We start from the raw sequence: 54,390 nt of genomic DNA, 5'->3' as shown, positions 1-54,390 counted from the left end.
CCTGACCCGCCCTTGCCGGGGGCTCAGAACAGGCGGCGGACGGCTTCCCGGCGGTCCGAGGCTCCCCACCCCGCTAGCTGATCTAAAGCGTGCCTAACCGCGCTGCGGTGCGGAATAGGGGTCAATTACATTGATTTCGTAGACCTGCACCCAGGGTTCGAAATCTTCGTGCCTACACTCAATGTGGAGCCGTACAGGCTGACGGCCAAATTCCATGCTCCACCTGATTTGAGCCTCTGCATCGCGGTGCGGCGATCGTGTCGGTTCCATCATCAGCGGCAGTGTGGATCCGAGGCACAAACCCTCGCGCGTCGCTGTACGCCCGCCCACTGAAACACCGTCAAGGCCGGGCTGGAGCCGATACGGGCCCCACACCTGGGCCGCAAGTTCCTCCGCCGTGGGGCCCGTGGCCAGGTTAGAGGCGAGGGCGACCGTTCGATCCTGCCCGTCATCGAGCACCCGAACACGCACCTCGGACAACCGTTTCAGCACTGACGGGCCGTCCCACCTCACCGTCAACCGCGCTCGGCCGCCGTCGCCCGTTCTCCGAATCTCCACCTTCAGGTCGGGAAGCATATCGTGGTGAATTCTCACGTTCTCAATACCGGCCACAATACTGGCGGCGTTCGTCGCCTGCTTCTCCGTGTTCAAAGCATCCACAGAAATCTGCTTCGCCTTTATCGCCACCCACAAAGACCCCCCAGCCGCAAAAAGCTTGCCCCTGCTGCTATAGCGCTCCAAACATCAGCAGACCACATACACACACCCACTCGGTCGACGCTGGGCGGGCCGCTTCCCGCTCTCGTGGGCGGCAGTGTGCCCGACCGACACTTGCCCTGTCCCGTGCTATCCCACAACCAGCCGGCCAAGCCGGCGCCCGCCCCTGGCCGCGCCTGTGCGGGCCCTCACGGCATGTTCCCGGCTCACTTACTTCACCCACTGGGCCAATCTCCCTGCCGCGCCGCCCGGAAGGCACGGCCCAGCCCACGGAAACACCGAGAGCGCCCAACTCAACGGGGTGAAGTTAAGGGCTCCGAGCTCAGAGTTATATAACTTTAGCTAGGGTTATTTTCAACAAGGCGGCCGAGTAGGCCGCTGGTCGGTCCCATGGAGGTTCGAATGTCTGCTCTGACGTCCGGTACGGCGGCGGTCATCCCCAGCAGTGCCGAGCGGCTGATCCGCACAGCCGAGAAAAACGACTGGCAGGCCTCCGCCGTGTTCGGCGCGGCCGGCTCGAAGGGCCGCACCGCGGACGCGTGGGTCGTGGGGCTGGAGGCGTACACCACCGCAGGAGAGGTGTCCCTGCTCCTCTACTGGGAGCGCGGTCCCAAGGGCTTCCGGTACGTGGCCAGGGAGTCCGGGGTGTGCGGGACGGCGTGAAGCTGACAGAGATGCAGCTCAAGGCTGTGAAGGCCTTGGTGGAGGATTCGGAGGTGACGGAGCCGTTCGAGTACGGCGAGTGCGGGTGCGAGGACCCGGCCGAGCTGGAGTGTGGCATCGAGCCGCGGGTGTGCATCGAACACGCCTACTGCCCGGACCGGTTCGACGCGCGGTTCGGGTGGGGCGCCGAGGTGACCCGGAACCGTGATCTTGCGGGGTGGGGCGAGGACGGGGGTACCGGTGGCCGGTACGGTCTCCGGTAGAGCCGGTCAGGGGTCAGGTGGAGCTCTCCCTGGCGGACGTAATCCCCGCCGTCGTGCGTACGGCGGTCATCCCGACCCGCGGCATCGTGCGCGGCCGTCACAGTGCCTGTGGTGGCCGGACCGCCGCCGGGGCCGGGCCGCTGTCGAGTGGGAGGATGTGGCGGGCGCGCACGCGTTGCGTGCCGGGCGCGCCGGACGGACCGTCCAGGCGGTACGGGTCGCGCTTGTGGGGCCGGCCGTCCGGTGGACCGACGCCCCCGTCCCCGGGTGGGTCGCCCCGTCCCCCTCACCTGGATGGCCGAACTCGCCCCGAACGGTCCTGCGTCGCGGTGGCGACGGAACTGTGGATGCGGATCGGGTGGGAGGGGAGCGACGCCCGTCGAGGCCGGCGCGGCTCTGCCGGCCCGCCGGGCGGCGGAGCTCGCCCACCGCGCCGAGGTACTCGCGGACGCGTGCCAGCGTGCTGCCGGAGAAGCCGCTGTGCCGGCCACACCCCCGCCCCCGCATCGGCCTCCGAACGGAGAAGTTGTAGAAGTGTGTTCGCGTCGTGTTCGCCTGCGTCGGGTGTCCCGCCGAGGGTAGGGGCGTCGCCGCCCCGGGGCCGGCCCTGGCCGTCCTGGCCCGTCCGTCATGCCCTAGGGGCTCGAAACCGGGGAAGTTGTATAAGTTAAGGGGTAGGGTGGGGGCACGGGCCTGATACGGTCCGCGCCCGAGACGAGAGGCGACGCCCGCATGGCCATCGCACCCCGCCAGGTCCCCAAGATCTATCCAGCCGGCACCGGCCGGCCCACCGAACGGAAACTCACCGACGAGAAGATCATTCGCACGGTGAACGTGTCCGGAACCGTGTGGGACGCGGGTAAGAAGCGCGCCGGTCAGGACGAGGTCTCGATCTCCCACGCCGTCGGCCTGCTCGTCGAGGCCTACACCGCCGGCCTCCTCGACCTCGACACGATCACCGCCCAACTCGACGCCCTCGCCGCCGGCGAGGACCCCGCAGCCGTACCCGGCACCGGGGGCGGGACGTGCGCCTCGCCCACCAGGCCCCGAAATCGCGGCCTGGACGGCACGGGGCAACCAACCGACCGGTAGCTCTCTCGGTCTCGAATCACGCAACCGGTACCAGCTGGGTCAAATGATCATATGGTGACGACGGGGTCCTCCCGGGCCGGAGCGCGCAGCAAGCAGTTGCATCAGATCGCGGACCGGAAAGGGCGGCAATCACCGTCCCGTGCCCGCGCCCCTTTGGGATGCAGGCAGCGCGGACGGCGCGGCCGGGCGGCCGAACGGCTCCGCTCCAGTGGTAGGCCGGCCACCAGCGCCCCGCCCCGTGAGCGGATGACCTGGTTGCCGCGGCCGGAGCGGGCCGGCGCTCTTCGACGGATCGCCGATCGGTGCACCGCTGCGGTGGAGAACCTCGGCAACAGGAGCTCCGAGGATGTGCGCCTCGGCGGCGTCTACGCTCTCCAACTCCTCATGGAGGACTCCCCGCGTGAGCAGGTCACCGTGATCGACGTGCTTTTATCGTGCATCCGTTCCCGGCGGAAGAAGCCGAAGCCGGGGCCGCCGAGACGGGTCCGGCCGGCGACATCACCGCGGCACTCACCGTTGTCGCGTCCACAGGCAGTCGCGATGACGGCACCACGCGCGTCGACCTGGGTGAAACCGACCTGCGGCAACCAGAACTGCGGCGCGGTGGAGATGGGAACAACACCAACCTGAACCTGACGGACCTGCGCGGTGCGTTGGGTCGTGGAGCGCGTTTTCGCCTGGCTGCGTCAGTTCAAGCGGCTCCGCATCCGCTACGAGCGACGTGTGGATCTGCAGCACGGCCTGCTCGAACTGCGCATGCAGTCTCGTACGCCTTCGCCGCTCCGAACGTCGTTCTGAAAGGTCAGCGAGGGGCGACATGGTGGCAGGGCGGCAAAGCCCGGTTCCTGCGCATGGCGGGGGTTGGGCTCAGGGCAGGTCGAAGGTGATGTTCACCGAACCGTCCCTGCTCGGCGCCTCCACGAGCGTGAGGGTTCCATCCTCTGCTTCGAAGACCCTCACCAAGATCCCGTCGTTGTGCTCGCCGGGAAACATGACGGAGAAGTGGGGATCCGTCTCCATCAGGAAGTCCCAACCCTCCCGCTGGGTCGTGTCGAGGGCATCGGCGTGCCGACCGGTTGCCCGCCACGTGCCGACCGCGTCGACGGTGACGCTGATGTCGATGCCGTACTCCTCGAGGCACGTCGCGTGATTGGCCCACCATTCGAGGCGTGCCTGACCCACGAATCGATCCATGAGCACACTATGCACGGCGCCCGGGCCGGACGTGCAAGTTCGTGCGGCTGCCGGCCGTCATGAGGCAGGCCGTGAGAGAGTTGCATGGGCGGGCCGGACAGGCCCCCAACTCAACCGGCTGCAGCGTGTAATGCCTTCGCTGCCTCCGGACTTCATTTTGAAACCTTCAGTGAGTGTGTTTCCGGAGGAAGCGTGTCCAGCGTGATGAGCCCGTGTCGTCTGCGGGTGGGGGTGGCGACAGAAGCGCGCGCTGAACCGCCGAATGCGGAGACCAGGAAAGGTCGCGTACGCAGTCGTGCGGGATGCCCAGAGCCTTGATGAGCATCTTGAGGGAGGCCTCGTCGTCGGTGTGCCGGCGGTCGAGCCACACAGTGACGCCCGTGTCCCTCACTTCGGTGAATTGGCTCAGTACGAAGAAGCGCCGGCCCAGTCGGAACATGGCCACGTCCACCTCCCCCAGGTCCTCCCAGCTCTGCTCCACATGCAGCACCAGCCTGTCGGCGTACGCTTTCATGGGTGGTGGGAGCACACCGATCGGCCGGTGGGAGAGGGCCATCGCGTCCCATATCCCGTACTGCACGGCGGGGTTCGGGTTCGCTTGATATTCAGGTGCAGGCCGCCGGTCGGGGTCCGGGGCGGGCACCGTGACCGGCTCCCATCTCGTCGGCTCCTGGTTTTCGGCCGTCCCGTCCCCTGCAGGTACGCGCCCGCTCATCGCTGCCCTCCCCTTGACCCACCCTCGGACGGACATCATCCCAGGTGGTGGCCACATCATCCGCTCCAGGGAGCCCTGCTGGGTGCGGGCCGGCGGCGGCGCTCCCGCGCGGTTCGGACCACCGACCCTGCGGTCACCATGGGGGCATGGATACAGAGCGGTGGATGATGTCCTGAATCCCCCTACGGCTCGTCTCCTCGTCTCACGGATGCAGAGCGTCTCGATGCCGAGCAGCCCACCCCAGGTCAGCGGTCGAAGGTCGTTCGGACTCGCGGCGCTCGGGCGGGTGGGTGCGGCGGTTCCCGCCCGGATTCGACACTCCGACGTCCGGGCGTGGATCGCACGTCCGGGGGGCGGGGCACATGTCGTGGCGGGGGTCTTCTTCGCCGAGGAGGACGGCATGTCGGCGGGCCGGGGCCGAGCCCTGCCCGCCTGCCGTCGCGCTATTCCAGGCCGATGCTGTCGCAGGTGGCCTTGAGGGCACCGGTGCAGATCTCATCGACGGTGTACACGTTGTCGAGGACCAGGGTGCTCTTGATGTTGTCGCGGGTCACGGGCACGCCGAGGATGAGGATGGCGGGGACTCGCTTGGTGGTGGGGCTGCTGACCACCTGGTTGATGATTCCGTCGATCTTCTCGCCCTGGGCGAGGAGGATGGCGAGTTCGGCCGCGGATTCGGCCTCGCGGGCGTAGGGCTTGTAGACGCTCATGAACTGGTCGCCCGACACTATTCGCTGTACGGCGGGGAGTTCGATGTCCTGACCGGTGACCGGCGGCAGGGGGGAGACTCCGGCGGCCTTGAGGGCGGAGATGACGCCGCCGGCCATGCCGTCGTTGGCGGAGTAGACGCCGACGATCTTGTCCTTGCCGAGTGCGGAGATCGCCGCCGTCATGTTGGCGCTCGCGTTCTCCCGCTTCCACTCGGCGGTGTCGTACTCCTTGCCGATGTTCACCTTGCCCTCGAGGACGGCGCGGGCGCCGGTCTTGTAGCCGGCGGCGTTGGGGTCGGTGAGGGCGCCGTGCATCATGACTATCTTCCCGTTCTTGGCTCTGTCGCCGAGGGAATCCAGCAGGATCTTGCCCTGGAGGCGGCCGATGTCCTCGTTGTCGAAGGAGACGTACGCATCGACCGGGCCCTCGGCCAGGCGGTCGTAGGCGACGACGGGGATGCCGGCCGCCTTGGCCTTCGCCACGGCGCCGGCGATCGCCTTGGAGTCCACCGCGTCGACGACCAGGACATCGACCTTGCTCTCGATCATCGCGTCGGCCTGGGCGTTCTGCTTGGCCGCGTCCCCCATCGCGTTGGCGTAGACCACCTTGCCCTTGCCGAGGGTCAGCAGGGCGACCTTCTTCTCCATCAGCGGCTTGTCGAACTTCTCGTAGCGCGCGGTCTCGTTCTCGGGGAGCAGCAGGCCGACTTTGACGCTGTTGGTGTCGCTCGCGTTGCTTTCCTCGTTGGTGCCGCAGGCGGTGAGGGTGGCGGTGAGGGCCAGCGCGGTCAGAGCGGTGGGGGTGCGCAGGTACGGGTTCATGCGGGGGGACCTCCCTGATGGGGCCGTGTGCGTGCGGCCGAGGTGGTGCGGAAGACCATGCCCTTTCCGCTGCGCCGGAGGGTATCGTCCGCGGGAGTGTGGGCGGTGGCCGGGATCGAGCTGCGGTGTGCTGCTCGCACGCACGCTTTCGGGCCGGCGGACGAGGATGGTTCGAGACCGGTTCTCGGACGGGGGCGTTCACGGGGTGTCGTGGGTGGCTCAGGGGCTGGGATGGTCACGGTGTTGGTACTCGGACGGCTTTCCCGTCGATCCGGAGACGGAGTGCTTCGTCACCCGTCCCGAGGCCGTCGTCGGCGGCCGCCGAGCCGGCCCGGGCTTGTCGTGGCGGGAGCTCCACCTTGTCGCCCGCATGCCTGATCATCGGGCCCGTGAACGGGAACCATGAACGTCGGCTGTGGGGTCGTCGTGGGACCGTTCGCGCTCTTCTGTTTCTACGCGGGCGCGCTGAGGGTGATCCGCGGTCGCGATCGGCTCCGGCCGTTGATGGGGTGGGTCGACCGTATGCCGTTGCTCGTCCTCAGGGTGCTGGGGGTGGTGGAGGTGCTCGGTGCGGCCGGTCCGGTCCTGTCACGGTGGAGCGGCATCGTTCCCTGGTCGGCGGTGGTCGCGGCTGCCGGTTTCGTACTCCTGCAGATCGGTACCGTGGTGGTTCGTCTGACCGGTGGGGACCGCCGGATCGCGCTCGATGTCGGGCTCGTCGCGGCCGCGGCGGTGGCCGTCCGGTCGGCCACGTGGTCGTGATCGGGCTGTCCTGTCGTGCGGCCGTCGCCTTCGGTCGGGCCGTGGTCGGGCGCCTGGCGCGGTGCCTGTGGTGGGGTCTCCGTTGCGACCTTCGCCCTGCCCAACTGACAACCTCTGATCACAATTACGTCCGAAGCGATCAATAGGGGATCTATTTTCTTCATCGCTGCCCGGGCCGAGGGGCGATTCCTATGTTGAAGCCCGGTATCACCGCCCGAGGGTGGGGCCTGGGACTCCACATGGGCATGGGACGGCCGGCCGGCATTCCGCGCGGCCGGGAGCGGGTGGACGCGCATTGCGCGCGGGAATGGGCAGCCGCACAGCCGCAGTTGATGGCGTACGCCCGCTGGGCGACCGGCAGCCGGGAGGAGGCCGAGGGCCTGGTCCAGGCCGTCGCCGTGCGCGCCTGGCGCGGATTCGCGCATTTTCGTGGTGACGCCGCGTTCCTGACCTGGACGATGGCCGTCGCCCGCCGGGAGGCCGCCCGGGCCGGCGCTCGACGGCAGCGGCTGCTGTCCGGCGCGCTGTCGTCCCTTCGCGCTTCTCGCGGACGGTCTCCCGGCCTACGCGGCGCAGGTCGCGGCCGGCGCGGACCGTCCTGTGCTGCTGGAGTCCCGTCTGCTGTTGATCGACCGTCTCGCCGACGAGTACGCTCCGGCCGCCCGCAGTGCGATGGAGAAGGACCGTGCGGCACTAACGACTACGGCCGCGGCCTCGGTGCGCCACCCCCGCGGAAGCCCTCGACGCCCTGCGTTCGGGCCGGCCGGTGGTTCCGTAGGGGGTACTCCGGTGCTCCGGTGCGGGGCCGGGCGGGTTCAGATCCGCCCGGTCGTGGTCGCGACGTAGAGGCCGATGACCGCGAGCACCGCGGCGACGACCAGCCAGGACGAGAGGCTGGTGTGCCTGCCGCGGGTGGCCCGCCCGTGCGGTGTGCGTCGCCCGCGTCCGCGCCTGCCTGTGTGCGGCGGGGGCGTCGGGGTGGCGGCGGTCTCGGACAGCAGGCGGCGGCAGACCGCGGCCAAGGCGCCGGTCCCGGCGGACAGGCGCACGACGGCCTCCGAGCGGGCGGGGGCCGTGGTGCCGCCGTCGAGGATCCGGCCGGCCCGCACGAGCACCTCGTCCCGCCCGCCACCGGCGGCCAGGCTGATCCAGCGCTGGACGTGCTCCCCGCGGATCACGACACCGCCCGCGCGGTCCCGGTAGACGGTGTGCTCCCGCCACAGGAGTCCCGCCAACTCCGACGCGGTGTCCTTCAGTTGCCCACTCATCCCCTACGCCCCCACAGCTTTCTTGTTCGAACGAACAGCGGATCTTAACCGTCGCCGCCGACAGTGGCGCCGGCGGACCGGCACATGGGCGGTACCCGGCGCCCGCACGCGGTGTTCCGGCCGTATCGATCGGGTGGGTCGCTGTGGCACGGTGGCGGGGGCGCGGCTGCGGGTGGGAGGGGTGCGATGAGACGTGGACGGTTGTGGGGCGTGGGCGCCGGGTTGCTGCTCTTCGGGGCGGTGGGCGGGTTCCTGTCCGGGGTGCTGCGGGATCGGGTTCCCGAGGTGACGGTGGGCCCGCGGGCGGCGTCGGGGGCGGCCGTGCCGCCCGCCCGTGGGGCGCTGGTGGTGGCGTGGACGGCCGAGCCGGAGAAGGCGACCGGCGCCCCGACCGCCGAGGGCATCGACCCGGACGGGGTGCGCGGGTCCGGTTAGGGACGGCGCAGGAGCCCCGCGGCCGGTCGTCCGGCTACGGGGCCTCTCTGTCGTGCGGGTGTTTCCGGGCCCGTCGGGAGGAGGGTCCGGCGGGTCGGGGAGTTCAGCTGTTCGCGAGGGTGATCGCCGAGACCGGGCAGGCCCGGGCGGCTTCCCGTACGAGGGGGCTGCCGTGGCCGTCCTCGCGGCCCGGGAGCACCTCGCCGAGTCCGTCGTCGTCCTGGGTGAACACCTGGGGTGCGGTCAGCGCGCACTGGCCGGCGCCGATGCAGAGGTCGTGGTCGACGGAGATCCGCATGCCGCTCACCAGGCCACGGGGAGTTCGAGCATGCCCTGGATGGTGTCCCCGGGCTTGAAGGGGATCCGGTCCGGGTCGGCCGCCAGGCGTAGGTCGGGCAGTCGCCGGAAGAGGGTGCCCAGGGCGATCTCCATCTCGGCGCGGGCCAGGTTCTGGCCCAGGCACTGGTGGATGCCGAAGCCGAAGGCCAGGTGGTGGCGGGTGGGCCTGTTCCAGTCGAGCGCGTCCGGCGTCTCGAAGACCGTCTCGTCGCGGTTGATGACGGAGGTGGAGAAGACCACTCCCTCGTCCGGGCGGATCGTCACGCCACCGACCTCGATCTCCTCGGTGGCCACCCGCAGCATGCCGTCGGCGATGGAGAGGAACCTCATCAGCTCCTCCACCGCCTCCGACATCAGCGAGGGTTCGTCGCGTAGTCGGGCGAGTTGCTCGGGGTGGCGCAGCAGTGTGAAGGTGCCGAGGGAGATCATGTTCGCGGTGGTCTCGTGGCCCGCGATCAGTAGGATCACGGCCAGGGCGACGAGTTCCTCCACGGTGGTCTCGCCGGTCCGCAGCCGGGTGGCGATCAGTTCGTCCAGCAGCCCGTCGCCCGGATGGGTGCGCTTGTGCCGGATCAGGGTCTCCAGATAGGTGTCCAGGTGGTGGCGGGCGTCCTCGACGTCGGCGGGCTCGGGGCCGCGCAGCAGCCGCCGGGACTGCTCCTCGAAGAACTCGTGGTCCGCGTAGGGGATCCCCAGCAGGGAGCAGATCACCATGGAGGGGACCGGCAGGGCGAAGGAGCTGACGAGTTCGGCCCGTGTGCCGTGTGCCGTCATCGTGTCGATCAGCCGGTCCACGGTCTCCTGGATCTGTGGTCGCATGGCTGTCATCCGGCGGACGGAGAAGCTCGGGATGAGCATGCGGCGCTGTCGGTTGTGCTCGGGGTCGTCCACTCCGAGCAGTGCGGTGCGCCGGTCCTGGACGCCCTGGAAGCGGCGGGTGGGGGCGGGGAAGGCCGCCTTGGTGCGGTCGCTGGACAACCGGGCGTCGGAGAGCAGGGCGCGCGCCTCGGCGTGGCCGGTGACCACCCATACGGAGCGGCCGTCGAAGAGGGTGACCCGTGAGAGGGGTCGGTTCTCCCGTAGTGGCTTGTACGCGGCCGGCGGGTGGTAGGGGCAGGTGCGGTCCTGGGGGAAGACGACGGTGTCCGGCAGGGCATGGGACATGGCCTCGGTCATGGAAAGCAACACCTCGCAAGCGATGGTTCCGTTCACGCCGGACTCCATTACATGCCTAAGGCACCTATCTCATCCATGCCAGTTTCGGCCAGTCCGCCCGAGTTCACCCGGGCGCGCGCTCCCGGGCCTTGCAGGGGAGGTTACGGGCGGCCCCGTCGGCGGAGGAGCGCGCCGCGGAGGGTGATGCCGTGTCGCGTGCGCAGGGGGCGTGGTTCCCCCGTCGCCACGAGGGTGACCGACAGCGGCGCTCCCGGTGCGAAGGCCGGCCGGGCCCCGAGCGGCACGCTGTCGTAGGTGCCCCGGAGCAGGTCGAGGAGGGCGACCTCCCGGACGAGGAGCGTCGCGAGCGGCGGCGGCACCGTCTCGCGGAGGTCCGCCGTGCGGAAGACACGGACCGGGGACTGCGCGATGCCGTGGTGGGCGAGGGGGGCCGGTCACGGCAGGAAGGCGCCCAGGGCGAGCAGCAGCAGCACCCGCCCCGCGGACGCCGTGCATCGTGTCGTCGAGGCGGGCGGGGTCCGGGTCGGCAACGGGTCGACGGGGCGACCGGCCTGGGTGATCTCCACCTCGCCGGCCGCCACCAGCCGCCGGGCCGCGCGGCGGGCGGGTTCCATGAGCGCGCGCCATCCGTCGCCGTCCCCTGTGTACACCGCCCGCGCGGCGTCGGACGGGCAGATCGTCGCGGTCGGAGCCCGGCGCTCGAGCAGTTCCAGGATGGCCTGTTCCAGGCGCCGGTCCGTCTGCCGATCGGTATCGCTCACGTCGTCAGTGTCGCACCGGCGGGGCGGCGACGAGAGCCCTCGCAACACCCCTCGGAAGGCCTGCCTGTCCGGAAAGCCCCCGGACGGTCAGGAACCGGCGACCGGACGGGGGCGTTGCGTGATCCAGCAGTGTACGGGCGGTGTGAGGCCGGCGCCCACGATGAATCCGAGTACGACACCCGGGCTCGCGGACGCGACAGTTCCGACGACCGCGCACAGAGCGATCACCGCCGCGACGAGGCCTAAGGTCCTGGCGCGCGGGGCCAGTTCGTTCAGCCGGCTCACGGTCGAGAGAGCCACGAGATACAGGGTGGAGCCGAAAGCGGCCGACGCCAGAACGGTCAGGGTGTTGTTCACTTCGCAACCTTTCAGAATCAGAAACCGACATGTCTCTCGCCGGCAGCCTCGGTCGATCGGAGACCCTTCTCCGGGTCGCTCGGCTGCCGGTCCGTCCACCCGCAGTATCCGTCGCCGCCGTTGCCGCTGCCGCCGCAGTGGCCGTTTCCGGCCGGAGCCGCGGCGGCCGAAGGGGGGCGTGCCCGGGGGGTGATCCCCGGATCACGGTGGCGGGTCGGGTCGGGTCGGGAAGGATGAGGGGCGTGAACATCGAGGCGGCTGTCGCGGCGCTCGGGGCCGCTCAGGAGCCGGGTCTACCTTTGGCATGGCGGTGGTCGCCGATGTCCCGGTTCGTGTTCTCCCTCGCGATGGATCCTGACGGGCAGTGGGCCTACCGGATGAACTCGCTCGATGTGCATGACGACGGGCTGGCCAGGGCTGTTCTGGCGTTCGCGAGGCGGCATCGACTCGGCCGGGGCCGGGACGCGCGGCCGCTGACGGTCCTTCCGGGGTTTTCGTACGGGTCCTGTCTCTTCGATGCCGTCGCGGCGGCCTCGCCGGCCGTCCATGGCTACCACCACGGGCGGAACGAGGCCTTGAACGAGGTCGTCTCGGCGGTCTTCCCCGCCTACCGGTGCGAGTTCCGCGGTGACGAGGATCCGCAGGAGGCGGTCCTGCGGTTCAGGGGCATGCTGCGGCCGGCTGTCGTGTCCCGGTCGCCGGTCCCGTACCTGCGCATGCGATACGAGGACACGCGGACCGGTGGTGGCAGCACGGGTGGCTCCCGCGGGTTCACCAGGCGGGACGTGCTGCTGCGGGAGCTCGCGCTCCTCGAAGGTGCTCCCGGCAGCTTCGTGGAGTTCGGGAATGCCCACGGCGAGGTGTGGCGCGTCGAGTGGGACGGCTCCTGGTCGGTGAACGACCGGCCGCGGGACGCCCGGCCTTCGCAGGAGTCGGTGCTGACGTTCCTGGGGTGCCCTGGACGGCCTCAGGAGGCTCGGAGTCCCTGAACGGGGCTTTGCCGCGGTCCTGGTGACACGGCTCCACGCGTCGAGGGCGCCCGCCGCGGCCCGGGCCGCGATGCGGCGTCCGCCGTGTCAGGCGGGGGCTACGCAGGTGAGCAGCGCCCGTATCTCGCCCAGCCGCTGGTGGCCGGGATGGAGGTGGCGTTCGCATGCGGTCAGTGCCCGCAGGGCTTCTTCCCTCGCCTCGTCGTCGCGGCCCAGGCCGTGCAGGGCCACGGCGATGGCGAGTTCGTACGCTCCGTCGACGCCGGGAGAGTGCTCGGGGTGTCGTGTCCGGGACTCGGCCAGGGCCTCCTCGTGGCGTCCTTGGCCCGACAGGCTGCGCATCAACAGCAGATGAAGACCGGTCGCCGGCTGCCCCTCGGCCCGCGGCAGATGCCCGCGGGCGATCGTCTCCGCCTCCGGATGCCGGTCCGACGCGCACAGGACGTCGCCCATGCACACCAGAGCACTCAGTTCCAGGTCCCAGTCCATGATCAGATGCATGGTCCGTGCCAACTCCCGCAGGACATGTTCGGCCTCGGCCTTCGCCTCGGCAGGGCGTCCCTCGTCGATCAGCACCCAGGCACGGAACAACCGGGCCCGCAGCAGCAGCGACCGGCTCGCGCCGGCCAGCTGTTCCAGTTCGACGATCAGGCCGTCGAGTTCGGCCGAGACCGCCGACCCCCGACCGTGGAGGATCGCCGCCGCGACGGCGTAGTACCTGGCCTGCCAGATGGTGACGGGCCGTCGGTCCCGCCCCCACACGCCCTCACGAGCCGCGACGACGGCCCTCGCCCGTTCCTCGGCCGCCTCGAACGAGCCCTCCCGCACCAGGCGGTGGGCGTCCTCGAAAGCGGCCACGTGCCACGGCGCCGCGGCACCCCTCGCCCATCCCGTCCAGGAGGAGACACTCCACACCCGACTTCGCAACGTCACGATCAGCGAGAATACGTCCCCCGCCCGGGGCGGCCGCGGCCGGCGTCGGAGCGCCCGCCGGCAGGGCGCTGCGCCGTTGGATCCCACCGCCGTCGCGGACGGGTCGGCCGGGGCGGGGTCCGTCCTCCGGCGGGTTCCTGATCTTCTCTCAGAACTTTTCGGCACAGGGGCGTTTGGAGGAAGGTTGTCGGGTCAGACGCGTGGTACCGGGAGCCGCTGGTGGTGCAGGGCTTCCGGAGCGGCCCGGCCGCATGACGGCCTTTCCCCCCGGCCTCATGCGGCAGGCCCGCCCGCACGACGGGCTGCCGCCCGGATCCGTACGGCACCCGGACGTCCCGTGTTCCCGGCCTCTCCTCCCCCGGCCGGAAACACGGGGCCGCCCGGCAAGCCCTCGGCGCCGGCGCTCGTACCGCCGCCCCCGGGAAACGGACCTCGGCGGCGGCAGCCCGGTGCACACGCCACGCCACGCGGCCCTCCTGACGCGACACCGGACGGTCACGCCGGACGGTCACGCCGGACGGTCACGCCGGACGGTCACGCCGGACGGTCACGGCCGGGGTGGCGGCTCAGCGGAACGCGGCGATGTCGCGGGAGACCCGGTCGGCGAAGGGGCGCGCCGGGCGGTTCAGCACCTGTCGCACGGCCGGGCCGACACGTCGTTCCGCCTCGGTGGGGGCGCCGAGGATGTCCAGGGTGTCGTCGGCGAGTTCGGCCGGCATCGCCCGGGTCATGGCGGCCTTGGCCTCCTCGCGGGTGAGGTCGTGGAACCGTAGGGGTGCGCCGAGGGCGGTGGCGATGGTCCGCGCCTGCCGGCGCGGGGTGATCACCTGCGGGCCGGTCAGCTCGTACACGCCGCCCAGGTGCCGGTCCTCCAGCAGGCAGGCCGCGGCGACGTCGGCGATGTCCCACGGGTCGACGACCGGTACGCCGACATCCGCGAACGGGGCGGCGACGACCCGCCGGGTGCGGACGGAGGGGGCCCACCACAGGGCGTTGGAGGCGAAGCCGCCCGGCCGCAGGACGGACCACTCCATGCCGGACTCCTGGATCCTCTCCTCCAGTGCGCGCATCGTGATCCGTGTCGCGCCGTACGGCCGGGTCGCCACGCCCTGGGTGGAGAGGAGGACGACCCGGCGGACCCCGCCGGCCGCGGCCCGGGCGACGATCTCGGCCGGAGCTGTCGCCCCCGGGTCGTGCAGGTCCGCGGACAGGAGCAGGAACAGGGCCTTGGCCCCGGCGAGCGCGGGCTCCAGGGTGGCGGGCTCGGTGAGATCGGACGCGGTGACGCGACAAGGCGGTATGACGTGCTCCACACCGACTGTCCCGCGCGTGACGTGGTCGACCACCTGACCAGTCGTTGGGGTGTCTGGGTGCTGACCTCCCTGCGGAGCGACGACCTGCGCTTCCACGGGCTGCGCGAGAGCGTCCAGGGCGTCAGCGAGAAGATGCTCGCCCGGACCCTGCGCGCGCCGGTCCGGGACGAGCTGGTGTGGCGGGCCGTCGAGCCGACGACGCCGCCTCAGGTCACCTACGGGTTCACCGGGTTCGGCAGGGACGTCGGCGAGCCGCTGGTCGACCTGTTCGACCGGATCACCCGCCGCCTTCCGTCGCGCACCGAGGGCCAGGTGTGTGGTCCGGAGAGGTTGGTGCCGCGGCCGGCGGGTGTTCGGCCGTGGAGGCCGGCGGGGTGAGTGCCGCCGCCGGAGGTGCTCCCGTACGCCGCAGTCGTCAGCCTCGGTGGGTCGCCGTGCGGGCCCGTACCTCCTCGGGGGTGAGGTAGTGGTCGGTGTACTCGAAGTCGCGCAGCGTCCCCGGCTTGTAGGTCTGGAAGCCGGTCCGGACGAAGTCGTCGCCGGCGACGGCGTTCAGGAGCCAGTTGGTCATCACCCGGGTCTTCGCGGCGCCGGTGCGCAGCGCCGCCCAGTGGTAGCCGCGGGCCACCGCCTGGGCGGGCATTCCGCGCAGGTCGATGCCGAGGGGGCGGGAGACGCCGTCGCGGCCGGCGAGGTCCACGACCAGTCCGAGGTCCTTGTGGGCGTAGGGGCGTAGGGGTGTGCCGCGCAGGGTGGCGACGAGGTTGTCGGCGGCGACCTTGCCCTGGCGTTCGGCGTGTTGCGCGGTGGGTGGGCACACCGCGTCGTCGTCGCCGGCGAGGTCGGGTACGGCGGCCGCGTCGCCGAGTGCGAACGTGCCGTCCGCGCCCGGTACCCGCAGGTCCGGGGTGACGACGAGTCGGCCGCTCTTGGCGGTTTCGGCGCCCAGGGTGGCGACGAGTGGGCTCGCGGCGACGCCGGCGGTCCAGATGAGGGTGCGGCAGGGCAGGACGCGGCCGTCGGTGAGGGTGACGTCTTCGGGGCCGGCCTTGGCGACGGAGGCGCCGAGCGAGACCTGGATGCCTCGGCGGCGCAGCACGTCGAGGGCGGCCCGGCCCAGCCGGTCGCCGAGTTCGGGCATCAGCTTCGGGGCGACGTCCACGAGGTGCCAGGTGATCTCGCGGCGGTCCAGCCGGGGGTAGCGGTCGACGGCGTTGGTGGTGAGCCGTTCCAGGGAGGCGGCCGTCTCGGTGCCCGCGTAGCCGCCGCCGACGACGACGAAGCCGAGTCGTGAGGCCCGTTCCGTCGATCCCGGTGCGGCGGCGTCGGCGAGGTCGAGTTGGGCGATGACGTGGTCGCGCAGGTGGGCCGCTTCGGCGAGGGTCTTCATGCCGCGGCCGTGTTCCGTCAGGCCCGGGATGTCGAAGGTGCGGGTCACGCTGCCCGGGGCGAGCACGAGGTGGTCGTACGGTTGGTCCACCAGCTCGCCGGTGATCTTGCGGATGACGCAGACCTTGGCCCGGGTGTCGACGCCCACGGCCCCGCCGGGCACGATGCGGGTCCGGTGGCGGCGGCTGCGGCGTAGCGAGACGGCCACGGATTGGGGGGTGAGTACCCCGGAGGCCACCTGGGGCAGCAGGGGCAGGTAGAGCTGGTAGGAGAACGGGGTGACCAGGAGGATCTCCGCCTCCCCGGGTGACAGTGTCCGCTCCAGGCGGCGTACGCAGGAGACGCCGGCGAAGCCCGCGCCGACGACCACGATCCTGGGTCGTGCCATGGTGTCCGTCCCTTCTCGGGTGTACGGGTCCTCGGCGCGTCTTCCCCGGCAGGCCGTTCCATGCACGGGCGTGTGGTGCGGACGGCTGCCCCCTCGCCGCCGTGCCCGCGGACGTCGGGTCGTCTGCGCACGTCGCGGGGGTCGTTTGGATCCGGGATTCGTGATCAGACGAGGAGATGTACGGGGTCCGGTACGGGGTCGTGTACGGGGTCCGGCCTGGGGAAACGAGTGAGGGAGGGGCCTGGATGGCGATCTCGGGAGGCCGTCGGGACGGCGCGGGCGGGGGTGAGGCGTCGGTGGGGCGGGACGTCGTGCTGGCGGTCGGGCTCGTGGGCATCTGCCTGGGCGGTTCGGCCGTGTTCGTGCGGACGGCGGTGGGGTCGGGGGGCGGGATACCCGTGATGCCGATCGTCACGGTGATGCTCCTGGTGGGTGGGGTGGCGTTGGCCCGGTGGGTGCTGTCCCCCGTCCGGCGTCGCGCTCCCGGGTATCCGGGGGCGGCCTGCGCGGCGACCGTGTATCCGCAGGGCCCCGCGTGTCCGTCGTCCGTGGATCCGCGGGCCGCGACGGCGGTCCTCGTCCCGTCCGTCGCTGCCGGGCCGGTGCCGGATCCGAGCGGCGTGCCCGAGGTGGGGCCCGATGCCCTGGATCACGCGGCGGTGGACGCCGACGGCTTCGAGCACACGATCGCCGCGTTGTGCGCGCGCGACGGCTGCCCGCAGGTGGAAGTCGTGGGCGGGGCGGGTGACTTGGGCGCCGACGTGATCGCCACGACGGCGGACGGGCTGCGCGTCGTCGTGCAGTGCAAGCACTACGGCGAAGGCAACCGGGTCGGCTCGCAGGACCTGCAGCGCTTCGGCGGTACCTGTTTCGCCGTCCACGAGGCCGATGTGGCCGTGGTGGTGACCACCAGCTCCTTCACCGCTCCGGCCCTGGAGTACGCCGCCGCCTGCGACATCGTGTGCGTCGACGTCGACGACCTGGCCGCGTGGACGGAGTCGCGGACGCCCCCTCCCTGGGAGACGGCCGCCACGCAGGCGTCGGGGCCGCAGGCCCCGGCGGACGCGGAGACGCGGGCCTGAACGGGCCCGGACGGGCCTGGACGGGCCTGGACGGGCCTGGACGGGCCTGGAGGCCTTCGACCGAGGGGCGCCGTCGGCCGGCCCGCGATCGGCTCCGCGTCCGGGACGGACCCGCCGTTCCTACGGGAGCGGCGGTGCGGTGGCCTTGTAGTCCACCAGGAGCGTGAGCAGGCCGCGGGCTCGTAGGGACCGTCGCCACCGGGGTTCGGTCTCGGCGGGCGTCAAGATGGCGAACCGGTCGAGGAGTGCGGCCAGCGCGATCTCGACCTCGGCGCGGGCCAGCGGAGCGCCCAGGCAGTAGTGGATGCCGTGTCCCAGTGCCAGGTGCCCGGAGGTGTCCCGGTCGAGGTCGAGCCGGTCGGGGTGGGGGAAGCGGGCGGGGTCGCGGTTGGCCGCGGCGAGCGACAGCAGGACGGTCTCCCCCGCCGGGATCGTCACGTCCGCGATGGTGATGTCCTCGGTGGCGAAGCGGCGGATCGCCAGGAGGGCCGGTCCCTCGTAGCGGGCCAGTTCCTCGGCGGCCCGGGGCAGCTTCGACGGGTCCAGGCGAAGGCGTGCCAGGTGCTCGGGGTGCGTCAGGAGCGCGTGGACGGCGTTGCCGATGAGTTGGACCGCGTTCTCGTAACCGGCGGCGAGGACGAGGAAGGCGAGCGAGGTCAGTTCGTCCTCGCCGAGCCGGTCGCCGTCGCCGTCGCGGACCGCGATCATGTCGGAGAGCAGGTCGTCGGCAGGGTGGCGTCGCTTGTGCGCGATGAGCTCGGTGAAGAAGGCGAGCATGGCGCCGATCGCCTGCTCGGCGTCCTGGGGGCGGCTGGGGTCGGGTGCGATCAGTTGGTCGGTCCAGGCGCGGAAGTCCCTGCGGTGGTCGTCCGGGATCCCGAGGAGGTCGCAGATGACGGCGATGGGCAGGGGGGCCGCGTAGGAGGTGATGAGGTCGGTTCGGCCCTCCGTGCCGAGCGCGTCCAGGAGTTCGTCCGCGGTCCGGCGGATCCCGGGGCGCATCGCTTCCACGCGGCGGGGCGTGAAGGCGCGGCCGACGAGCCTGCGTATGCGGGTGTGGTCGGGGGGATCCATGTTCAGGAGGTTGCTGTCCAGGGCGGGCGGCAGGGACAGGCCGCGGTGCGCGCCGCGTGCGGCGTGGGACTTGTCGAGGGAGAGCCGTGGATCGGCGAGGGCCGGGCGTACGTCGTCGTACCGGGTGACGAGCCATGCCGGTTCGCCGGTGGCGCCCGCGATGCGCTGCACCGGAGCGGTGTCCCGCAGATGCCGGTACGCATCGTGGGGGTGGTGTACGAGGTCGCCCTGAAGATCCATGGGATCAGCCTAGGGGCTGGCGGATCGGCCCCTCGGGCGTCGCACGCGCTCTTCCCCGACCGGTGACCTCGTCCTAACGTCGTGTCATGGACAGCGTGCGGATGGACCGTTCGGACCCCGACGTGGTCGACGTGGTGCTGCGCGAGGCGGGCGGGCCGCTCGCGTACGCCGCCGAGCGTTGGCCCGGGGAGGTGATCGGGTCGCTCGCGGCCGGCGTCCTGTACGGCACCCCGCTCTACGTGGTCATGGCGGTGCTCGGGCAGGGGCCCGGCCGGATCTGGGCCGTGGTCGGGATCGCCGCCGTGGTGGGACTCCTCGTCAACACGTTCGCGATCCTGTACGGGGCCTACCGGAACGTGACCCGGCTACGGTTCTCCCCCGCGGCCGCCCCGGACACCATGACCCTCGTCCGGGGCTCCCGGACGGGCCGGCCGAGGCCGCTCGCCGACGTACGGCAGATCTGGATCGACCACCGCGTCGTCGAGTCGTACAAGAGCGACCGGAAGCCGGTGTCCGGCAGGATCGTGCTGCACGTGCTCCTGAGGAACGGGCGCCCGGTCCGGGCCATGCCCGTCTTCCCGTGGACGACCGACACCACCCCCCTGCATCGGCAACTGGAACGGACGCTCGCCCCCACCGCCGTCCAGGTGGACCTGGTCGTCGAGCGCCGCGTGCAGTCCCCTCCGTGGATGGCCGTGGGCCACGGCGGATCGACCGGCGGCGGAGGCGGCTGACAGGGCCCCGCCGCTGTGCCGGGGTGCGTGTGCGGCGGTCCGCGTACGCCGCACCGGGGGCCGGGGGTCAGCCGATGCGGACGGTGATGTCGGGGAGGGGCAGGTCGGAGAGGTTCAGCTGGAACGCGGCCAGGGTCAGGTAGGTCTGCGAGTCGGTCACGGTGGAGGTGGTGGACGGCGCCTGGGTCTTCCCGCGCGTGCTCACCAGCAGGTACCAGCCCCCGCGCTTGTAGCTGCGGGAGGCGTCGGGGCTGTCACCCTTCGGGTTCGGGTTCGACTTCCAGCCCTGGCGCTCCAGGTCGGCGCAGACCGCGTTCATCTCCGCCTGTGCGGCGCTCTTCTCGCGTACGGCCGTCCAGCCCGTCCTCTTCGCGTCGGCGCCGGCCGCGCCGACCGGCCGGCCCTGCGCCGGATCGAGGCCCGCCGCGCCGATCGCGGTCCGGATCGTCTCGTCCACGGCGTCCCGGGTGAGGGGTGGCGACGTGAACTCCGGTTCGGGCTCCGCCGAGGACGGGGACGGTGTGGAGACGGGCGCGCCCAGGTGGACGCGCCCGTCGTCGGCGATCTGGATGTGGTCCGGCATGACCACGGCGGCCAGACTCACGACCAAGGTCGCGGCCAGCCCCGTCCACACCCTCTTCAACAGCGCGTTCAACGCGGAACTCCCCCCGAGTGATCAAGATCAGAGGGAGTCTCACACATACCGGTCGGCGCCCGGCAGTCGTTGTCCGTCGCCGGGCCGGCACGGCAGGACGCGCATGAGGATCCGGGATCGTCCGGGACACCGCCGCCCGCTCCTCGGGGTGGGTCAGGACGGTGTGGGGGCGGGCGACGCGGCGGCCTCCCAGGCGAACCCGTCCGGGTCGGTGAAGGTGTCGGCGGTGCCGCCGAGGACGATGCGGTGCGAGCCGGTGCCGTCGGCGGGGACACCGAGGTCCTTGGCGAGGGCCCGGCGCTTGTACAGCGCCAGCTTGACGGGGCTGTGGCGACCGGGGGCGAACTCGGCGTACTTGCCGCCGAAGCTCTTGGCCACGGTCAGGCCCCGACCGGTGTAGAACTGCTTGGTTGCCTTCACGTCCTCGACGCCGATCAGCAGGACGACCTCGTCGATCTCGCGGGTGGCGGGGCCGGTGTCCTTCTTCTCCGAGGTCGCGATCTTCCAGATCGTCCCGTCCGGGGCCCGGACGACGCCGCCGTAGCCCCACAGCGACTTCGTGGCGGGCTTCAGGACCGTGGCGCCGGCGGCCACGGCGGCGCCGACGAAGTGGTCGACGGTGGCCGGCCCCGAGACCGTGAGCGCCAGGGTGAAGCCGCGGAATCCGGTGGAGTGCGCCTCGGACGCCCGCAGGTGCACGAGCGTGTCCACGCCGAAGGCGCTGTAGAAGCGGCGGGCGGCCTCGGGGTCGGTCACCTCGAGGGTGACGGAGGCGAGGGAGTGGTCGGCTGCGGTGGAAGCGGTGGTTGCCATGTCCCTCACGCTAGGGGCCGGGCGGCACTCGAGGCTTCTCGAATCCTGACCGGTATCGAGGCTTGCCGCCACGCACGCCCGGCACCTGCGCTCCCTGCGTCCCGATCGCCGGTAGGGGTAGGTCCGGGTCAGTTGGCCACGCGGTGCTTGCCGAGTCGGGCGACCATCTCGGGGTCGCGGTGGTCGAAGAACACCGAGGAGCCGGTGTCGAGTGCGCCGATGCGGGCCATCTCGCCGTCGCCGAGTTCGAAGTCGAAGACGTCGAGGTTCTGCGCCATGCGGCCGGGGTCGACCGACTTCGGGATCGTGACGATGCCGCGTTGGATCAGCCAGCGGAGCACCACCTGGGCGGCGGACCTGTCGTGCGCGGTGCCGATCTCGCTGAGGACGGGGTGGGTGAACAGGTTGTTCCTGCCTTCGGCGAAGCCGCCCCAGGACTGGTGCTGGACACCGTGCTCGCGCATGAGGTCCTGGTCGGCGGTGCGCTGGAAGAACGGGTGGGTCTCGATCTGGTTGACCGCGGGGACGATCTCGTTGTTGAGGACGAGGTCCAGGAGACGGTCGGGGTAGAAGTTGGAGACGCCGATCGCCCTGGCCAGGCCCTCCCGATGGAGGACCTCCATGGCGCGCCACTGTCCGTAGACGTCGCCGAACGGCTGGTGCATCAGGTACAGGTCGACGTGGTCCAGGCCCAGCTTGGTCAGGGACGTCTCGAAGGCGCGGCGGGTGTTGTCCTGGGCGGGGGCGTCCTGGACCCACAGTTTGGTGGTGACGAACAGTTCCTCGCGCGGGATGCCACTGGCCTTGACGGCGCGGCCGACGGCCTCCTCGTTGCCGTACGCGGCTGCGGTGTCGAGCTGCCGGTAGCCGGCGGCGAGGGCGTCGGTGACGGCCTGCTCGGTCTGTTCCGGCGGGATCTGGTAGACGCCGAAGCCGAGGATGGGCATCCGGGCGCCGGTGTTGAGGGTGACGCTCTGCATGGGCTCTTCCTTGTCGGTCGGGGGTACGGGGTGTGCGGGGGCGGGTGCGAGGGCGGGGGCGGGTGCGGGGGGAAGGGCTTCGGTTCGTCCGGCAGGGCCTCTCGTGCGGACCACCGGTTTCGAGGGACTCGCCGAGGGAGCGAAGGCCGCGTACGACGTCACCCGGGCCCCGAGGGGCCGCCGGCCGATCAGGTGGGGACGGGGCGTCGGGGCGGTGAACTCCCTGCCGGCGCACCGTCGGAGACCGGCGGTGCGCGGGCCGGCTCGTGCGGGTGGTGGCGGACGGCGGCGGCCTGACGGCGGCGGGATCCCGGACGCTTGCGGCCCACGGTCGCTCCTGGGACTCGGACGGTCGCTGTCGGGGGAAGTATCGGCCCCGCCGCGGCCGGTTCCCCGCCGACAGTCCGCGCACCGTACCGTCGGGCACCGAGGGGCGGTACGCCTGTCGGGCGGAGGAGCGGCTCCGGTCCCGGTCGGCCGGTGCCGGCGCCCGCCGGCCGGTCGAGGTGCTCGTTGCGTCGAACGGATGCGGTCGTCGGGCGGCGGGGCATCCTTAGGGATCACGGCGGCGTCATCGTGCGTTGAACCGTACGAAGGGTGTGCCGCGCGCCGGCACACCGCACCGCCGGCCTGTGCGATGGAGGAGGATCCGATGCATGCCGCCGAGGAGAACCGGCAGGAGCTGGACTCGGTCAGTGTCCTGAACGCGAGGAGGACGCTGCTCCAGTTGCTCGGCCGGGCGGGGGTCTTCGCCGACGACGCGCAGGGCCTGATCGCCCTGGTCGAGGCGGGAGCCTTGGCCGGCGCGTGCGAGGAGCTCGGCGCGCTGGGCGGGTCCGTACCGGGGGACAAGGGCGAGCCGTACGAGTCGGGGTGGCTGGACGGTGCCCGGGCCGTCACCGACGAGCTCGGCTCGATCGCCGAACGGGCGCTGCGGCAGAGCGTCGCCCCCGACGGGCCGAGCGCCGCTCGGTCGGCCCGGCCGCCGGTCGGGCGGATCGAGGTGGAGCAGGCGAAGGCGGCCGTCACCCCGCTCCATCTGGCCTTCACCGCTGTCTCCGACCTCGACCCCGAGGTCACCGAGGAGGTGCTTCGTGCCGTGCTCGGCACGATGACCGCCCGGGAGAGGGCCCGGTACGCCGGCCGGCTGGCGGACTTCGCCGCGGCGCACCGGGCCCGTCTGGAGCGGTTGTACGTGGAGTACGGGCCCGGCAGTGCCACCGCGATCCACAGCCGCTACTCCCTGTTGCATTCCGCCACCGGTGTCGCCGTGCTGGAGCGGCTCGCGACGCGGCCGGCCGCGCTGCGGGAGGAGTGGGACGCCGCCGAGCTGCCACCCGCCTGGCTGGACGGTCCGATGAGGGCCTGGGAGGCGGTGGGCTGATCCCACCCCGGGCCACCGGCCCCGCCACCCGTGCGTGCGTGCGTGTGTGGGTGGGGTGGGGTGGGGTGGGGCCGGGTGGTCTATCCGGCCGCGCGCAGTCGGGTCGCGGCCGTCTCCGCCTCGCGTACGACGCGTTGCGTGTCGACGCCGACGAGCCGGCCGTCGAACTTCAGCGGCCGCCCGTCCACGAACACGGCCTCGACGTTCTCGGGCCGTCCGTTGAAGACGGTCTGGCCGATCCAGTCGAAGCGCGGCGCGAAGTTCAGGGCGGCCGGGTCGACGACCACGACGTCGGCCCGTTTTCCGGGGGTCAGGGAGCCCGTCCGGTCGCTGATCCCCAGGGCCTCGGCGCCTCCGAGGGTGGCCATCCGCAGGACGTCGGGCACCTGCGGGAAGATGTGGGCCTGCGTCGCGCGGGCGCGCTGCAGGCCGATGGCCGTCTTCATCAGCGCGTGGAAGTCCGAGCTGTCGTTGGTGCCGCCGTCCAGGCCGAGGCCGACCTTGACGCCCCGTCGCCCGAATTCGGACAGCCGCATGATGCCGGAGGCCAGCCGCATGTTGCTGAGCGGGCAGTGGGCGGCGCGTACGTCGTGCGCGGCGACGGCGGCGATCTCGTCGTCGGTCAGGTGGATCGCGTGGTTGATCAGGAGTCGCGGGCCGAGCGCGCCGATGTCGGTGAGGACCCCGATGGGGTCGTCGGCGCGTTGCTCGGGGCGTTCCAGGACGTGGGAGTTGAGCATGACCCCGAGGTCCTGGGCGGCTTCCCAGTGCGCGTGGTTGAGGTGTTGGACGGCTCTCGCCGCGTGCGTGGCGACCTGGAAGTCGCCGAGCGGGGCGGGATCGAGGAGTTCCTTCTTCACCTTGGTGACCAGGGTCGGGTCGGCTTCGGAGGGGAACATCGCGTAGGTGAAGCGCACTCCGGTCGCGGCCAGGGCTCGTACGTAGCTCTCGATGAGGTCGTAGGAGAAGATGTCCACCCAGTCGACGAGGGTGGTGACTCCCGACTGGACGGCGTCGAGGGCGGCGAGGCGTACGAAGCTGTGCAGGGCCTCGGGGGTGAGCCGGCCCCGCTGGGGGTCGGTACATCGGGTGAACCAGCCGAACAGGTCCCCGTCGGTGCAGCCTCCGCGGATGACGGCCTGCCAGAGGTGGGTGTGGGTGTCGACGAATCCCGGCATGACCAGCTTGCCGGAGGCGTCCACGATCCAGGTGCCGGGCGGGGGCCGTAAGCCGGTGCCGACGGAGGCGATGGTGCCGCCGCGCATCAGGACGTCGGCGTTGTCGAGGGCGCCGAGGGGGCCGCTGCCGAGGGCCGGGTCCATGGTGAGTACGAGGGCGGCGCCGCGCAGCAGGACGGTCGGGCCGAGCGGGACGGATGGGGCGGGGAGGACGGGTGGGTGTTCGGGGCGGGTGGTGGTGGCGAGGACGAGGGGGGTGGCGGCGGCCAGGCCGAGGCCGGTGAGGATCGCGCGGCGGCTGTGGGCCGGCGACGGGGTGGGGGACGGCTGCATGGCGTAGTACCTCCCGAGGGCTCAGAACGGAAGGCCCGCCCGGGCGACGCCGGGTGGGGGGCGTCGGGCAGGGCGGGAGAACACACGCAGCATTCCCAGCGCACTGTCATTCGATAGACGTTCGCGGAAAACTTTTTCCGTTCCGGTCGCCCGCCGGTCATCCGTCGGTCACCGGTCAGCCGTCCCTCGACCTCCCTGCGAACGGGTACGGACCCGGGCGTCGGTCGTGCATCCGTCCGCGGCTCCCGCGGGGAAGCGATACGTCTGCGGAACATCGATTCGGTCCCACGGGGCCGGTAAGGGGTCGGCTGTGGCGATCACCGTCCGGAGGGACATCCTCGTCGGGCTTCCTCTCGAAGAGTTGGTCGCCTACCTGGAGGACTTCTCCCGAACCGAGGAATGGGACCCCGGCACGGTGCGGTGCGTGCGGGTCGGTGCGGGACCGGTGCGGCAGGGAAGCACGTGGCGGAACACTTCGCGCTTCCGTGGCCGGACCAGCGACCTGCTCTACCGGCTCGTCTCCCGGGAGCCGGACCGGCTGCTGTTCGTCGGTGAGAACAAGACCGTCACGGCCACCGACGACCTGGGTTTCCGGGCCCGCTCGGCCACGACCACGCTCCTCACCTACACGGCGTCCTTGCGGTTCAAGGGATGGGCGCGCCTGGCCACGCCCTTCCTGCGCCCCGAGTTCGACCGGCTGGCCGATGCCGTGGCCGACAGATTGCCTTCCGCGGCCGTCGTCCACCGCGGTTAGCGCGGCCGGCGTCGTGCCTGCCCCGATCCGCCGTGGCCGGACCGGACGAGGAAGACCTCGTCGGTGAAGCACCAGGCCCAGTCCTCGTCGGGCGCCAGGGACAGGACGATCGGGTGTCCGCTCGCCTGATGGTGGGCGTGGGCGTGCAGGCCGCGCGAGCTGTCGCAGCATCCGACGTGGCCACAGGTCACGCACCGGCGCAGCCGTACCCAGCTCCAGCCGTGTGAGAGACAGTCCGCGCAGCCGACCGGCGGAGCCGGCGGCGACGGTTCGGACGCCGCCAGGAGCCCGATGTGCGTACAGGACCGCCCCTGCGGTCGACCGCCGTCGGGCCCGACCCGCCAGCCGGTGCCACCCGCCATCGCCACCACTCCTCACCGGCACGGCCCGTGCCCGGCGCGGCCGCGGACGCGGGAGTTCTCGTATCCCGCTCTCCTTTCGGCCGAGGCGCGCGAACGGATGCGTCCACGGCCGGGGAATCCGTCGTCGTACGCGCCGAGCGGGAACCTCGGGCGCAGGGACTCCGTCCTGCCCGCGGCAGAGGTGGCACCATGCGGTGTCATGGCTCGGGCGGGGGCTCGGATGGCGGGCGTGGGGGATTTCCGGAACGCTGTTCTCCGGGTGGGACGGGTGGTGTGCACCGGGAATTGTCCACCGTGGCCGAATCTTCTCGACGGCCGTCACGACGTGACGGCCGTGGACGAGAGGACCTTCCGTGACCGTTCGCTTCGCCGCCGGGACCGCCGGCGCCGCCGCCCTGCTGGTCGCCGCGCTGACCGTGCCCGCGCAGGCCGTGACGTACGGGACGCCGACGATCGCGCTGTCCGCCGCCTACCTGTCCGGGGCCGTCGGCGCGACCGGTGACCCGGTCGTGGACGTCACCGTCGGTCAGAGCGGGGCGGACCCGTCCGCGCTCACCGTCAGCGTGTCCGCGTCGAGCAAGGCCTCGGTCGCCGGGACCGGGGACGTGACCTTCACGGGCGCCGGGGCGGTGCGGCGGCTGGCCGTCGCCGCGCGCGGCCGCGGCTACACCACCCTCACCGTCAAGGTCACCGGGCTGGGTGGCAGGACCGCCACCAGGACGCTGTCCTACGCGGCCTCGGCCGCCGTGCAGAACCCGGCCGACGCGCGGTACCTGACCGGGTCCGCGGACGCCTCGGCCGCCGTGGACGTGGGCGGCGGATACGCGGTGGTGGCCGACGACGAGTCCAACGTACTGCGCCTGTACGACCGTTCCCGCTCGGGTGCCCCGGTGCGGACCTGGGACTTCAGCTCGCAGCTCGGTGTCGGCAAGGAGGTGGACATCGAGGGCGCGACCCGGATCGGGAACACCGTCTACTGGACCGGCTCGCTCGGCAACAACAAGGACGGCGAGTACAAGGCGCCCCGCAACACGGTCTTCACCACCACGGTGAGCGGCTCCGGCGCGGGCGCGCAGCCGGCCTACGGCCGCTCGTACAAGAAGCTCCGCGAGGACCTGGTGGCCTGGGACAAGGCCAACGGGAACAGGTACGGGTTCGCGGCGGGCACCGCGGACGGGGAGGCGCCGAAGCAGATCGACGGGTTCAACGTCGAGGGCCTGGAGTTCGCGCCGGGCTCGACCAGCACCGCCTACCTGGGCTTCCGGGCCCCGCCGGCGCCGGTCGTGCCGGGCGGCAAGGCCCTGATCGTGCCGGTCACCAACTTCGACCAGGTGCTGGCGAGCGGGGCCGAGGCCACCTTCGGCGCGGGTATCGAGCTGGACCTCGGCGGCCTCTCCGTCCGGGACATCCGCAAGAACGCGGCCGGGCAGTACCTGATCCTGGCCGGTTCCTGGGCCGCGGACGACAACTCGGACCCGTACGCGCTCTACCGGTGGGACGGCGTCCCCGGCCATGCGCCGGTCGGGCGGGCGGACCTGCCGACCACCGACCCCGGCGGCTGGGAGGCCATCGTGGAGGTGCCGGACCTGACGGTTCCGGGCGCCCGGGTGCAGCTGATCACGGACAGCGGGTCCGCGGACCTGTACGGGGACGGCACCGAGGCCAAGGACCTGACGCGCGCGGAGTGGAAGAAGGCCCGGGCGGCCTGGTTCACGCTGGGCTGATCCCCTGCCGTCCTGAGGCCTGTCGTACGGGCGCCGGCCCGGGGCGGGCGGTGGCCGCCGCGTAAGGTGGGCGGAACCGCCCGCCTTCCGCCGCCGCCCGTCCCGGGAAGGAACTGCTGCTGTGCGCATGGTTTTCGCCGGTCAGGTGATCGAATGGCGTGGACCGGCGCCGTTCTACTTCGTCCCGGTGCCGGAGGAGTCGTCCGCCGACGTACGGCAGGTGGCCTCGGCGGCCTCCTACGGCTGGGGAGTCGTCCCCGTCGAGGCCGTCATCGGCGAAGTCGCCTTCGGGACGTCGCTCTTCCCCAGGGACGGCGGGTACCTGCTGCCCGTCAAGAACGCTGTCCGGACGCCGCTGGGGCTGGTGGCGGGGGACGAGGTGACGGTGACGATGACGGTGCGCCTACCGGGCTGAGCGCCGCCGGTCCCCGGGGTGCGACCGCCCTCGGCCCGGCGCTCGTCCGAACGGGCTCAGGCTCCCGTCGGGTCCGCGAGGATCGCGTGCACCTCGACGGGGTCGTTGCCGGGCTTCCCGCCCGGGCCGGGGCACGCCGACGCCCGTGCGGCGATCTCCAGGGCCCGGTCCTCGCTCGCGACGTCGACCAGCCAGTAGCCGGCCAGGATGTGTCCCGGCTGCGCCGGTCCGTCGCTCACCCGCGGCCGTCCGTCGCTCGCGGCCCGCACCGTTTTGACCTGTGAGGGTCCTCCGAGGCCCTGCCCGTCCACCCATTCCCCGGCGGCCGTGAGTTCCGCGTTCAGGGCGTTCATGTGGGCGAACATGGCCTGCATGTCGTCCTCGGAGTAGGAGGACATGACGGCGTCCCACTGGTCGGCCGGCACGTTCATCTGGATCATGTACTTCATGGTCTTCACCCTTCCGGGGCGGCTGCGGGGGCTCTCGGCCCTACGGGAAGGTAGACCTCGGCCGACCACGGAACTCATCGGTGCCCGCCCCGCCCGGTGACGGCCGGGCGGGGCGGGGCTCATGTCACCAGGCGCAGCGCCGTCTGCGCGATGCCCAGTCGTACGCTCTGGCCCCAGGTCAGCTGCAGGGCGTCGCCCTCCATCCCGTCGCCGAACACCACGATCCGGTCCGACTCCACGGTCAGTCGTAGCGCCTGCCCCCGCTCCAGTTCACCGGCGACCTTCGTCGTTCCGGTCGTGGGTGAGGGCCAGGCCTCCCGTACGAACCACAGGAGGCGCCGCTCGCAGGGTGCGGGCAGCCGCGCGGGGCTGGAACGCTCCTGCCACAGGGAGCGCAGCCAGCCGGTGGCGCCGGTGCCGGTGCCCACCAGTACCCCGGAGGACGCCTGGGCCTCGTCCGGGCCGGTGTCGTCGTCGGAGGTCAGGCGGTAGCGGGCGGTCTGGTGACCGGGTGAGCCCAGGTAGATCTCGTTCAGTGCGAGGAGGCGCTGGGTGTCGTCGGCGACGGCCTCGACCATGGTCAGCTCTTCCGTGCCGCTCCCGGCGGCGGTGGCGGCACGCAGCAGGGCGGACGCGTCGGCGCAGCGGTGACGGACCAGGACTCCCGGGTTGTGTCCCGGGTCGGTGTCGATGCCCACCACCGGCTGTCCGTGCAGGTACTTCGCGGTGTTGGCGACCAGGCCGTCCTGGCCGATCACGACCACCACGTCCTGCGGGGCGAACAGGAAGCGGTCCAGGTCCGCCCGTTCCACGCGGGAGCTGCGCCAGGTGAGCGGTACCGCCGCCGCCACCTGGCGCAGGGCCTGCTGGGTGCGGTCGTGGCGGCGGTGCACCTCGTCGATGGAGCGGCCGCGGCTGGAGAGGAAGAACGCGGCCTGTCCGTGCGTGCCGTGTCGGGCGAGGAGTTCCTCGTACTCGGTCCTGCGGTGCACGAGGACCGCCCGTGGGGCCAGGCTCACGTGTCCGTGCCGCTTTCCGGGCGTCCGAGTCTGGTGAGGAGTCCGGTGAGGACGTCGGGCGAGAGGGTGATGCTCTCGATGCGCGGCAGGTTCTCCGCGAGTCGGGTCGCCGCCAGGGCGTGGAGCGTGCCGGGGGCGGTTTCGTCGTGGACGCGGAGCCAGGCGGCCTGGACCTCGGCACGTGCCGTGCCCGTCTCGCGTGCCGCCTCGGCGTCGGCGCGGGCGAGACGGACCTTGCGGGCGGCCTCGGTCTCGGTGCGGATGCCGTCCGCGGCGGCCTTCTCCTCGGCCTCGCGGCGGGCGTTGGTGCCGCGTTGGTCGATCAGTTGTTCTTCGCGGCGGGCCAGTTCGATCTGGCTGGCCAGTTCGTTCTCGGCGATGGCCCGTTCGCGTTCGACGGCGACGGCCCGGCGTTCGTAGGTGGCCCGGTCGGCCTCCTGCTGGATCTGCTCGCGGGCCGGGGTGCGCAGGGCGCGTTCCACCTCGGCCTCGGGGCGGATCGCCACGACGCGTACGGCGACCACGTCGATGCCGGTGGCGGGGAGTCTGGGCTCGGCGGCGAGGCCCGTGGTGACGCTGGTCCGCACGGAGGTGACGCCGTCGACCAGGGCGACGGCCAGCGGGGTGCGGGCCAGTACGTCCAGCGCGTGCTGTTGGGCGGTCTCGGTGAGGAGTGTGGCGATCTGTTCCAAGGGGGCTCCGCGCCAGCTGCCGGTGTCCGGGTCGACGGAGAAGTCGAGCCGTTCCGCGGCTTCGGCCGGGTCGCTGATCCGGTAGGTGACGGTGGCCTGGACGGCGACGTCCTGGAAGTCCGCCGTTCGGGCGTGGAAGGCCATGGCCAGTTCGCGGTCGTCGACCGGGACTTCGGAGAGCGCCGCCGAGAGCGACCGGTACCAGAAGCTGAGCCCTCGCCCGTCGTGGGCGAGTCGGCCGCGCTTGTGGTGGCGGATGTGGGCGGTGGGCGCGGAGCGCAGATGGCGCCAGCCGAAGCGGCGGGTGATGTCGGCCATGGCGGCCCCCCCTTCATTTCGTCAATGCGACGATAAAGGGGCCCGTTCATATCGTCAAGGGGACGAGAACTCGGGGGTCGGCGGGAAGCGGCGGGCGGGTGGGGGTGGCTCAGCCCAGGACGATCAGCCCAGGACGAGGGGGAACCTCACCGCCGCGTCACGCAGTTCGGCCCGCTGCGCGTCGGTGGGCGTGCCGCGACCGGTGCCGACCAGGAGCGCGTCCCGGTCGGTGAAGGAGGCGGGGAACGCCGCCCCGGCGATGCGCTCCAGCATGGCGCGGGAGCGGGCCAGGCCCGCCTCGGGCGGCAGGGTCCGCGCGTCCGGGAGGTGTGCGATCAGGTCGAGGTGGTGCAGCGTCCACTCCAGGACGTACGCGCCCAGGTAGTCGCCGACGGTGAGGACCTCGTCGCGGGTGCCCACCCGGGCCCGCGGGTCGGCGAGTTCGGCCGCGCGGCCGGCGGCGGAGCCGACGTCGTCGAGGTGGAACCGGAGCAGGTGCGGATCCCCGTACGCGGCGGCCAGCCGGACGGTGAGGGCGTCGAGCGGATCCTCGCCGGTCGGGGGCCGGTCCTGGACGTGCCAGTAGGTCACCGCGTCGACGGTCGGCTCCGTCGCGGCCGGGGTGGCGAGGGTGATCAGGACGTCCTGGGCATCGATGACCAGGTGGCACACGAGGTCCCGCACCAGCCAGCCGGCGCAGCCCGACGGCCGTGCGAAGTCCCGGTCCGGGATCTCGGCGACCGCCGTGCGCAACGCCGTCCAGGAACGGGAGAAGAGGTCCACACCCGCACCGTAGTGCGGCGTCGCCGCGGCGGACAAGCACGGCCGCCCGCCCCGACCGGGCGTGTCCCCCGCGGCCCCTGGCACGGTCGTGGTGATCGGGAGCGCCGGGCCGTCGTCGAGCGACTCCCGGCCGAACTCCGAGGGGTCCAGGAGGGCTTCGACGCGTGGGGCCGGGCCCCCCGAGGAGGTCGCGGGCCCAGAGGTCGGACGGGATCCGCCACTCCCCCGTCGGGCCGGCCGTACAGGGCTTCGGCGTCCCCGAGCCGGCCGGCCCCGAGGTGCGGGTTCTCGAAGTCCTCGCCCCCCTTGTCCCGGCGGGGTGCGGCGGGCGAGGCAGGAGGTGTCCGCGCCCTCGCGGCCGTGTGCGGCGGGGCGGGCGGCCCTCGGCGGCCAGGCCACGGGGTCTCCGGTCCGCCGGGCGGGCTCCGCCCGGCGCGGGTGGCGCAGGCGGCACGGAACCGGTGGGCCCGTCGTCTTCGGCCTTCCCGCGACCCGTCGGACCGGCGGGCGACCGCCACAGCGGCCGAGGTCTCGGACGGTCCCGCCGCGGCCCCCCGCGCGGGCGCACGGCGCGGCGCGCGGCGTCATCCGTCCCGGGCGGTCAGGAGCATGACGAGGGCTCGGGAGTGGGTGGTGCCGAGCGCGGTGGCCACCGTCCGGGCGGACACGTCCGCGTCGAGCCCCCGGGCGGCCGCCCGGCCGGCCCGGGTCGCGATCCGCTCCAGGATGCCGGCGGCACGTAGCGCGGCGAGCGGTGAGTCCGCGGCCGTGGTGTCCAGTCGGTCGGCGATCTCGGCGAGGAGCGCGGCCAGGGGTTCGGGCAGCGGCACGGCCTTGTCGCGGACGACGGACAGGTGCGCGGTCCAGTCCGCGAGCGGTCCGGTGAGGTCGACGTCCGCCTCGTAGAGGGGGCCGTCGCCGATCACGGCCTCGTCCAGCGGGTACTCCGCGGCGCCGCGCCACCCGCACGCGCACACGGCGCGCAGGGCCTCGGCGCGGGGGCGGCGCGAGCGGCCGTCGTAGGCCGTCCAGTGCGTCGTCGAGGGCACGTTCGGGCCGCTCCCGACGTCGAAGTACACCGGTCCCGGCTCGCTCCCGCCGATCAGGACCCCCGCGGCGCCCGCGTGGACGTCCCCGAACTCCGCCGTCCGCCAGTCCCGTTCCACCCGATACCCCGTCCTCACGCGTGTCCTTGCCGGCGTTCCGGCCGTTCCGCCGGACCCTTTCCCTGCCCGCGCGGCCGCCCACACCCGGGCGGGTCCAACAACGTCGGCCGTTGGGTGCCGGGCCCCGGGACGGGCGGGCGACCTGCCGGGGCGCGGGCGGTCCCCCGACGCCCGTGCGCTGGAGCGGGGTGCCGTACGAGGAGGAACGGTTCCGGGCCGACGCCGGCGTCCTGGACGGGGTCCGCCTCACCGGCTCGGGCACGGTGGCGGACCGGCTCTGGGCGCGACCGGCCGTGACGGTGCTCGGCATCGACTGCCCGCCCGTGGTCGGCTCCGCCGCCGCCGTACCGGCGAAGGCGCGGGCCCGGGTGAGCCTGCGCGTGCCACCGGGGACGGATCCCGGGGCGGCGCTGGCCGCCCTCACCGCGCACCTGACGGCCGCCGCGCCCTGGGGCGCCCGCGTCTCGGTCGAGGAGCAGGGCACCGGCTCGCCGTTCCGCCCGGCCACCGACGGGCCGGCCTACCGGGCCATGGGGCGGGCCATGCGGCAGGCGTACGGCCGCCCGATGGAGTTCCTCGGGCAGGGCGGCTCCATCCCCCTGTGCAACGTTCTCGCCGGGACCTGCCCGGACGCCGAGATCATCCTCATGGGGGTCGAGGAGCCCCGCTGTCTCATCCACGCCCCCGACGAGAGCGTCGACCCGAGCGAGATCCGCGCCATGGCGCTCGTGGAGGCCCTCTTCCTCCTCGACTACGCCTCGACGCGCTGACCCGTGGTCGGGAGGTGTCCCGGACCGCGACGACGCCGTCGTGCCGGAACGTGCCGGAACGCGTCGAGGTTCGGGGCCGTCAGGCGTGGCCCGTCCCGCGGACGACGCTCCCGAGGACCGGGCGCGGTGCGTACGAGGCGGCGAGGGCCGTGAGGGCGGTGACGGCAGGCCGAGGAGGAGGACGCCCGGGGGCTACGGCCGCGGCTGCGGTTGTTCGAACGGGGAGGGCACCGGGAAGTAGGCCTCCAGGAAGGCGGCGACGATGTTGTGCTGCTGCGTGGCGGTCAGTCCGTCGCCCGGGTCCCCGGCCTCGGTGGGGGCGTCCTCGTCGTCGGCGAGACAGAACGCGTCGTGGCCGCGCTCGGCGGCCAGCGGTGGCAGCTTGTCGATCACGTCGTGGCGCGCGGTGCTGACGTAGGTGTGCACGAGGTGGCCCTCGACCGCGTGGCCCCGCGCGAGCGCGAGGTGGGAGGCGAGGGTGACGGGGGCGAGGTCGTCGGTGCTGCGGAAGACCGAGCGGGCGGTGGCGGCGAGCCGGCCGGGCAGCAGCTCCTCGACGTGGGTGAAGAGGGAGCGGGTGAGGGGGTAGGGGGTGTGGGCGAGGATGTGCGGATAGGTGCGTCCGACAACCTCCTCGACGGCCTGCCGGGTGACCTTCTGCGAGGAGGTGAAGACGTCGTCGCCGACCCGGCTGCCGGGGTCGACGGCGCGCCGGTCGTGGAACACCTTGGGCAGCCCGGAGGGCAGGAAGTAGTCCTGCGGGCGCTGCGGGCGGCCCAGGAGGATGTCGTCGTTGAAGTAGATGAAGTGCTCGGCCAGGCCGGGGATGCGGTGCAGCCGGCTCTCGATGGCGTGGGAGTTGAACACCTCGGGGGCGTCGGGGTCCGTCAGGAGCTCGCGGTGGTCGACGACGGTGACCCGGGGATGGTCGGTGTCGAGCCAGTGGGGGGCCTGGTCGTCGGTGACGAGGAAGACGTGCCGGATCCAGGGTGCGTAGGCGGCGATGGAGCGCAGGCAGTAGCGGAGTTCGCCGCGGTCGCGGTACCGGTTGTCCGCGAGGTCCGTCGCCGTGTCGCGGCCGGTGTCGCGGGCGGCGGCCCGCGCGGCCCGGTCCCTGCGTCGGCGCCAGGCGGGGTCGGCGGCGTCCACCCAGGTGATCACGGCGTCGACGGGGAAATCGATGTCGTCCGGGAAGCGGCCCGCGAAGCAGTCGACGACGGGGTAGTCCCGGTCGCCGACCCGGTGGGTGGCCGAGGCCGTCAGGGAGGGGACCCACCAGCCGTAGGGGGTCTCGCGCAGCGTGGCGATGGCGCCCTCGCCGGATTCCGGGGCCTCCCAGAACTCCAGGTCGCAGCCGGTCTCGGGGCCGTAGGTGAGGGTCCGGCCGGAGGTGACGACCGGCTGGTGCAGGCGGACGGCCCGCACGAACGTCTCGGCGGCGTCGACCGCTGCCACCAGATCCTCCGCCAGGACGTCGGCCCCCGCGTCCGCGGCGTCGCCGTCGGCGGTGACGAGGCGGGCGTGGACGGGAAGCCCGGCGAAGGCCGCGGCGCAGGCCTTCAGTGCGGCGCCCCGGTCGCCCGGGGCGACGGCGACCCGGTGGGTGAGCCGGCCGTCGGGGACGAGCCCGTAGGGGACGGAGGCGGCTTCCAGGGCCTCGGCGAGCGCGCGGAGGTTGGCGTCACGGGCGTCGGCGGGGAGCAGGTCGTCCCGTACGAGGGCGAGCCGGCCGCGGTGGCGGACCAGGTTCGGCACGGTCGCCAGCAGTTCCTCCTCCCGCTCGGCGGCCCGGCTGCGCCGTGCGGGCGCGTGGCCCGTGCGGGGCGGCCCGGAGGGGCCCGGTTGGGGCGGGATGCCGCCGCGGCGACGTACGGTCCGGGCGAGTCTGCGCAGCCCGGCCGGAAGGGGAAGCCGGCGTAGTCCCTGCATGTACGTCCTCGGTGTGCGGCGCTGATGAGCGGCTGCCGGTCTGCTGAGTGCTCCGGGGCGGGAGTGGTGCCTCGGAGCATGGTGGATGCCTTGTTCAGCGATACGTTTCCTTTTGTTTACGTTTCATGCAAGGGTCCGGGGACCTGCTGTTGCGACTCACAGCGAGTTCTCATGTGGGGGGGTGCGTCCGCTCGGGTGCCCGAGGCCTCGGTGTCGTGCCGGAGCCGGACGTGGTCGACCGGCTGGGCCTCGTTCCCGCTCTCGGCGAGGTCGGTGTCGACCGGTACGAAGCGGGCGCTCCGGTAGCGGCGCAGAGCCGTGCCGTTGTCCGGGTGCACGCGCAGGAAGACGTCGTGAAGGCCCGCCCCGAGGGCCTGCGCGAGGAGTCTCCGTACCAGCACGCGGCCGAGTCCCCTGCCCCGGACGGCGGGGGCCACGATGATCCGGGCGAGCTCGATCTCGTCCTCCTCGGCGTCGAACCACGGCTCTCCGTGGCCGACGGGCTCCTCGTCCTCGACGAGGACGTGGGCGCGCGCGTCCTCGTCGCGCTGCCGGTCGGTGATCGTCCGGGCGGGGACGGGGAACTCCCGGCGCCCGCACCACAGGGGGGCCTCCTGGGCGGAGGGTCGGCCGGCCACCGTGACGGCATGGGCGTCGGTGAAGGGGAGCAGGTCCATGCGTGTCGTTCCGTCCGGGGTCATGGGGCGAGAAAGGGGTGCGACCGGTGGGCGGGCCGGCACGGGGGGCCGTCCGTCCCGATCCGCCCCGGCGTCCATGGGCCCGGCGAGGTGGTCGCGGCGATTGTTTCCGCCTCGACCGCGGCCGCCGGGGCGTCGACGGTTTCGTCGGCGCCCCGGCGGGGGGAAGGGGGTGGGGTTCAGCGCGTGGCGGCGGCCAGGAGGCGGGGGGCGGCCGCGTGGGCGGTGGGGGCCCAGCTGAGGAGGGTGGAGCCCACCGTCATGCCGCCGCCGAACCCGGACAGGAGCACCACGTCGTCCTCGGCGAGCAGGCCCCGGCGGTGGATCTCGTCGAGGGTGACGGCGACGGACGCGGCGCCGGTGTTGCCGTAGCGGGCCAGCTCCAGGTGGAGGGCGGCGTTGTCCAGGCCGAGCGCCGGCCACACCTCGCCGATCATGACCGCGTTGGCCTGGTGCGGGACGAAGTGGTCGACGGAGCCGGCCGGCAGCCCGGTACGGGCGAGGAGTTCGGCGACGGCCGCGGGGAGGTTGTCCTGGACGAAGGCGCGGACCCCGCGGCCGTCCATGCGGAAGTGGTGCGCGCCCTCCCGCAGGGTGCGGGCGGAGGCGGGGCGGCGGCTGCCGCCGGCCGGGACGCCGATCAGTTCGTGCTGGTCGCCGCGGGTCACCAGGCTGCTACCGAGCATGCCGTGGCCGGAGGGCGAGGGGCCCAGGACGGCGGCGCCCGCCCCGTCGCCGAAGAGGATGGCCGTCCTGCGGTCGGTGTGGTCCAGGATCCGCGAGTAGATGTCGGCGCCGATCACCAGGCCGTGGGCGCCGCCGGGTTCGGCGCGCAGGAGGCGTTCGGTGACCGTCAGGGCGCAGACGAAGCCGCTGCAGACGGAGTTGACGTCGAACGCGGCGGCGCCCGTGGCGCCGAGCAGGTGTTGGACCAGCGCGGCGGTGGCGGGCTGCGGCTGGTCGGGGGTGGAGGTGGCGACCACGATGTAGGAGAGGTCGCGCGGGTGGATGCCGGCCTGTTCGAGGGCGCGGCGGCCCGCGTGGGCGGCGAGGTCGGAGGTGGCCTCGTGCGGGGCGGCCCGGCGGCGTTCGTGGATGCCGGTCTTGCGGACGATCCACTCGTCGCTCACTCCGGCGGTGTGCGCGACCTCGTCGTTGTCGACGATCCGCTCGGGCAGGTAGGAGCCGGTGGCCAGGACCGCTATCGGGTCGGCCGGGTCGTGGGGTCCGTTCGTCACGTTCTCGTCTCCTGGTATCGGGGTTCGACGGCCGCCGGGGTGTCGGGCAGCCGCTCCCATCCGGCCAGCTGCGCGTGTGCGGTCAGTACGGGGTCCGAGCCGACGACCACCGGGTGGCCGACGGCGCGCAGGAGGTCGAGGTCGCTGCTGTGGTCCCCGTAGGCCGAGCAGTGCGCGAGGTCGAGGCCGTGGATCGCGGCGACGGCGTGGGCGGTGCGGCCCTTGGTCGCGCCGATCAGCGGGGTGACCACCTCGCCGGTGAGGAGGCCGTCGCGGATCACGGGTCGGGTGCCGAAGGCCCGGTCGGCGCCGAGGTGTTCGGCGATCGGGTCCAGGCAGGCGAAGAAGGATCCGGAGACCAGGACGGTCAGGTCGCCGTTGCGGCGGTGGGTGTCGAAGCGGGCGGTGGGGGCCGGGACGAAGGGGGCGCCGGCCAGTTCGTGGGTGAACCAGGCCCGGCCGGAGGCCGCCAGGGACGCCGCGCTCTCCCCCGCGTAGAGGCGGTAGTAGCGGCGGTTGACCTCGGCGCGTGGGGCGCCGTCGGCCGCGGCACGGTGGAGGGTGGCGGTGAGGCGCTCGTAGGTGCCGGGGGCCGCTCCCCGGCGTTCCAGGTGGAACGCCAGGAAGCGGAACATGGTCTTGAAGCCGATCAGTGTCTCGTCGACGTCGAAGAACGCGGCGGCGGTGTTCATCGCGGGTTCCGGACGCGGGCGAGGTCGAGTGTGAGCAGGCACAGGCTCTCGCCGTCCTGGTGGGCCTCGACGCGTACCGGTACGCGGTCGGTGTCGGGGGTGCTCTCGTCGCCGAGTTCGACGATCCCGCCCTGGGTGTAGTAGGAGGCGGACTCGGTCGGGCGGCCGGCGTCGCGGCGGTCGCCGACGACGGCGGTGAGGGTGGCGGGGCTGTCGAGTTCGCCGAACCGGCTGAAGGTGACGGCCAGGTCGGTGGGGTAGGTGCGGGAGGGCGACATGCCGCGTACGTCGAGGGCTCCGTAGAGGGCGATCTGGCGGGCGGCCTCGGCGATGACCATGCCGGGCAGGTGGTCCTGCGGGTGGTCGAACATGCTGGGGTGGCTGCCAGGGGTGCGGATCCCGGCGGTCAGGGTGTCTCCGGCGACCTCGATGCCGGTGAGGACGACGTTGTCGGCGTTGGCGCGGCCCACCCGGTACGGCTCGACCGGTGCGCCGGTGGCGCTGCCCGGTGCCGGGTGGTCGGCGGAGGAGGGCAGTGGTCTCTGGTCGCGGTTGCGCAGCCGCAGCGCGGTGTAGGACTCGGGTGACTTGAAGCGCAGGCCGATGCCGGCGCGGCCGATGCTGAGGTCGCCGACGCGTAGGTCCACGTCGTAGTCGAGGCCGTTGGTGCGGCCCTCGCGGACGTAGTGGTTGCTGGTGGTGACGTGGAGGGTCAGCTGGCAGGGGGTGGGGCCGACGGCTATCCGGTCGGGGCGCGAGAGGTGGACGCGCAGGTGGGTGAGGATGAACTTGTCGGTCCGGGGCACCGAGAAGTAGGCGTGGGCGCCGGCGAGGGCGGCCTGCCGGCAGGCCTCCAGCAGCAGGACCGGGTCGTAGACGTTGGGGTTCAGCAGGTGGTCGCCGTAGTAGGCGTGGGAGCGCGGTAGTTGGGCGGCGGCGACGTAGGAGGCTCCGCCGAGGGGCCGGAGGTCGGTGAGGAAGACTTCGCCGAGCGAGTCCCGGTGGACCAGGGTGCGGTCGACGGTACGGCTGTAGCTCAGCTCAAGTGCGGCGAGGTCCTGTTCCAGCGGCGAGGGTGCGGTGGTCACGTGCGGAACCTGCTTTCTCGGGTGGTGTGCTGTTCGTGCTGCGTGTGCGTCGTCGTCTCGTGCGTGGTCGTCTCGTGCGTGGTCGTCCCGTGCGTCGTCCGGGCGGTGGTCAGCGGCGTTCCAGGAGCACTCCCGTCCAGGTGAATCCGGCTCCCGCGCCCAGCAGGAGGACCCGGTCCCCGGGGTCGAAGGTGTGGTGGCGTTGCAGGTGGTCGAGGCCGGCGATCTGGTCGCCGCTGCCGAGGTGGCCGACGGTGGCGCCGAAGTCCCACAGGGAGGTCTCGGCGCCGCCGGGGAATTCGGGGAAGTAGTTCTCCTGGAGCAGCGGCAGGCCCAGGTTGGGGTAGACGACGCGGCGCAGTGCGGGGTCGGTGCCGTGGGGCAGGAGGACCTCGCGGATCTCGCGGACCGCTCGGCGGGTGGCCTCGCGCAGGCTGTCGCTGCCGTGGGCGGCGAGGTAGCGCTTCTTGGCGGCGCGCACGTCGTGTTCGGCGCCGAACAGGGCGCGGGTCTCGGGGGCCGGTTCGTCGAGGCGGTGCAGTCCTTCGAGTTCGGGGTCGCTGACGCTGTGGGTGGCAAGGACGCGCCAGCCGGGGGCCCGGAGGGTGGCGGGGCCGTCGGCGGTCAGGACGGCGGCGGCCGCTCCGTCGCCGTAGACGATGCCGTAGTCGGCGGTGAAGCGGTCGAAGCCGGAGGCGGCGAAGCGGTCGGTGGCCACGACGAGGGCGGTGCGTCGGCCTTCGGTGGACAGGAGGTCGGCGGCGAGGTCGAGGACGAGGAGTTGGGCGTTGCAGCCCTGGGCGACGGTGAAGGGCAGGGCGCGGGTGGCGCCGAGTCGGGACTGGAGCCAGGAGGCCGGGGACCACAGGCGTTGGTGGCCGTGCCGGTGGATGGCGGTGACCGCGATGAGGTCGATGTCGTTCGGTGCGGTGCCGGCGGCGGCCAGGGCCCGTTCGGCGGCGAGGAGGGCCATGTCGCCGGGGTAGAGGTGCTCCTCGGCGGCGATGGTGCGGTAGCCGGTGGCGCGGATGCGTTCGGCGTCGGGATCGGGGTGGCGGGCGGCCTCGGCGGTCAGGTCCAGGCGCCGCTCGGGGAGGTAGCTGCCCGTGCCGGCGATGCTGATGCCGGCCGGGGGGCGGGGTGGGGCCGTGGTCATGCCGCCTCCTTCTCGGTTTCGGCGGTGGCGCCGGTCGGGGTGGTGGTGGTGTGCGGGTCGGCGCCGGCGGTGCGGGCGACGTGGCCGTCGGGGCGGACGAGGACCGCGGTGGCGCCGGCGGGGAGCCAGGCGCGCTGGGTGGGGGTGAGCTCGGCGGTGCGGGTGCGCGGGGGCAGGTGGGTCCGGTCGGGCGGGGTGCCGGGCAGGTGCAGCCAGGTGTGGTGGCCGGGTTCGGGGCGGTGGCCGGGGACGCGGGCGCCGGGGTGCAGCCGGTGCTCGGCGCGCGGTGGCAGCGCGGGCCGTCCGGCGGCGGCTCCCCCGGCCGCGGTACCCGCGTCGGTGGTGTCCTCGGATGCGGTGGCGGCGGTGGTGTCCTCGGGTGCGGTGCCGGTGGGGCGGTAGCGGAGGTAGAGCTGGCTCCAGGCTTCCGCGTATCCGGTCAGTGACTCCTGTACGGAGCTGCGCGTGGGCGCGGTGGTGGCGCGGCGCATCGCGTCGAGGAGGGGCAGGACTGCGGTGGTGCGGGCGACCTCGGCGGCGGCGGCGCGGCGTTCGCGGTCGTAGTCGGCGAGGAGGGCGGCCCGCTCGGTGTCGCCGGGGGCGGCCAGGCGCCAGGCCAGGGCCCAGGCGTCGCCGAAGCCGGTGTTCATGGCCTGGCCGCCGGCGGGTGAGTTGAGGTGGGCGGCGTCTCCGGCCAGGACGGTGCGGCCGCGGGTGAAGCGCTCGGCGAGCCGTTCGTGGACCTGGTAGTGGGCGATGCGGTCGACGCGCTCGAGCCGCAGGGCGGGTCCGTGGCCCAGGGTGTCGACGGTCTCCTGGAAGTGCCGGATGCCCAGTTCGCCGTCCCGGTCCAGGAGTTCGGGTGAGACGGGTCCGGCGATGCGTACGGTGCCCTGCGGCAGCGGCAGCAGGGAGACGGCGCCGGCCGGGCCGATGTACATGGCGGAGGCGTCCGGGTCGACGGGCCGCAGCGGGGCGCCTTCGGCGAGGAGGTAGCTCATGGGGTAGGTGATGCCGGGGAAGTCGATGCCCAGGGCGGTGCGGACGGCGCTGCTCGCGCCGTCGGCTCCCACGAGGTGGCGGGCGGTGATGGTGTGCGGGCCGTCGTCGGCGACGGCCTCGGCGGTGACGGTGTGCTCGTCCTCGTGGTGGCCGGTGTAGCGCAGGCCGCGCAGGAGCCGGCCGCCGGTGGCGGTGAAGTGGTCCGCGAGGACCGCTTCGACCTCGGGCTGCGGGACGTTGACGTAGTAGGGGAAGGTGGTGTCGAGTGCGGTGAAGTCCACGGTGAACAGGGCTTCGTGGGGGGTGTGGAAGTCGATGCGGAGCTGACGTACGCCTCTGTCCTCGACGGCGGTGCGCAGGCCCAGGGTGTCGAGGATCTCGAGTCCGGCGGCGTGCACCATGACCGCGCGGGTGCGGGGGTCGATGTCCTCGCGCCGGTCGATGACGGTGCAGTCGACGCCGTGGTGGGCCAGGAGGCAGCCGAGCATCAGTCCGGTCGGGCCGGCGCCGACGACCAGGACGTCGGTGGTGCGGTGGTCGTTCGCCCGGGCGCTCGGGGTGTTCCGGTTCATCGGTGCGTCGCCTTTCTGTGCGTACGGGCGTGGCCGTCGCCGGGGGCCTCGGGGGTGGTGTGGCCCCCGGCGACGGTCGTTCGGTGCCGGCGGGTGTCGGTCAGTGCCGGGCGGCGGTGCGGCGGTTGCGGAGGAAGAGGGCGACCAGCAGGGCGACGCCGATGAGGATCAGGCCGTTGACGAGGATCGCGAGGTTGATGCCGGACAGGGTGGCGTCCTTGACGGGTTCGCTGGAGAGGCCGCGGATCTGGGCGGTGGCGATGGCGCTCATGATCGGGATGCCGATGGTGATGCTGACCTGCTGGGTGAGGGTGGTGATGCCGGTGGCCAGGCCCTGCTGTTCGTCGGGCAGGCCCGAGGTGGCGGTGACCATGAAGCCGACGATGGCGGCGACGTGGGCGTAGCTGCTGAGGAAGGCCAGGCCCAGGACTCCGTAGAGCCAGCCGCGGGCGTCGCCGGCGAAGAACAGGGCGCCGACGGTGATGCCCTGGACGAGGAGGCCGGCGACGAGGACGGCCCGGCTGCTGCCGAGTGCGCCGATCCAGCGGGGGGCGGTGACGCCTCCGAGGAAGGCGCCGACGCCCAGGACGCCGAAGGTCAGGCCGGTGGCGATGGCCGAGTAGCCGAGGACTTCCTGGAGGTAGAGGGTGAGCAGGAAGATCATGGCGGTGAAGCCGATGAAGGTGGCGGCGCCGCCGATGTTGCCCCAGGTGACGGTGCGGCGGCCGAGGATGCGCAGGGGTGCCAGCGGTTCGGCGGCGTTGAGTTCCACGAAGCCGAAGACGACGAGGAGGACGACGCCGACGGCGAGGGAGATCAAGGTGGTGGGGTCGCCCCAGCCGTACTGGCCGGCGGCGGAGATGCCGTAGACCAGGGCGATGAGGCCGGCGCTGACGGAGACGGCTCCGGGGATGTCGAGCTTGCCGCCCGAGGAGCGGGAGCCGGCCTTGATCAGCATGGGGGTGACGACGATCAGCAGGATGCCGATCGGGATGTTGATGAAGAAGCCCCAGCGCCAGCTCAGGGTGTCGGTCAGGAGGCCGCCGAGGATGGCGCCGCAGGTGAAGCCGGCGGAGAGCATGGCGCCGTTGAGGCCCAGTGCGCGGTCGCGCAGGGGTCCTTCGGGGAAGGAGGTGATGAGCAGGGCGAGGCCGGCGGGGGTGACCATGGCGGTCGCGAGGCCCTGTGCGACGCGGGCGGCGAGCAGCGGGCCCGCGTCGTCGACGAGGCCGCCCGCCAGGGAGGAGAGGGTCAGCAGGACGAGGCCGGCGAGGAAGACCTTGCGGGCTCCGATCAGGTCGGCGATCCGGCCGAAGAGGAGGCTGAATCCGGCGGCGCTGAGCGCGAAGGCCGTGGCGATCCACTGCAGGTTCTCGGTGGCGAAGTCGAGCTCGCGGCCGATGACGGGGACCGCCACGTTCATGATGGAGAAGTCCACCGCGAGGGTGAACTGTGCGCCGAGCAGCAGGAGAAGGATGAGCGTCTGTCGCTTCGTCATCTTCTCCGGCGCGGGGGCGGCCGGGCCCGGCGGCTGATCCGCCCGAGTCTCCTCGGGGCTGTTGACCGTTGACATGAGAGACCTTTCGAGTTCCTGCCGGTTGGGGTGTTCCGAGCATCTGCGCGGGGTGGGGGGCTAGCCAGTACCCGCTGTTTCATAGGGCTGCGGTGGGTACCACTGGCTGGGTCTGTCTCATGCGGGCCGGCCGTGAATACGTTTCGGGGCATGACGAATTCCACACTCTCCGTGGTCGAGGACTTCTTCGGTCGGCTCGGTGCGGGCGAGGCCGACCGGGCGCTCGAACTGCTCGCGGAGCCTCTCGACTGGTTCACTCCCGGTGACACCGCGCTGATCCCGTGGATGGGGCGGCGTACCACCCGCGGCGAGGTCGCGGACTTCTTCGAGCAGGCGGGTGCGAACCTGACGCCGGAGGAGTTCGCGATCGAGCGGATCCTGGCCGAGGACGGGACGGCGGTGGCGCTGGGGCGTTTCCGGTACCGGGTGAACGCCACCGGTAGGTCGTTCGCCTCCCGGTTCGCGGTCGAACTGGAGGTCTGCGACGGGTTGATCACCCGCTACCGCATGCACGAGGACAGCTACGCCATCTCCTTGGCCTTCCTCTGAGCCGTCCGGCCCACTTCGATCCGGCTTCGGACGGCGAGCGCGAAAGAGGCTTCGATGACCATCCGGTACCCCACTGAAGAAGACGCCGGCGTGGACGCCGGCGTGGATGCCGCGGATGCCGCGCGTCGGGGCGCCTGCGACGTCCTCGTCGTAGGTGCCGGCCCGACCGGGCTGACCGCGGCGTGTGAACTGCTGCGCCGGGGGGTCCGCGTCAGAATCGTGGACGCGGCTTACGGCCCCAGTGTGCATTCCAAGGCGATGTTGGTGTGGCCGCGCACCCTGGACGTCCTGGAGGACCTCGGGCTCTCCGGGGGTGTGGACCAGGTCGCGGTCAAGTTGCGGCAGATGACCTACTACTCGGAGAAGAAGCCGGTCACCCGGATGCGGATGGCCGACGACATGGCTCCTTACTGTCTGCCGCAGCGGCTCACCGAGGAGGTGTTGACCGAGGGTCTGCACCGGCTCGGCGGCCGTGTGGAGCGCGGTGTGCGGCTGGTGTCGCTGCAGGACGTGGACTTCGGCGGGGCGATACGTGAGGACCGGCCGGTCACCGCGGTGCTGGAGCACGCCGGCGGGGGCGTCGAGCGGTTCACCGTGCCGTGGGTGATCGGCGCGGACGGTGCGACGAGCGCGGTGCGCCGTCAGCTCGGTATCGCCTACGAGGGCGCCACGTACGAGAACCGTTTCCTGATCACGGACGCGAAGGTGGCCGGCGATCCGCTGGAGAGCGACGAGATCCACTACTACCAGTCGCGGATGGGTGTGCTGGCCATCGTGCCGCAGCCGTTCGGGTTGTTCCGGTTCTTCACCAACGCTCCCGCGGACATGGCGGACGGGACGTTGGCGGACATGCAGCGGCTGGTCGATCTGCGGGGGCCGGGCGGGTTGCGGCTGACCGACCCGGACTGGGTGACCACCTTCCGGGTGCACCGGCGTCGGGCCGCCTCCTTCCAGCTGGGCCGGGTCTTCCTGGCCGGTGACGCCGCCCACGCGCACAGTCCGATGGGTGGGCAGGGTCTGAACACCGGGATCCAGGACGCGCAGAACATCGCCTGGAAGCTGGCGTCGGTGGTGCGTGGTGAGGCGCGGACCGTGTTGTTGGAGAGTTACACGCCCGAGCGGGCGGCGGTGGCCGACGCGGTCGTGCGGGACACCGATCTGCAGACCCGGGCGGCGATGTGGACCCGGGGCAGTCAGGTCACGTTGCGGGACACGGCGATGCGGGCCCTGGACCGTACGGGGGTCCTGGACCGTTTCTACGTGCCGGTGGCGGCGGGCCGGCGTTGGGTCTACGGGCCGGTCGCGGACGGGCCGAGGCGTTCCAGGCCGGTGCACTGGTGCTCGGCGCGGGCGGGGTTGCGCCGGCACGCCCGGGAGGGTGCGGCGCTGCCGCGGCCGCTGGCCGTGGCGTTGGGGGTGGCCGGACCGGCCGCCGATCCGGTGCGGCTGCACCTGGTGGTGCTGCCGGGCGTGAAGGACCCGGACCGTGGTCTGGCCGAGGCGGTGCGCCGGTTGGTGGGGCCGTGGGCGGGCCAGGTGCGGGTGGTGGACACGGCCGTTGTGCCCGGGCGTGGGCCGGCGGTGTCGGCCGCCCGTGAGCTGCGCTGCCGGCACGCCGGTTTCCATCTGGTGCGGCCGGACGGGCACGTGGTCCTGCACGGGCACCGCGAGGAGTTGCGCGAGCTGTACGACACCCTCGACCGCCTTCTGGTCCCCGGGGCGGGCACCGCTTCGGGGGCCGTCCTTTCACCGATCGACGAACTTCCGCTGGAGGAAGAAGACATGTACCAGAGCGCCGGTTCCGTTCCCTTCGCCCACACGGTGGGCTCCGGTCCGCACAAGGTGATCGTGCTGCATTCCCTGTTCGGTGGGCACCAGTCGTTCTCGCCGTTGTGGCCTTACCTGGACGGGTCGCGTTTCAGTTACGCGTTCATGGACGCCCGTGGGTTCGGGCGGAGTCTGGAGGTGGCCGGTACGTACACGACCGACGAGATCGCCTCGGACGTGTTGACGCTGGCCGACAGCATGGGGTGGCAGGAGTTCTCGCTGATCGGGCATTCGCTCGGTGGGCAGCCGATCCAGCAGGTGCTGCTGAAGGCTCCGCAGCGGGTCCGGTCGATCGTGGGGCTGAGTCCGGTGCCGGCGGGCGGCATGCCCATACCGGACTCCGACTTCCCGTTGTTCGCGGAGGCCGCGCACAAGGTGGAGAACCGTCGCATCGTCATCGACATGACCACCGGGAACCGGTTGTCCCCGCACTGGGTGACCTCGTTCGCGGAGTCCTCGATGAAGGAGGTCGGGCCGGTCGCGTTCCGCGGTTACCTGGATTCCTTCCGTACCACGGACTTCGCGGACCGGATCAGCGGTGCCCAGGTGCCGGCGCTGGTGGTGGTCGGTGAGCACGACCCGGCGGTGACGGCGGAGTCGATGCGGGAGACGTGGATGAAGCACTACCCGAACGGGCGGCTGGCGGTGGTGGGCAACGCCGGTCACTACCCGATGGTGGAGACGCCGGTGGCGCTGGCGACCCTGCTGGAGGAGTTCCTCTCCCAATAGTCCTGGTTGCCCCTCCCCCGTCCCCCGCGGGCGGGGCGCCGAGGAGGCGAAGGCGGATGTCCGGTGACTCTCCTGTCGGTTGCCCGGGCGTCCGCCTTCCGTCTTGTCCGGGACCGGTCGCGGGCCGGCGGGAGCGGGAGGAGGGTGGGGGGATGCCCAAGGTGACGGCGGCGCCCGTGCCGGTGCGCGGGTGCGGGTCGGGGCTGGTGGCGGTGGTGGCCGGGCACGAGCTGACGGCGTTCGTCAGCGCGGCCCTGGAGGTGGCGGGGGCCCGTCCGGCGGACGCGGACCTGACGGCACAGGTGTTGGTGGCCGCCGACCTGGCGGGGGCGGCCCGGCACGGTGTGGTGCGGCTGCTGCCGTACGTGCGGGGGTTGTCGGGCGGGACGATCAACGGTGCGGCCCGGCCCGAGATCGTGCGCCGGTACGGGGACGTCACCGTGATCGACGCGCATCACGGGCTGGGCCAGCCGGCGTTGGCCTTCGCCGTGGACCGGGCGGTGGAGCAGGCGCGGGCGCGGGGCGCGTGCGCGGTCTCGGTGCAGCATTCACGCCATGTCGGCATCACGGGCTGGTTCTCGGGGCGGGCGGCGCGCGGGGGTGTCCTCGGTGTCATCACCACGCGTGCGGCCGGGTCCGCGGGGGGTGCGGGGGCCTTGTGGCAGGGGGCGGTAACAAGCCAGTTCTTGATGTGCCGGGACCGGACCGGCGCGGACGGCCCGCCGCCGTCGGTGTCGGGGTTGCCGGCCGGTGCGGGGGCGGTGCGGCCGCGGTTGACCCTGCCGGTCGCGGTCCTGGAGGAGTTGGGTCGGATCGCGGCTCTGGTCAAGGTGACGCCGGTACGGGCGCTGGACCGGCGTCGGCCGACCCGTTCCGAGGAGCCTTGAGTAAACACTCAGGTCTTATTTCATTTACCGGTGGCGTGGGAGAACACGCGGGAAGGCAGGTGGTACACACCCGAACCAAAAATCGTACACACCTCAACAATCGAGGTGGATTTACGCGGTAAGAGACCAGTAACGACGACGTCGGCGGCCCGCACGGGAATGCGGCGGGACGTGGCTGAATTGTCGTCGGTGTTCTCCCCCAGGGGGAGGCGCCGGTCCTGCCCTGCTCGCCAAATCGCCTTGTGGCGTGGGATCTTGGCCCCCGGTCCTGCGGAGTGACGGATGTCACGGGCCGGAATTCGCCGTTCCGGGTTTCCTTTGTAAGGAGGCCCGTGGCGTGAATCCGACCGGCCGCGGACGGGCACTTCCTCACGTTCCCATCGGCTAGTATTCGGCGGATGTTTCAGCGCAGTGCGCGGGCAGCGAAAGGCGAAAAGAGAATGCAGCGGGCGGCGGGAGTTCGAGATTCTGATCTTGGAAAGTTCCTTCAGGTACGGCGCAGCCTGCTGACGCCGGACGACATCGGCCTGCCCGGCGACGGCAAGAGACGCCGGGTGCGGGGGCTGCGCAGGGAGGAGGTCGCCCATATCGCCCAGGTCAGCGTCAACTACTACACGCGCCTGGAGCAGGGGCAGAACCGCAGCGCCTCTCCCGAGGTCCTGGACGCCATCGCCAACGCGTTACGCCTGAACCCGGGCGAGCGGGCGCATCTGCACAACCTGTCACGGGCCGCCGAGCTGGCGCGCCCGGCCAAGGCCGCCGAGGAGGTGCGGCCCGCGGTGGCCCGGATGATCTCCGCCTACCTGCAGGGGCCGGCGGTCGTGCTGGGCCGGCAGATGGACATCCTCGCCTGGAACGCCCTCGCCCGGACCATGTTCTCCGGCCACATCGACATCGAGGAGCTCCTGGCGCGGGACGCGCCGCCGAACCTGGCCGAGCTGGTCTTCCTGCATCCCGGCGCCCGCGCCCTCTACCCCCGCTGGAACGACGAGGCGGTCGAGATGGCGGGATACCTGCGGATGATGGCCGGCCGGTTCCCGGGCGACCCGGAACTGGTCGAGCTGATCGAGCGTCTTTCCCTGGCGAGCCCGGAGTTCACCGAGATCTGGTCGGGGCACGTGGTGTGGGACAAGACGTTCGGTACGCGCCATCTCCACCATCCGGCCGTCGGGGAGCTGACCCTCGCCTTCGAGAGTCTGCGCCTTCCCGACTCCCCCGACCAGTGCATCGTGCTGTACCACGCGGAGCCCGCCTCCCTTGCGGAAGAGGCGCTGCGCGTCCTGCTGGAAGGCCGCGGCGGCGGCTGACCGCCCCGGCCGCGGGACGTCGGCGCCGGTCCGGCCACAGTCGAGAATCCGTCAATACCCGTTGAGGATGACCAGCAGGGGCAGGCGAGGGGATCAACGCCTCGCCGAGACTGGACCCATGGACTCCTTCGCCGACCTCAGCCAGTTCCTGCGCTCCCACCGCCTTCGCACGACCCCTGAGCAGACGGGGGTCCCCACGGGCGCGGGGGCGCGGACCGCGCCCTGTCTGCTGCCCGCCGAACTGGCCCGGGCCGCGGGGCTCGACGCCGACCGCTACACCGACATCGAGGACGGCCGGGCCGGCCGGGTCTCCCTCGCCGTCCTCGACGCGCTGGCATCGGCGCTGCACCTCGACGCCGACGCCCGGGCCGAACTGTTCCGACTCGGGGCCTCCCCGGGAACGTCCCGGCTGCGGGGGCTGGGCCACCTCACCCGTGCGGTGCCCATGCTGCCGGTCATCGCCTTCGACCACCGCTACGACATCACCGGATGGAACCTGCCGGGGCAGGCGCTGCTCGCCTGGGGCCTGGACTGGCCCGTGGAGCACGTACAGCCCAACCTCGCCCGGATGCTCTTCCTCGACCGGGCGACGCGGGCACTGTACGGGCACGCGCAGCGCCAGGTCTGCGGCCTCGTCGGGGCCCTGCGGCGGGCGACGGAGCAGCGTCCGGACGAGGAGCTGGCCGCCATGGTGGTCGAACTGGCCGCCACCAGCCCCGAGTTCGCACGGTTGTGGTTCCGTCCGGTCGAGGAGCGCGGCGGCGAGGAGGACTGCGGGGTCCTGGTCCGCTTCGAGCATCCCGCGGTGGGCCCGATGGAGCTGTCCCGGGTGGTGCTGGAGGAGGGGGCGCAGAACGGGGAGTGGGCGGTGGTGTTCAGCCCGGAACCCGGTTCCGCGTCCGCCGCCGCGCTGGACGAGCTGCTCGCCCGCGTCTCCGGCCGGTCCGGCTGAGCCGGACCGGCCGGGCGCGAGGGCGGCGGGAGGGTGGGAGGGCGGGGTCCGGCCCGTTCAGGCGGGCGGTCCCGGCAGCCCCGGATAGGCGCGGTCCGCGCGCGGGGGCACGGCGAAGGTGGCCCGGCTGCGGACGTCCATGAACGCGTTGATGCCGTTGTTGCGCCGCACACCGATCCCCCCGTGGTGGGTGGAGGCATCGGCCGCGTTCATCATCGCCCGGGTGGCGTGGAAGTCCTCCATGGTGCGTTGCAGGGACACGAAGTGGGTCCCGGGCACCCCGTGGTCCGTCGTCGCGAAGTCCCGGCGGTTGATCCGTGGCCGGCCGGCGAGGCGGGCCCGCCCGGTCGCCTGGGCGTGGCCGACCCGGCCGTGGGCGGCGGCCACCGCCGGCAGCTCCGTACGGTCGCTCTCCGCGTCCTCGACCAGGGCGTGCGCCTCCTTCGCGGTCGTGCGGGGCGAGTACATCAGCGCGGCCCGCTCGTCCTCGTGCTGCTCGTACCAGCTGTCGGTGTCCAGGACGATGTAGCTGACGTGCATGGTCGTGCCGCCGGCCAGCGGCCCCTCGGTGATCGAGACCTCCTCCTCGGTGGCCTGGTTGCGGCGCAGTCCGGAGTGGAAGCCCAGCAGCAGCGGGGCGTTCGCGGGTACGCCTGCCTGCGGTCGGCGCACGGCCGGCAGGCCCTGGCCCACGAAGCCGCTGCGGGTCTCGCGCAGTGCCAGGCGCCCGCGCTGGTCGAGCGGCCCGGGCCCGAAGAGCGCCGCGGCGGCCCGTGTCAGCGTCTCCTCCCGGTCGGAGGCCAGGTGCAGGCAGGCGTCGTAGGCCTCCAGCACCGGATTCTCCCAGCGGGCCATCGGGACGGGCCGCCCCACCGGGGAACGCAGCGGTGTGTGCCGCTCGAACCAGCCCGGGCCCCAGCCCATGCACATCAGGATGCCGTCGGGCCCGTGCCCGTGGCGGTCCTCCAGGGCGGCGAGCGCGGCCTCCAGGCGGTCGGCGTCCTCCCGTAGGGGGGAGCCCACCACGTCGAGCATCAGCAGCCGGTGGTGGCGGGGCGGCAGGGCGCGGCCGGCCTCGTCGGAGCGGAAGGTGTCCTCCCAGGCGTGCTGGGCGGCGGGTCGTAAGGGCATCACAGCTCCTCCTGCGCATCGTCGCGGCGCAGGGCCGCGAACGCGGCGGCCCAGTCGGCCACGGGCGCGCCGGGTTCGTTGAACAGGCTGAAGGTCGTGCACCGGGCGGCGGGTTCCTCGATGGCCGCGACGATCGCGGCGGCCATGTCGGAGCGGGCCACCATGCCGTCCCCGTAGGGGTGTTGGCTGAAGGTCAGGGCGTGGCTGCCGGGCGGGTCGTCGGTCATCCAGGTGGGCCGCACGATGGTGTAGGGCAGGCCGCCGGTGCGCACCAGGTGCTCGGCGGCGACCCGGGCCGGCAGCAGCGTGTCGTCGATCCGGTTGAGGGGGTGGGCCGGTCCGTGGCCGACCGCGAAGGAGCTGAACAGGACGAAGTGCGCGCCGGGTCGGTGGCGTCGGACCTGTTCCAGCAGCACCCGGGTGGCCCGTTCGGTGTGGATGCGGGCCTCGCCCCGTCGGGGCACGAGGACGACGGCGTCGGCGCCCTCCAACACGGTGGCGGCGTCGGTCAGTTCGCCGAGGTCGCCGGGCCGGTCCGTATCGCCGAGGTCGGCGACGTAGCGGACGGTGTGGCCCCGGTCGGTCGCCGTCCGGGCGATGATGCGGCCGCTGCCGGCCCGGTAGGGGGAGCCGACGACGACGATCCGTGCCATGCCCTCACGCCCCGTCGTGGACGAGGAGGGTGGCCTTGCCGGCGATGCGGCGTTCGCGGAGCGCCGTCATCACCTCGGGGAGTCGCTCCCAGGCGTCCTGGTGGCCCAGGACCGGTCGCAGCCGGCCGAGGTCGATCAGGCGGACGAGCAGTTCCAGGTCCTCGCCGACGGGCTCGCCGGACCCGAACACCCAGAAGGGGTGCAGGGTCTGGCGGGCGTGGGGCACGAAGGAGGAGATGCTGAGGCTGGCCGTGCGGCCGGAGGAGGTACCGAGGACCACGATGTGACCGAAGGTGGAGAGTCGCCCGAGGGCGGAGACCAGGACCTGGCCGCCCACGGATTCGAGGATCACGTCGAAGTCGCCCTCGGCGTCGGCGAGGGAGGTGACGACGTGGTGCGCGCCCAGTGCCTTCAGGTCCAGGTCGCGGTGGGTGCCGGTCAGTGCGGTCACCTCGGCGCCCTCGGCGGCGGCCAGTTGCACGGCGAAGGAGCCGACGCCGCCGCTCGCGCCGGTCACCAGGACGCGGCGGCCCAGCAGCGGCCCGCCGCGGCGCAGGGCCCGCAGGGCGGTCAGTCCGGCGACGCCGAGGGTGGCCGCCTCGGTGAAGGCCACCGCGTCGGGGAGGACGGCGAGGCGGTCGACGGGGACGGCCGCGTACCGGGCCCAGCCGCCGAAGTCGTTCATCGCCGCGATCCGGGTGCCGGCGGCGGGTCCGCTGCCGTCGGCCGCGGCCCGTACGACGGTCCCTGCCAGGTCCTGCCCGGGGCGCCAGCCCTCGGCGCGGCGCCGGAACAGGTTCAGTTCGCCGCGGTTGACGGAGAAGGCCGCGACGCTCACCAGTGCCTCGTGCGGGGCCGGTTCGGGCAGGGCGACGATGCGCAGGTCGGGGCCGTCGGGGGTGCCGATCCAGGCGCGCATCCGCTGCGGGAGGATCGGTGGTACGGGGTGCGCGGGGGCGGGGGATGTGCGGGAAGAGGTCATGCGTCGACCGTAGGCAGGGCGTCGGTCGGGAGGGAAAGACCGGCTCTGTCTCGGTTCATAACTCCCGGGTATGAATGGGGTGGCGGCCCTACGATGGCGGGGTGACGATGCCGGAGGCGAGACTGTTGCGGTACTTCCTGGCCGTGGCCGAGGAGGGCAGCTTCACGCGGGCGGCGGCCCGACTGCACATCGCGCAACCGGCGTTGAGCACGCAGATCCGCCGGCTGGAGAGCCGGCTGGGGGTGCTGCTGCTGCACCGCACCACCCGGGTCGTGCGCCTGACGGAGGCCGGGCAGGCGGTGTACCAGCGTGGGGCGGGGGCGCTCGCCGCGTTGGAGGACGTGTGGGAGGCGGCCCGTCGGGCGGGGCGCGGCGAACTGGGCCGGCTGCGTCTGGTGTACAGCACCAGTACGGGGTACGGGACCGTGCCGAGCCTGGTGGAGGCGTTGCGGGTGCGGCTGCCGGACGTCCAGGTCGCCGCCGAGGTGCTGCGGACCCCCGACATCGCGCACGCGGTGCTCGACGGGCGGGCGGACGCCGGGGTCGCGCGTTCGCCGGAGGTGGTGGCGGGCGTCCGGCTGCTGCTGGTGCGGACCGAACCGCGCGGGGTGCTGCTGGCGGCCGCCCATCCGCTGGCCGGGCGGCGCGAGTTGACCGTGGCCGAGGTCGCGGCGTTCCCGCTGGTGCTGCACGAGCGGCAGGCCAACCCCGGCCACTACGACGAGGTGCTGGCGGTCTTCCGGGGGGCGGGTGTGGTGCCACGGCTGACGGAACGCCCGATGGCGTTCGACCCCACGCAGAGCGTGCTGCGGGACGCCCGCACGGTGGGTCTGGTGGCCGCTTCGTCCGGCGACCAGTTGCCGGGGTGGCTGCGCTGGGTCCCGCTCGCCGCGGGGACGAGGCCGCTCGCCACCCACCTGGTGCTCCCGGAGACCGCGCCGTCGCCGATCGTCACGCACTTCACCCGTGCCGCGCTGGACGCGGCCCGGGATGCGGGCTGGCTGGACGGCGGGCCCACCGGGCCGCCGGGACGACCCGAGGCGTGACCGGGGGCTGGGCCGGGGCCGAGATCCGGGGCGGGGCCGGGTCGGGGCCGGGTCCGGGGTCCGGGTCGGGGTCGGGGCCGGGGCCGGGGTCCGGGTCGGGGTCCGGGTCGGGGCCGGGGCCGAGATCCGGGCCGAGGTCCGGGGTTCGGGTCGGGGCCGGGGTTCGGGGCGGGGCCGGGGCCGAGATCCGGGCCGAGGTCCGGGGTTCGGGGCGGGGCCGGGGTCCGGGGCGGGGCCGAGGTCCGGGTCGGGGGGTGAGGGGCGCGTCCTCGGCTCCTCCGCCTCCGGTGCGTCGGAGAATCCGAGGGCGGGGGCGCGGGTGGGGGTGCGGGTGCGGGTGCGGGCGGCCGGCGTCGCCCACGCGCACCGCAGCCACCGCGGGCGTCGGCCGGCGGTGGCTCGGCCCGAGCGTCCTCGCCCGGGAACGGGGGCCATCACCGGATCACCGGATCACCGGATCACCGGATCACCGGGACGGTTCTCCCGGGTCCCCGCCCTGCTGCTGCCCCGACGCGCCGCCGGGGTTCGTGCTCGTGCTCCCGCCCGGCCCCTCCCCCGGTACCTTCCCGGGACGGTTGCCGGGACCGCCGCCCGAGTCCTGGCCCGGCGCCTTCCCGGTCTTCTGACCCCGATCCCGGCCTTGATCCCGGCCCTGATCCCGGCCCTGATCCCGGCCCGGCTCGTTCCCGGGGGTCGTTCCGGGAACGTTGCCGGAACCCTTGTCCTGGGCGCTGCCCGGCTCCTGGCCGTGCTCCTTGCCCGTGTTGTCGTGCCCAGGGGCCTTCCCGGGGTCGTGGCCGGAGTCCGGCGCCTTACCAGGAGCCGTGTCCGGAGCCTGGCCACGCTCCTTGCCCGTGTCCGTTCCGGGTGCCTTGCCCGATTCCTGGCCGGGTACCTTCGCCGGGTCCTGGCCCGACTCCTGGCCGGGCACCTTTCCGGGAGCGTGACCGGACTTCTCGCCCGACTCCTGACCGGACTCCCTGTCCCGCTGTTCGCCCGGCTCCTTGCCGGACTCCTTTCCGGGCTCCTTGTCCCGCTGCTTGCCGGACTCCTTGCCGGGGTCCTTGTCCGGCTGCTTGCCGGGGTCCTCGGCAGGCGCCTCCCCGGGGGTCTTGTCCCGGTTCTGGTCGCGCTCCTTGCCCGCGTCCTGACCGGGCTCCTTGTCCCG

General features: G+C 72.7%; 53 protein-coding genes and 4 pseudogenes. 22 read left to right on the top strand and 35 right to left on the bottom strand.

What is annotated here, in order from left to right; all coding sequences use genetic code 11:
• Nucleotides 1–93: 93 nt before the first annotated feature.
• Nucleotides 94–687, bottom strand: a complete 594-nt coding sequence (locus ACGFYY_RS34270; RefSeq protein ID WP_393715448.1) for a hypothetical protein — start codon at nt 685–687, stop codon at nt 94–96.
• Nucleotides 688–1,119: 432 nt separating this feature from the next.
• Between ACGFYY_RS34270 and ACGFYY_RS34265 the strand changes: the two genes are divergently transcribed.
• The 4 genes and pseudogenes from ACGFYY_RS34265 to ACGFYY_RS34250 all read left to right on the top strand — a co-directional run.
• Nucleotides 1,120–1,380, top strand: coding sequence for a hypothetical protein (locus ACGFYY_RS34265; protein ID WP_393715446.1), 261 nt, complete (start codon nt 1,120–1,122; stop codon nt 1,378–1,380).
• Nucleotides 1,377–1,643, top strand: a complete 267-nt coding sequence (locus ACGFYY_RS34260; RefSeq protein WP_393715444.1) for a hypothetical protein — start codon at nt 1,377–1,379, stop codon at nt 1,641–1,643. Before ACGFYY_RS34265 ends, ACGFYY_RS34260 begins: the two co-directional genes overlap by 4 nt.
• Before the next feature lie 732 nt (nt 1,644–2,375).
• On the top strand, nt 2,376–2,735 hold the full coding sequence (locus tag ACGFYY_RS34255) for a hypothetical protein (RefSeq protein ID WP_393715442.1): 360 nt from the start codon (nt 2,376–2,378) through the stop codon (nt 2,733–2,735).
• 651 nt (nt 2,736–3,386) lie between these two features.
• Nucleotides 3,387–3,488 (top strand): annotated as a pseudogene (locus ACGFYY_RS34250) (transposase); the annotation flags it as partial.
• 114 nt (nt 3,489–3,602) lie between these two features.
• On the opposite strand, the gene ACGFYY_RS34245 reads toward ACGFYY_RS34250, so the two are convergent.
• The 3 genes from ACGFYY_RS34245 to ACGFYY_RS34235 form a co-directional block, all read right to left on the bottom strand.
• Nucleotides 3,603–3,929 carry a hypothetical protein gene (locus tag ACGFYY_RS34245; protein ID WP_393715440.1) on the bottom strand — a complete coding sequence of 109 codons (327 nt, stop codon included), beginning with the start codon at nt 3,927–3,929 and terminating at the stop codon, nt 3,603–3,605.
• A 166-nt stretch (nt 3,930–4,095) separates the two neighbouring features.
• A complete protein-coding gene (locus tag ACGFYY_RS34240) occupies nt 4,096–4,644 on the bottom strand; it encodes a hypothetical protein (protein ID WP_393715438.1) in 549 nt (182 codons plus the stop codon).
• A gap of 443 nt (nt 4,645–5,087) precedes the next feature.
• A complete protein-coding gene (locus tag ACGFYY_RS34235; RefSeq protein ID WP_365276564.1) occupies nt 5,088–6,176 on the bottom strand; it encodes a substrate-binding domain-containing protein in 1,089 nt (362 codons plus the stop codon).
• Nucleotides 6,177–6,578: 402 nt separating this feature from the next.
• Between ACGFYY_RS34235 and ACGFYY_RS34230 the strand changes: the two genes are divergently transcribed.
• Both ACGFYY_RS34230 and ACGFYY_RS34225 read left to right on the top strand, forming a co-directional pair.
• Nucleotides 6,579–6,938, top strand: coding sequence for a DoxX family protein (locus ACGFYY_RS34230; protein WP_393715435.1), 360 nt, complete (start codon nt 6,579–6,581; stop codon nt 6,936–6,938).
• A gap of 191 nt (nt 6,939–7,129) precedes the next feature.
• Nucleotides 7,130–7,435 (top strand): annotated as a pseudogene (locus ACGFYY_RS34225) (RNA polymerase sigma factor); the annotation flags it as partial.
• A 318-nt stretch (nt 7,436–7,753) separates the two neighbouring features.
• Here ACGFYY_RS34225 and ACGFYY_RS34220 read toward each other — a convergent pair.
• A complete protein-coding gene (locus ACGFYY_RS34220) occupies nt 7,754–8,206 on the bottom strand; it encodes a hypothetical protein (RefSeq protein ID WP_393715433.1) in 453 nt (150 codons plus the stop codon).
• Between the two features lie 186 nt (nt 8,207–8,392).
• Between ACGFYY_RS34220 and ACGFYY_RS34215 the strand changes: the two genes are divergently transcribed.
• Complete coding sequence (locus ACGFYY_RS34215; RefSeq protein WP_393715431.1) at nt 8,393–8,641, top strand: hypothetical protein; 249 nt, start codon at nt 8,393–8,395, stop codon at nt 8,639–8,641.
• Nucleotides 8,642–8,744: 103 nt separating this feature from the next.
• On the opposite strand, the gene ACGFYY_RS34210 is transcribed toward ACGFYY_RS34215, so the two are convergent.
• From ACGFYY_RS34210 to ACGFYY_RS34195, 4 genes are all read right to left on the bottom strand, one after another.
• Nucleotides 8,745–8,939, bottom strand: a complete 195-nt coding sequence (locus ACGFYY_RS34210) for a ferredoxin (RefSeq protein WP_365276555.1) — start codon at nt 8,937–8,939, stop codon at nt 8,745–8,747.
• Between the two features lie 5 nt (nt 8,940–8,944).
• Entirely contained in the window at nt 8,945–10,156 is a 1,212-nt protein-coding gene (locus tag ACGFYY_RS34205; RefSeq protein ID WP_365276585.1) for a cytochrome P450, read from the bottom strand.
• Nucleotides 10,157–10,590: 434 nt separating this feature from the next.
• The gene (locus tag ACGFYY_RS34200; protein ID WP_393715428.1) at nt 10,591–10,917 is read right to left on the bottom strand and encodes a DUF3253 domain-containing protein; all 327 of its coding nucleotides are present in this window, start codon (nt 10,915–10,917) and stop codon (nt 10,591–10,593) included.
• Between the two features lie 87 nt (nt 10,918–11,004).
• The gene (locus tag ACGFYY_RS34195; protein ID WP_393715426.1) at nt 11,005–11,274 is read right to left on the bottom strand and encodes a hypothetical protein; all 270 of its coding nucleotides are present in this window, start codon (nt 11,272–11,274) and stop codon (nt 11,005–11,007) included.
• Between the two features lie 242 nt (nt 11,275–11,516).
• Here ACGFYY_RS34195 and ACGFYY_RS34190 point away from each other — a divergent pair, with 242 nt between their 5' ends.
• Entirely contained in the window at nt 11,517–12,263 is a 747-nt protein-coding gene (locus ACGFYY_RS34190; RefSeq protein ID WP_393715424.1) for a hypothetical protein, read from the top strand.
• 87 nt (nt 12,264–12,350) lie between these two features.
• Here ACGFYY_RS34190 and ACGFYY_RS34185 read toward each other — a convergent pair whose 3' ends face one another.
• Together ACGFYY_RS34185 and ACGFYY_RS34180 are read right to left on the bottom strand one after the other, a co-directional pair.
• Complete coding sequence (locus tag ACGFYY_RS34185; RefSeq protein WP_393715422.1) at nt 12,351–13,196, bottom strand: hypothetical protein; 846 nt, start codon at nt 13,194–13,196, stop codon at nt 12,351–12,353.
• A gap of 566 nt (nt 13,197–13,762) precedes the next feature.
• On the bottom strand, nt 13,763–14,542 hold the full coding sequence (locus ACGFYY_RS34180) for an NAD(P)H-binding protein (RefSeq protein ID WP_393715420.1): 780 nt from the start codon (nt 14,540–14,542) through the stop codon (nt 13,763–13,765).
• Between ACGFYY_RS34180 and ACGFYY_RS34175 the strand changes: the two genes are divergently transcribed.
• Nucleotides 14,501–14,887 (top strand): winged helix-turn-helix transcriptional regulator, encoded by a 387-nt coding sequence (locus ACGFYY_RS34175; RefSeq protein ID WP_393715418.1) that lies wholly within the window; start codon nt 14,501–14,503, stop codon nt 14,885–14,887. The genes ACGFYY_RS34180 and ACGFYY_RS34175 overlap by 42 nt on opposite strands.
• Nucleotides 14,888–14,924: 37 nt before the next feature.
• On the opposite strand, the gene ACGFYY_RS34170 is transcribed toward ACGFYY_RS34175, so the two are convergent.
• Entirely contained in the window at nt 14,925–16,286 is a 1,362-nt protein-coding gene (locus ACGFYY_RS34170) for an FAD-dependent oxidoreductase (RefSeq protein WP_365276537.1), read from the bottom strand.
• A gap of 245 nt (nt 16,287–16,531) precedes the next feature.
• On the opposite strand from ACGFYY_RS34170, the gene ACGFYY_RS34165 reads away from it, so the two are divergent.
• Nucleotides 16,532–17,368: a restriction endonuclease gene (locus tag ACGFYY_RS34165; protein ID WP_393715415.1), complete on the top strand. Its 837-nt coding sequence runs from the start codon at nt 16,532–16,534 to the stop codon at nt 17,366–17,368.
• 120 nt (nt 17,369–17,488) lie between these two features.
• On the opposite strand, the gene ACGFYY_RS34160 is transcribed toward ACGFYY_RS34165, so the two are convergent.
• Nucleotides 17,489–18,682: a cytochrome P450 gene (locus ACGFYY_RS34160; RefSeq protein WP_393715413.1), complete on the bottom strand. Its 1,194-nt coding sequence runs from the start codon at nt 18,680–18,682 to the stop codon at nt 17,489–17,491.
• An 86-nt stretch (nt 18,683–18,768) separates the two neighbouring features.
• Between ACGFYY_RS34160 and ACGFYY_RS34155 the strand changes: the two genes are divergently transcribed.
• Nucleotides 18,769–19,416, top strand: coding sequence for a hypothetical protein (locus tag ACGFYY_RS34155; RefSeq protein ID WP_393715411.1), 648 nt, complete (start codon nt 18,769–18,771; stop codon nt 19,414–19,416).
• 67 nt (nt 19,417–19,483) lie between these two features.
• On the opposite strand, the gene ACGFYY_RS34150 is transcribed toward ACGFYY_RS34155, so the two are convergent.
• From ACGFYY_RS34150 to ACGFYY_RS34140, 3 genes are all read right to left on the bottom strand, one after another.
• On the bottom strand, nt 19,484–20,071 hold the full coding sequence (locus ACGFYY_RS34150; protein WP_393715409.1) for a hypothetical protein: 588 nt from the start codon (nt 20,069–20,071) through the stop codon (nt 19,484–19,486).
• Nucleotides 20,072–20,224: 153 nt separating this feature from the next.
• Nucleotides 20,225–20,884 carry a glyoxalase gene (locus tag ACGFYY_RS34145; RefSeq protein ID WP_393715407.1) on the bottom strand — a complete coding sequence of 220 codons (660 nt, stop codon included), beginning with the start codon at nt 20,882–20,884 and terminating at the stop codon, nt 20,225–20,227.
• Between the two features lie 128 nt (nt 20,885–21,012).
• Nucleotides 21,013–21,864 carry an aldo/keto reductase gene (locus tag ACGFYY_RS34140; RefSeq protein ID WP_393715405.1) on the bottom strand — a complete coding sequence of 284 codons (852 nt, stop codon included), beginning with the start codon at nt 21,862–21,864 and terminating at the stop codon, nt 21,013–21,015.
• 652 nt (nt 21,865–22,516) lie between these two features.
• Here ACGFYY_RS34140 and ACGFYY_RS34135 point away from each other — a divergent pair.
• Complete coding sequence (locus tag ACGFYY_RS34135) at nt 22,517–23,248, top strand: hypothetical protein (protein ID WP_365276897.1); 732 nt, start codon at nt 22,517–22,519, stop codon at nt 23,246–23,248.
• An 80-nt stretch (nt 23,249–23,328) separates the two neighbouring features.
• Here the strand turns inward: ACGFYY_RS34135 and ACGFYY_RS34130 are convergent, their stop codons facing one another.
• The gene (locus tag ACGFYY_RS34130) at nt 23,329–24,759 is read right to left on the bottom strand and encodes an amidohydrolase family protein (protein WP_393715402.1); all 1,431 of its coding nucleotides are present in this window, start codon (nt 24,757–24,759) and stop codon (nt 23,329–23,331) included.
• A gap of 310 nt (nt 24,760–25,069) precedes the next feature.
• Between ACGFYY_RS34130 and ACGFYY_RS34125 the strand changes: the two genes are divergently transcribed.
• A complete protein-coding gene (locus tag ACGFYY_RS34125) occupies nt 25,070–25,513 on the top strand; it encodes an SRPBCC family protein (RefSeq protein WP_365276902.1) in 444 nt (147 codons plus the stop codon).
• Here ACGFYY_RS34125 and ACGFYY_RS34120 read toward each other — a convergent pair.
• A complete protein-coding gene (locus ACGFYY_RS34120; RefSeq protein WP_393715400.1) occupies nt 25,510–25,875 on the bottom strand; it encodes a UBP-type zinc finger domain-containing protein in 366 nt (121 codons plus the stop codon). The two genes, ACGFYY_RS34125 and ACGFYY_RS34120, sit on opposite strands and share 4 nt — an antisense overlap.
• A 353-nt stretch (nt 25,876–26,228) precedes the next feature.
• On the opposite strand from ACGFYY_RS34120, the gene ACGFYY_RS34115 reads away from it, so the two are divergent.
• Both ACGFYY_RS34115 and ACGFYY_RS34110 read left to right on the top strand, forming a co-directional pair.
• Nucleotides 26,229–27,599: a DUF3616 domain-containing protein gene (locus ACGFYY_RS34115; protein WP_393715398.1), complete on the top strand. Its 1,371-nt coding sequence runs from the start codon at nt 26,229–26,231 to the stop codon at nt 27,597–27,599.
• Between the two features lie 121 nt (nt 27,600–27,720).
• The gene (locus tag ACGFYY_RS34110) at nt 27,721–28,014 is read left to right on the top strand and encodes a DUF1905 domain-containing protein (RefSeq protein WP_393715396.1); all 294 of its coding nucleotides are present in this window, start codon (nt 27,721–27,723) and stop codon (nt 28,012–28,014) included.
• Between the two features lie 56 nt (nt 28,015–28,070).
• On the opposite strand, the gene ACGFYY_RS34105 is transcribed toward ACGFYY_RS34110, so the two are convergent.
• The 5 genes from ACGFYY_RS34105 to ACGFYY_RS34085 all read right to left on the bottom strand — a co-directional run bounded on the left by ACGFYY_RS34105 (nt 28,071) and on the right by ACGFYY_RS34085 (nt 32,459).
• Nucleotides 28,071–28,463, bottom strand: coding sequence for a YciI family protein (locus tag ACGFYY_RS34105; RefSeq protein WP_393715394.1), 393 nt, complete (start codon nt 28,461–28,463; stop codon nt 28,071–28,073).
• A gap of 119 nt (nt 28,464–28,582) precedes the next feature.
• Nucleotides 28,583–29,482, bottom strand: a complete 900-nt coding sequence (locus ACGFYY_RS34100) for a hypothetical protein (RefSeq protein WP_393715392.1) — start codon at nt 29,480–29,482, stop codon at nt 28,583–28,585.
• The gene (locus tag ACGFYY_RS34095; protein ID WP_365276915.1) at nt 29,479–30,492 is read right to left on the bottom strand and encodes an SPFH domain-containing protein; all 1,014 of its coding nucleotides are present in this window, start codon (nt 30,490–30,492) and stop codon (nt 29,479–29,481) included. The genes ACGFYY_RS34100 and ACGFYY_RS34095 overlap by 4 nt, the downstream gene beginning before the upstream one ends.
• A 123-nt stretch (nt 30,493–30,615) precedes the next feature.
• Nucleotides 30,616–31,275 (bottom strand): maleylpyruvate isomerase N-terminal domain-containing protein, encoded by a 660-nt coding sequence (locus ACGFYY_RS34090; RefSeq protein WP_393715389.1) that lies wholly within the window; start codon nt 31,273–31,275, stop codon nt 30,616–30,618.
• A 584-nt stretch (nt 31,276–31,859) separates the two neighbouring features.
• Nucleotides 31,860–32,459 (bottom strand): hypothetical protein, encoded by a 600-nt coding sequence (locus ACGFYY_RS34085; RefSeq protein ID WP_393715387.1) that lies wholly within the window; start codon nt 32,457–32,459, stop codon nt 31,860–31,862.
• A gap of 110 nt (nt 32,460–32,569) precedes the next feature.
• On the opposite strand from ACGFYY_RS34085, the pseudogene ACGFYY_RS34080 reads away from it, so the two are divergent.
• Nucleotides 32,570–33,211: pseudogene (locus tag ACGFYY_RS34080) on the top strand (M20/M25/M40 family metallo-hydrolase); the annotation flags it as partial.
• Between the two features lie 192 nt (nt 33,212–33,403).
• Here the strand turns inward: ACGFYY_RS34080 and ACGFYY_RS34075 are convergent.
• The 8 genes from ACGFYY_RS34075 to ACGFYY_RS34040 form a co-directional block, all read right to left on the bottom strand.
• The gene (locus ACGFYY_RS34075; RefSeq protein ID WP_393715386.1) at nt 33,404–35,140 is read right to left on the bottom strand and encodes a Stealth CR1 domain-containing protein; all 1,737 of its coding nucleotides are present in this window, start codon (nt 35,138–35,140) and stop codon (nt 33,404–33,406) included.
• A 116-nt stretch (nt 35,141–35,256) separates the two neighbouring features.
• On the bottom strand, nt 35,257–35,817 hold the full coding sequence (locus ACGFYY_RS34070) for a GNAT family N-acetyltransferase (RefSeq protein WP_393715385.1): 561 nt from the start codon (nt 35,815–35,817) through the stop codon (nt 35,257–35,259).
• A gap of 200 nt (nt 35,818–36,017) precedes the next feature.
• On the bottom strand, nt 36,018–37,076 hold the full coding sequence (locus ACGFYY_RS34065) for a ketoacyl-ACP synthase III (RefSeq protein ID WP_365276156.1): 1,059 nt from the start codon (nt 37,074–37,076) through the stop codon (nt 36,018–36,020).
• Entirely contained in the window at nt 37,073–37,768 is a 696-nt protein-coding gene (locus ACGFYY_RS34060; protein ID WP_393715383.1) for an HAD family hydrolase, read from the bottom strand. Before ACGFYY_RS34060 ends, ACGFYY_RS34065 begins: the two co-directional genes overlap by 4 nt.
• Nucleotides 37,765–38,856, bottom strand: a complete 1,092-nt coding sequence (locus tag ACGFYY_RS34055; protein ID WP_365276150.1) for a ScbA/BarX family gamma-butyrolactone biosynthesis protein — start codon at nt 38,854–38,856, stop codon at nt 37,765–37,767. Before ACGFYY_RS34055 ends, ACGFYY_RS34060 begins: the two co-directional genes overlap by 4 nt.
• Nucleotides 38,857–38,965: 109 nt before the next feature.
• Nucleotides 38,966–40,012: a ketoacyl-ACP synthase III family protein gene (locus ACGFYY_RS34050; protein ID WP_393715381.1), complete on the bottom strand. Its 1,047-nt coding sequence runs from the start codon at nt 40,010–40,012 to the stop codon at nt 38,966–38,968.
• Nucleotides 40,009–41,586 (bottom strand): FAD-dependent oxidoreductase, encoded by a 1,578-nt coding sequence (locus ACGFYY_RS34045; RefSeq protein WP_393715379.1) that lies wholly within the window; start codon nt 41,584–41,586, stop codon nt 40,009–40,011. Before ACGFYY_RS34045 ends, ACGFYY_RS34050 begins: the two co-directional genes overlap by 4 nt.
• A 100-nt stretch (nt 41,587–41,686) precedes the next feature.
• A complete protein-coding gene (locus ACGFYY_RS34040) occupies nt 41,687–43,084 on the bottom strand; it encodes an MFS transporter (RefSeq protein WP_393715377.1) in 1,398 nt (465 codons plus the stop codon).
• A 225-nt stretch (nt 43,085–43,309) separates the two neighbouring features.
• Between ACGFYY_RS34040 and ACGFYY_RS34035 the strand changes: the two genes are divergently transcribed.
• The 5 genes from ACGFYY_RS34035 to ACGFYY_RS34015 all read left to right on the top strand — a co-directional run bounded on the left by ACGFYY_RS34035 (nt 43,310) and on the right by ACGFYY_RS34015 (nt 49,410).
• The gene (locus ACGFYY_RS34035; RefSeq protein WP_365276139.1) at nt 43,310–43,708 is read left to right on the top strand and encodes a nuclear transport factor 2 family protein; all 399 of its coding nucleotides are present in this window, start codon (nt 43,310–43,312) and stop codon (nt 43,706–43,708) included.
• Between the two features lie 54 nt (nt 43,709–43,762).
• A complete protein-coding gene (locus ACGFYY_RS34030) occupies nt 43,763–46,264 on the top strand; it encodes an alpha/beta fold hydrolase (protein WP_393715375.1) in 2,502 nt (833 codons plus the stop codon).
• Between the two features lie 152 nt (nt 46,265–46,416).
• A complete protein-coding gene (locus tag ACGFYY_RS34025) occupies nt 46,417–47,151 on the top strand; it encodes an Ldh family oxidoreductase (RefSeq protein WP_365276133.1) in 735 nt (244 codons plus the stop codon).
• Nucleotides 47,152–47,591: 440 nt separating this feature from the next.
• A complete protein-coding gene (locus ACGFYY_RS34020) occupies nt 47,592–48,458 on the top strand; it encodes a helix-turn-helix domain-containing protein (RefSeq protein WP_393715372.1) in 867 nt (288 codons plus the stop codon).
• A 118-nt stretch (nt 48,459–48,576) separates the two neighbouring features.
• Nucleotides 48,577–49,410 (top strand): helix-turn-helix transcriptional regulator, encoded by an 834-nt coding sequence (locus ACGFYY_RS34015; RefSeq protein WP_393715370.1) that lies wholly within the window; start codon nt 48,577–48,579, stop codon nt 49,408–49,410.
• A gap of 57 nt (nt 49,411–49,467) precedes the next feature.
• On the opposite strand, the gene ACGFYY_RS34010 is transcribed toward ACGFYY_RS34015, so the two are convergent.
• The 3 genes from ACGFYY_RS34010 to ACGFYY_RS34000 are packed head-to-tail and all read right to left on the bottom strand — an operon-like array spanning nt 49,468 to nt 52,176.
• A complete protein-coding gene (locus tag ACGFYY_RS34010; protein ID WP_393715368.1) occupies nt 49,468–50,541 on the bottom strand; it encodes a hypothetical protein in 1,074 nt (357 codons plus the stop codon).
• Nucleotides 50,541–51,194 (bottom strand): NAD(P)-binding oxidoreductase, encoded by a 654-nt coding sequence (locus ACGFYY_RS34005; protein ID WP_365276121.1) that lies wholly within the window; start codon nt 51,192–51,194, stop codon nt 50,541–50,543. The genes ACGFYY_RS34010 and ACGFYY_RS34005 overlap by 1 nt, the downstream gene beginning before the upstream one ends.
• A gap of 4 nt (nt 51,195–51,198) precedes the next feature.
• Complete coding sequence (locus ACGFYY_RS34000) at nt 51,199–52,176, bottom strand: zinc-binding dehydrogenase (RefSeq protein ID WP_393715365.1); 978 nt, start codon at nt 52,174–52,176, stop codon at nt 51,199–51,201.
• A 107-nt stretch (nt 52,177–52,283) separates the two neighbouring features.
• Here ACGFYY_RS34000 and ACGFYY_RS33995 point away from each other — a divergent pair, with 107 nt between their 5' ends.
• On the top strand, nt 52,284–53,222 hold the full coding sequence (locus ACGFYY_RS33995) for a LysR family transcriptional regulator (RefSeq protein ID WP_393715454.1): 939 nt from the start codon (nt 52,284–52,286) through the stop codon (nt 53,220–53,222).
• Between the two features lie 466 nt (nt 53,223–53,688).
• Here the strand turns inward: ACGFYY_RS33995 and ACGFYY_RS33990 are convergent.
• Nucleotides 53,689–54,390: pseudogene (locus tag ACGFYY_RS33990) on the bottom strand (hypothetical protein); the annotation flags it as partial.

It is taken from the genome of Streptomyces sp. NPDC048331, from assembly GCF_043201215.1.
In the GTDB taxonomy this organism is placed as follows: Bacteria; Actinomycetota; Actinomycetes; order Streptomycetales; family Streptomycetaceae; genus Streptomyces.
Note: the sequence above shows the minus strand (reverse complement) of the source record. Positions and strands in the feature narration are given on the sequence as shown.

What these genes read in the sequence shown, in the direction of transcription:
- ACGFYY_RS33995 (WP_393715454.1), top strand. Translation starts at nt 52,284, where the DNA reads ATGCCGGAGGCGAGACTGTTGCGGTACTTCCTGGCCGTGGCCGAGGAG.
- ACGFYY_RS34035 (WP_365276139.1), top strand. Translation starts at nt 43,310, where the DNA reads ATGACGAATTCCACACTCTCCGTGGTCGAGGACTTCTTCGGTCGGCTC.
- ACGFYY_RS34020 (WP_393715372.1), top strand. Translation starts at nt 47,592, where the DNA reads ATGCAGCGGGCGGCGGGAGTTCGAGATTCTGATCTTGGAAAGTTCCTT.
- ACGFYY_RS34045 (WP_393715379.1), bottom strand. Translation starts at nt 41,586, where the DNA reads ATGAACCGGAACACCCCGAGCGCCCGGGCGAACGACCACCGCACCACC.
- ACGFYY_RS34050 (WP_393715381.1), bottom strand. Translation starts at nt 40,012, where the DNA reads ATGACCACGGCCCCACCCCGCCCCCCGGCCGGCATCAGCATCGCCGGC.
- ACGFYY_RS34255 (WP_393715442.1), top strand. Translation starts at nt 2,376, where the DNA reads ATGGCCATCGCACCCCGCCAGGTCCCCAAGATCTATCCAGCCGGCACC.
- ACGFYY_RS34155 (WP_393715411.1), top strand. Translation starts at nt 18,769, where the DNA reads ATGGACAGCGTGCGGATGGACCGTTCGGACCCCGACGTGGTCGACGTG.
- ACGFYY_RS34170 (WP_365276537.1), bottom strand. Translation starts at nt 16,286, where the DNA reads ATGGCACGACCCAGGATCGTGGTCGTCGGCGCGGGCTTCGCCGGCGTC.
- ACGFYY_RS34075 (WP_393715386.1), bottom strand. Translation starts at nt 35,140, where the DNA reads ATGCAGGGACTACGCCGGCTTCCCCTTCCGGCCGGGCTGCGCAGACTC.
- ACGFYY_RS34000 (WP_393715365.1), bottom strand. Translation starts at nt 52,176, where the DNA reads ATGACCTCTTCCCGCACATCCCCCGCCCCCGCGCACCCCGTACCACCG.
- ACGFYY_RS34030 (WP_393715375.1), top strand. Translation starts at nt 43,763, where the DNA reads ATGACCATCCGGTACCCCACTGAAGAAGACGCCGGCGTGGACGCCGGC.
- ACGFYY_RS34095 (WP_365276915.1), bottom strand. Translation starts at nt 30,492, where the DNA reads ATGGCCGACATCACCCGCCGCTTCGGCTGGCGCCATCTGCGCTCCGCG.
- ACGFYY_RS34015 (WP_393715370.1), top strand. Translation starts at nt 48,577, where the DNA reads ATGGACTCCTTCGCCGACCTCAGCCAGTTCCTGCGCTCCCACCGCCTT.
- ACGFYY_RS34135 (WP_365276897.1), top strand. Translation starts at nt 22,517, where the DNA reads ATGCATGCCGCCGAGGAGAACCGGCAGGAGCTGGACTCGGTCAGTGTC.
- ACGFYY_RS34220 (WP_393715433.1), bottom strand. Translation starts at nt 8,206, where the DNA reads ATGAGTGGGCAACTGAAGGACACCGCGTCGGAGTTGGCGGGACTCCTG.
- ACGFYY_RS34230 (WP_393715435.1), top strand. Translation starts at nt 6,579, where the DNA reads ATGAACGTCGGCTGTGGGGTCGTCGTGGGACCGTTCGCGCTCTTCTGT.
- ACGFYY_RS34160 (WP_393715413.1), bottom strand. Translation starts at nt 18,682, where the DNA reads ATGGATCTTCAGGGCGACCTCGTACACCACCCCCACGATGCGTACCGG.
- ACGFYY_RS34005 (WP_365276121.1), bottom strand. Translation starts at nt 51,194, where the DNA reads ATGGCACGGATCGTCGTCGTCGGCTCCCCCTACCGGGCCGGCAGCGGC.
- ACGFYY_RS34240 (WP_393715438.1), bottom strand. Translation starts at nt 4,644, where the DNA reads ATGAGCGGGCGCGTACCTGCAGGGGACGGGACGGCCGAAAACCAGGAG.
- ACGFYY_RS34105 (WP_393715394.1), bottom strand. Translation starts at nt 28,463, where the DNA reads ATGAAGTACATGATCCAGATGAACGTGCCGGCCGACCAGTGGGACGCC.
- ACGFYY_RS34265 (WP_393715446.1), top strand. Translation starts at nt 1,120, where the DNA reads ATGTCTGCTCTGACGTCCGGTACGGCGGCGGTCATCCCCAGCAGTGCC.
- ACGFYY_RS34025 (WP_365276133.1), top strand. Translation starts at nt 46,417, where the DNA reads ATGCCCAAGGTGACGGCGGCGCCCGTGCCGGTGCGCGGGTGCGGGTCG.
- ACGFYY_RS34010 (WP_393715368.1), bottom strand. Translation starts at nt 50,541, where the DNA reads ATGCCCTTACGACCCGCCGCCCAGCACGCCTGGGAGGACACCTTCCGC.
- ACGFYY_RS34165 (WP_393715415.1), top strand. Translation starts at nt 16,532, where the DNA reads ATGGCGATCTCGGGAGGCCGTCGGGACGGCGCGGGCGGGGGTGAGGCG.
- ACGFYY_RS34060 (WP_393715383.1), bottom strand. Translation starts at nt 37,768, where the DNA reads ATGAACACCGCCGCCGCGTTCTTCGACGTCGACGAGACACTGATCGGC.
- ACGFYY_RS34130 (WP_393715402.1), bottom strand. Translation starts at nt 24,759, where the DNA reads ATGCAGCCGTCCCCCACCCCGTCGCCGGCCCACAGCCGCCGCGCGATC.
- ACGFYY_RS34215 (WP_393715431.1), top strand. Translation starts at nt 8,393, where the DNA reads ATGAGACGTGGACGGTTGTGGGGCGTGGGCGCCGGGTTGCTGCTCTTC.
- ACGFYY_RS34235 (WP_365276564.1), bottom strand. Translation starts at nt 6,176, where the DNA reads ATGAACCCGTACCTGCGCACCCCCACCGCTCTGACCGCGCTGGCCCTC.
- ACGFYY_RS34120 (WP_393715400.1), bottom strand. Translation starts at nt 25,875, where the DNA reads ATGGCGGGTGGCACCGGCTGGCGGGTCGGGCCCGACGGCGGTCGACCG.
- ACGFYY_RS34040 (WP_393715377.1), bottom strand. Translation starts at nt 43,084, where the DNA reads ATGACGAAGCGACAGACGCTCATCCTTCTCCTGCTGCTCGGCGCACAG.
- ACGFYY_RS34140 (WP_393715405.1), bottom strand. Translation starts at nt 21,864, where the DNA reads ATGCAGAGCGTCACCCTCAACACCGGCGCCCGGATGCCCATCCTCGGC.
- ACGFYY_RS34210 (WP_365276555.1), bottom strand. Translation starts at nt 8,939, where the DNA reads ATGCGGATCTCCGTCGACCACGACCTCTGCATCGGCGCCGGCCAGTGC.
- ACGFYY_RS34070 (WP_393715385.1), bottom strand. Translation starts at nt 35,817, where the DNA reads ATGGACCTGCTCCCCTTCACCGACGCCCATGCCGTCACGGTGGCCGGC.
- ACGFYY_RS34205 (WP_365276585.1), bottom strand. Translation starts at nt 10,156, where the DNA reads ATGACCGAGGCCATGTCCCATGCCCTGCCGGACACCGTCGTCTTCCCC.
- ACGFYY_RS34245 (WP_393715440.1), bottom strand. Translation starts at nt 3,929, where the DNA reads ATGGATCGATTCGTGGGTCAGGCACGCCTCGAATGGTGGGCCAATCAC.
- ACGFYY_RS34145 (WP_393715407.1), bottom strand. Translation starts at nt 20,884, where the DNA reads ATGGCAACCACCGCTTCCACCGCAGCCGACCACTCCCTCGCCTCCGTC.